This is a genomic window from Aquimarina sp. 433, assembly GCF_054054605.1.
In genome coordinates, this window is record NZ_JBSWZK010000008.1 from 230,686 (window position 1) to 288,356 (window position 57,671).

Genomic DNA, 57,671 nt, shown 5'->3' on the forward strand with positions numbered 1-57,671 from the left:
TAATATCATAAATTTAAATGTAAAACTATTTTTCATTGTTTAATTTTTAAAATTGAGATTAATTTTAGTATTCCTCTAGTGCTAGTTGAGTGATTTTATTATCGGTCGATAATCCTAATATCAATATGGTAGAAGAATTATCGAATTCCATTAAATAATGTTTAGTACCTTCATCATCCATTAAAAATGAAGAGGATCCCATTTTACCTTTTTTATTGTGATTATCTGTGATAAAAGTTTTTACTTTATCTAATGTGAATGAAGATTGAAGTTCGGGAGAAAACAATCCAAATATCTGATCTGCATCATTGGCATTATACGCATCTGCAATCTTAGTGACAGTCATTTTATAACTATCCTCAGTTTGAATAAAACTAGAACAAATACATATTAATAATAAAAGAGTAATTTTTTTCATAAGATTTAGGGTTAAAATATTATAAGATTTAACGTTATTAGTTACACTTTGGTTATTTCGAAATAGTTAACTTATTGACTTAAAATTATCCAGAAATCCTTTAAAACACATCGCTAATCGACGAAGTACAAATTACATACGTTAGGCAGCTCTATATAATCGACAACTATATTTTATATGATCAATAATAATTTTTTACTAATCCAGTTAACTAGATAATAGTACATTGACAAAGAACATTTAGATTGTTTCAAAACAACATAAACACCTATTTTTCAAATAAATAAACTTAATCATATCATAAGTTTATAAAAACGTCGAGTATCAAAAATTTCTTAAATCTATGTTAAAATTACGGTTAAACCATAACAAAACTATTGTTTTAATACATGTTTAACAATTGTAAATGTATTTCATCGATATTATTAACATTTAATCGAAAAACAAAGCAACTTTTATATAACAAAAAAGAGTGAAATCGTTACGCACTAAGTATTAAATATTGAATTTCAACAATATAAACACTTTAACACAATTTACATTAGTAAGAATAAAGCTACATTTTTTTATGAATAAAATATTATTAATCCTAGGGAAATTTCTATTAGCTCTTTTATTGACAGTACTTACTCAAATTGGAGGCATCATCTATTTGATTATAGAAGTACTGTTCTTTAAAAAAAATAAAGGTTACAGAATACAGAAGTACGGTATACTCCTAGTAACCTACATAATATGTACTTTTATTTTAGTCCCTTATTTAGCGCCACTATTTGGTAGAGAGAAAATTAAAAATACCGAATACATAGAAGCTTGTTCATTTTTTACTGTACTATCCAATAGAAATTACGTTACTCCCGATTTAAATCTTTCCATACAAGCAATTGCTAAAAAAATAAGTCTAAAGCATTCTAATATCAAATTGGTATATCTAGATGCTAATTTTCCATTTATAGATAAATTCCCTTTGCTTCCTCATCTTAGTCACAATGATGGAAAAAAAATAGATATCTCATTCATTTATAAAGATGTAGATAATCAACTAACTAATAAAAAGCCTTCCTTATTTGGATATGGTGCTTTTGTAAATCCTGTTGGCAATGAAATTGATCAAACTCATAGATGTAAGAAAAAAGGATATTGGCAATATGACTTTACCAAGTACGTAACATTTGGTTTTGTAAATAATCAATTGAAACTTTCTGAAACCGCCACAAAAGATTTAATTTTGGCAAGCGTAAATGAAAAGATAGTTGGTAAAATTTTTATCGAACCTCATCTAAAAAACAGACTACATCTAACAAATCCTAAAATAAGATTTCACGGGTGTCAAGCAGTAAGACATGATGACCATATTCATTTACAATTAAAATAGACTTCGATAAGCTCAGTCTGATATAAAAAAATAGCAATATGCAAACTAAGACACTATCATTACATCACATCATTAAAACTCCAACTATTAAAAGTGATAAAACTCCTGTTTTATTTATGTTTCACGGATATGGTAGTGATGAAAATGATTTATTTTCTTTTGCACCAGAACTACAACAAGAATTATGTATCATCTCTGTAAGAGCTCCTTATCCTATGCAACCATATGGAAATGCTTGGTATGCTATTTATTTTGACGCCGCTCAAGGAAAATTTAGTGATGATGCACAGGCTATAGAATCTCGTGATAAGATTGCAAACTTTATCGATGAAGCTATTGAAGCTTACCAATTAGATGCAAGTAATGTAACATTATTAGGTTTTAGTCAGGGAACCATACTCAGTTATTCAGTTGCATTATCATATCCTAAAAAAGTAAAAAATGTAATTGCGCTAAGTGGATATTTAAATGAAGATATTCTTAAAGAAAATTACGAAAATCAGGATTTTTCAAATCTAAATATTTATTGTTCTCATGGTAGTGTAGACCAAGTAATTCCTATCGATTGGGCAAGAAAAGCTCCTGTTAAATTAAATGAACTAGGAATCCAAACAACACTAAATGAATTTCCTGTGGGTCATGGTGTAGCACCACAAAATTTTTATCAATTTAAAGATTGGTTAGCTAAACATTTGTAAAAGTATACTCATGCTATACTAAACGGTTATTGTTTTCGTTGAATTAAAACCACAAGTCTTAAAACTCTTCAAATGAAAACACTAACTACTCCAATTGTTTTCCTATTTTTTTTATTGTCTTTTACCTTAATAGGAACAGCGCAGATCACTTATGAAAATGCTTTTCCAAATATCGATTTTGAATTTCCGGTAGAAATTCAGTCTCCAAGAGATGGAACCGACAGAATGTTTATTCTAGAACAGAGAGGACGAGTTAAGGTGTTTCCAAGAAGAAGTAATGTACTAGAGAGTGAAGTTGATACTTTTTTAAATATTACTGATCGTGTGCGATTTAGAGATGGACAAGAAGTGGGTCTTTTAGGATTAGCATTTCATCCAGATTATGACACCAATGGATATTTTTATACATACTATACCACTGATAGTCCAGTTTCAGGAATTACTGTTAGAATGGTACTCTCAAGATTTACAGTCAGCCCTACAAATCCTAATTTTGTAGATCCCAATAGTGAATTAGTTATTTTTCAGTTCGATAAAAACCAAAATAATAGCAATCACAACGGTGGTAAAATCGAATTTGGTCCTGATGGATATCTATACATTTCTATTGGAGATGGTGGCGGTGGAAATGATCCTGAAGGAAATGGACAAAATAAAAATACTGTTTTCGGTAGTATCTTACGAATTGATGTGGACTTAGACGGAAATAATGCTGTTGAAACCAATCCTGATTTACCTAACGGAAATTATGAAATACCTAGCGATAATCCTTTTGTAGGAGTAAATGGATTAGACGAAATATATGCATACGGAATAAGGAACACCTGGAAATTCTCTTTTGACGATGTTACAGGAAGATTATGGGGTGCTGATGTAGGACAAGGTGCTTTTGAAGAGGTGAATCTTATAGAAAATGGTAAAAACTATGGTTGGAGTCGTTTCGAAGCTAATTCTGTAGCCAATAGTAGTGTTACTATTTCAGGACCTACGGAATTCCCTGTACACTTTTATAATAGAAATCAGGGAGATAGATCAATAACAGGTGGATATGTGTATAGAGGTTCCGAAATAACAAGTCTTAGCCCAGATATTAGCTCAAAATATATTTTCGGAGATTATGTAAGCGGAAGAGTTTGGGTCTTAGACTATAATCCATCTACCGGAGATGCAAGCAGCACATTACTATTTAATACTTCTGGAGAATTTGTCTCATCCTTTGGAGTAGATAAAAATGGAGAACTCTACTTTAGTGATTACGGAAGTAATGCTCAATTATACAAGCTTGTGGATGGTACTTCTGCCCCATCAGGAACTGCTGTAAATGGTATCGGAGAATGGAATCCTCTTAACCAAGGAATTCCCGATGGAATAGTCCAGGCAATAGCAACAGATACCAATGGAGATGTATATCATGGTGGTACTTTTACCGAAGCTGGAAACATAAACGCTAATAATATTGCTGTCTGGAATGAATCTTCTGGATGGAGAACATTTAGTACTGGTGCTAACGGTACAATTAATACTCTCAAAATTGCTGGAAATGGCAATCTCTACGCAGGAGGTAGTTTTACCGAAATTGGCGGTGTTGCTGCAAATAATATTGCTATGTGGAATGGAACTTCTTGGTCAGCTTTAGGTCCTGGAATAGATGGTACCGTTGCAGCCATAGAAATAGATAACAACCTTGTTTATGTCGGTGGTGTTTTTGAAACTGTGGATGGTACTACAGTGAGAAATATTGCTTCTTGGAACGGTGCCTCATGGTCAGCTCTAACAGATAATACCTCTTCAGTTTCCGGAACTAACAATGAAGTACGATCTCTAGCTGTAGACACGGATGGGATATTGTATGTTGGTGGAAATTTTGATGAAGCCGGTGATATGACCGCTAATCGAATTGCCACTTGGAATGGAAATAATTGGGATACTCTTGGAACAGGAACGAGCGGCTTTGTTGAAGCGATCGCAATTTCAGGAAATGAAATTTTTATTGGAGGGAACTTCTCTATTGCAGGTGGACAAACCGTAAATCGTATTGCCAGATGGAACAAAACCTCATCTAGTTGGTCTAGTTTGGATAATGGCGTAAATAATATTGTAAATACGCTAATCCACGATGGAACTCATGTATATGTAGGAGGTGCTTTCGATACCGCCAATATTGATAATTCTAATAGTATTATCGTAAATAATATTGCTCGATGGAGTGAAACTGATGGATGGCAAGCACTGGGAACAAATACTAATGTTGGTGTTAATGTAAAAATAAACACGCTAAGTTTTGCATCCAATACTAATGATACCGATACATTATTCGCAGGAGGTAATTTCTCTATAGCAGGTGCAAATAATGCTAATAATACTGCTCAATGGATATCAGATAGCGTGTTAAGCACTCCGGATATACAAGAAGAGCAAGTATACCTTTATCCTAATCCTACCACTGGTATTGTAGAACTTCCAGAACAAACTGATTGGATTCTTACAGATATTACTGGAAAAATTATAGAAGAAGGATTTAGTAGTTCCTTGGATATTTCTACAAGAAAAACCGGAATGTACTTTCTTACCATAAAGGACAAGAAAACTCTAAAAATCATTAAGAGATAAGTTAAAAAAAAGATTATCTATACTTATCATTCAGGCCAATGCCTTTTAAAATCATTGGTATTATTTTTTGTAATCTAGCGTCTTTGGTAGCATCTCTTTTTGCGGTAGAAATATACTCCATATATTCCTTTTGTTTAAAAGGCATTAGTTTACTAAAACTTGTTTTTAGTTCTTTATTCTGTTCTAACTCCGTTTTCAAATGATATGGCATTTCTATTTCCGTAGAAGATCTTTCGATGGTTATTTCCTTACCTTCTTTTTGATTCTGTATTGCCTCTAACACATATGCTAATACCTGATCTTTATTTATGTCATCAAAAGAACTAAACCTCCATTGTCTTAAACCTTTGGTTTTTCCTTCTTGTGCATTTATTAGCTTACTATAAGGATCTTTTAAAAAAACTCCCTGATGAAACCATATTCCAACATAAGACTTAAAAGCACTTAAGCCAACAACATTTTTGCCATTGATTGTATACGTAGGAACTCCCCATTTAATAGTTTCTTCCATTTCGGTAGTAAGCATAATGGATCTGAGCAATTGCAAGCTCTTCACCCACTCTGGCTTTTTTGAGATAAATTCTTCTACTGATGTATTGTACTGCATACCGCTTTTTGATTCAAACTTTCACATAATTCATTGATTAACTTCAATATACTTATATCTTTTTACATATAAGAAAACTATGGTATAAAACTTGATAATCAAAAAAAATAAAATTAAAACAATGAGAACTCTAATTTTTGGACTTTTATTAATGCTATTGTGTAACTCTTGTTTTCCAACGAAAATTGCTCCAAGAATTGAGGATTATAAGGTCACTACAGGTAAAAAATTTAAAAAACAACTTCCTAAAAGAGGTGCTTTTATTTTTGAAGACCCTAAAGACGCCAATGAGTTCTATAAGTTCGTGAACGCAAAATTCAAATTAAATGATCTAAATGTCCAATGGAATGTTCCTTTTAAAATAGATGAAAAAGAATTTTATTTTTCTTTTTACGAAGTTGAAAGAACTTCCAATATGGTAAATTTAGCTCCAATGGTAATTGACGGAGTACTATCAAGATATGATCATGGCACGATAATGGAAGATATTTACACCACCAGAAGTGGTACATGGTACATCGCATTAACAGTAAATGATGAAGAGTTTATGGATCCTTTAAAGGAAAACTACCCTCAAAAAGAAGAGGTAATTACATTCTTAAGAAATCTCAAAAAGGAATATCTATCTACTCGTAATTATAGAAAATATTCAATGATGAACTAAATCCTTTAGTAGTACTAAAAATAACATCGAATAAACAATCTTGTTTAATAATTAGACTACAATATCGGAATATAAAAATCTACCAAAAACTTTCCTTCTGGATGTTCTCTAAAATCATTATGATATATTTCGAAAGGAGTTTTCTCTGATTTTGTATACCCTTGATCATTCATCCAAACAAATAAACTACTCCAAGATTTCTCGAAATCACTTGGTTTAATTTCCATACTGGCAACGATACTTCTACCTCCAACAATCGTAAGTGGTTGTATTTCTCCTTCAGACTTAATTTTCTGATCCAATAATAGAGAGATACTCATTCGCACTTTATCTGGTGAAGTAACCTTAAAGCTATCGTGAAATACCCTTGCAACTTTAGTTTCTCTGTCATTCATTACACCATTAGATCTTCCCCATTTAAAGAGTCTTTCAAAAGTATTTTCGATACCTTCTACTCCAATATGTGTAATGCTAGCAAAATGTAAATCTGGTAATTCTTTAATCTCAATTTTTGTATTCATCTCAATCCATTTTAAGTGATTAGTTATATTGCAAATGTATTGCTCAAACAACAGCTCTTCTTTTCCATTCTTGCTTTTCACTTTGCCAATCTTGCTAAACTTATTGGGAAGACGTTTTCTAAACTGACTTGGACTTACTCCATAAAACTTTTTGAACGCTTTAGTTAGTGAAGAATTACTACTAAAACCAAACTGAAAAGCTACTTCGGTTATACTTACTGTTTCCTTATGCATTAAAATAGAAGCTATTTTTTCTAAACGTCTTCTACCGATATAGGAGTTTAAGGTTTCACCTATGATCGCTTTAAAAATACGATGAAAATGAAATGACGAATATGAAGCTACATTTGAAATAATATCTAATGACAACTCTTTATCAAGATTATGATCAATATACTCAAGCGCCAAATTAATTCTCTGAATATATTCTTTCTTTAGAAACTGTTCTGAATCAAACTCCATAGTATTTATTGTCCACTTTTTAGTCTAAATCTTCTCTACTAAAATCCTTGTGAAAATCTTTTGTATTCTTAAAACCTAGTTCTTCAAGTTTTTCAAGTTTTTCAAAATATGGATTAATAAGATTACTAAACTAGAATAAAAATTCCCTATAAATATTAAAGTAATATAGTAAGTTAAACTAAAAAGTTATAAATTCCTTCCTCAACCAAACACCTGTTTTATGAAATTAAATGAAATAATTAAAAACTCAACATCATATCTATTTATTATTTATATAATCGGTTTTTTAATTGTAAATATAAGTTTAAGTAGATATGGTGTTTTTGTAAAAGACTTATTTTCATTAGATTACATAAAATCAGGTGTTCTATTCTTAATACTTTTTGTAGCTCCTGCTATATCACAAATTGAATCAGCTAAGAGAGTACGTTCATATGTTTGGAATAGTGATAATATATTTTCAAAATGGCTGATAACAAATTATCTGGTAAAGATATTACTTTCTATAATTTTTTTGTTAGCAGTTCCTATGGCTTTTTTAGGTATTGTAGAACTAATATTTATTAATCACTTTGAAAACAAATATGTTATATATCTTATTTACGCATTTATGATTACAATTATTAGTTTTCTAGTAAATAGATCCTTTGATCTTAAAAAACCTGAAATTTTTATGGAACTATTACCTTTAACATTTTTCATAATTTTATCATTACATCTTTTTGCAGTAAGTATATACCCAAACATTAAGTTCCAACTTGGTGGAGGAGCAATTTACACAAAAACCATACTAGTAAATGATAAAAATGATAATGTGATAACAGAAGTGTCAAAAGTTCTTTACGAATCAGAAAAAAATATTTATACCCTACACGACTCTATAGTTATAACTATACCAAAAAATAGAATCCTAAAAGAGATTTTCAAACTCCAGGAATAATTAAGTAAATTGATTTAAAATTAATCGTACAATAATATTTTTAAATTTTGATCAAGATTTGAATTCCATTCAAATTCTATAGTTATTAGAGCCTTTTCTTCATTCCAATCAAATTCTGTGGCTTGATCGCCAATAAGAATAGATTCTGGAGCTTTTGAGATGTTATGAATCACTAAAGAGATGCTTCTTTTAGTTTTTTCAAAATTAGCTCCTGTTTCTGCAGTAAAGTTCATTGAAAGTGTAGTATCGGTAGTAGAACTTTTAAACCTTAAAAGCTCATATTTACCTTTTTCATAGGCATTCGGTGTACTTCCGTCATCATCATATAAAATATCACTGCTCTTTTTAACAGTCGCATCATAATAATAATGTAAAGTCAACTCTTTTGTATTGTACGATTCTGTGTTTTGTACGGTAGCAACCATGGGTATAAATGCTCCTCCTCTTACAAAAACTGGTATGTGGTTTTCTTCAGTCTCTACTGTAATATATCTTCCTCCTTCATATTTTTTTCCTGAATAAAAATCAAACCAGTTTGCTGTTTTAGGAAAATATACATCTTTAGAAGCTACTCCAGGTTTTACAACTGGAGATACTAAAAAATCATCTCCCCATAAATATGTATTAGAAACTGTTTGTAATTCTTTAGTATCCATATCCTCAAAAAATAGAGGTCTCATTAATGGCATTCCTTTTTGGTTGTTTTCAAATGCTAATGTATAATTATAAGGAAGCATTTGATATCTGAGTTCGATACTTTGCTTAGCTAAATCTTTCGTTTTTGTATCATGAAAAACAGGTTCTGGTGCTATATGTTCTTGTGCATGTGGTCTGTAAATTGGTTGAAAAACTCCGTACTGCAACCAACGTGTATATAGTTCGGGATCAAACTTTTCGCCTCCCGCAAATCCTCCTAAATCAGAATGCATATATCCTAATCCCTGAATAGCCATGGATAATGCAATCTCTGTTTGCGGTTGTAAACCACCCCAACTTCTACTGACATCTCCAGACCAAGGGATCATTCCAAATCTCTGAGAGCCAGAATACCCAGCACGCATTAGGATAAAAGGACGTTGATTAGGAAAATCCTTTTGATATCCTTCCTGAACCAATCTTGCCCAATCATGACCATATATATTATGCACTTCATCTGCAGATCCTGTAGCATGTAATAAAGCAGATGGATGTACTTCGGGCTCACCTAAATCTCCCCACCAACCAGCAATATTATAGTCTTTGGTATAGGTTTTATAAATATTCCAAAACCAATCTTTTCCCTTCTGATCATAAATATCTACAATTCCAGTATTTCCAAAGTAAAAATCATAGACGAAAGGATTTCCAATAGAATCTTTACCCAACACTTTTTCAGCTACTGCTTCTTCCCACTTTTTAGAAGTTGATAATATAAATGGCTCTGTAATTAATATCGTTTTGACTCCTTGATCTTTGAAATCGTTAATCATTTGTTTTGGATTAGGAAATGAATCTTTTAAAAACTCAAGATTTCCCATATGACCTTTAATATCTTTACCAAACCAATAGATATCTAAAATAACTGCATCCACAGGAATTGAATCCTTTTTAAACTTAGCAATTGTTTCTTTTGTTTCTCTTTCAGAATGGTATCCAAAACGACTGGCAAAATTTCCAAAAGCCCATCTAGGTGGTAGCGGTTGTTTTCCTGTTAAGTCTGTATATTGATCCATTAAGTCTTTCCAATCATCTCCTGCAACTACCTGATATGTTTTTCTCCCATTTATCGTTTCATAACTTAACGTATTATCTTTCTTGCTATCGATATCAAGAAATCCAATCGGTGCATTATCAAAATGAACGGCATATTTTTTTGATGATAAAACTAGAGGCATGGTATAATTCATCAATTCAGAACGTGTCTCATATCCGTAGTGCGCTCGATTATACAGTTGTAATCGATTTCCTCTTCTATTCATTCCTACTACTCGTGAACCTGCTCCATAAATCACTTCTTCTTTATCTAAATTAAAATTTAAGATCTCTGTAGTATCTGTTTTTACGTACCCATCTTTTTCAGAAATAAGCTCTTTGTCATTGTACAAATAAGATATATGAAAAGGTTCTTTTGAGATATTTACACTAATTCCATTTGCAAGTCCATAAGTAATTAATCCATCGGTTTCAGTAAGATTGGCTTCTATTCCATTTTTCAAAATTACTGCATGAGATGACTCATTATAGGTTTCACCAGCAGGTATAAAAGAAGTCTCTACAATTTTATTCGAATATAATTTGATAATATATTTTCCATTATCTCTAGGAATTTCTATAAAGCCATCTTTTTTATAAGTACTATAATTAGCGATGGCATCACTAGAATTATATTTACAAGAAAGCAATAAAAAGGTAAACACTCCTAAGAGCAAAATAGAAAAAAATCTTGAATTCATTTGGTATAGAGTTTTCGACAATAGATAAGAGTCAAATATAGCAGAATCCCTTTACAATAGGGATATAACAACAATCGCTCTGATCGAATTATTAAATTTTCATCGAAATTCAAAAAACGCAACAAAAATCACAACAGATTACTACAACGTTTTCGTTATACCAATAGACAAGCTGTTCCTTAAAAGTAAGCGTATTCATACACTTGTACAGTAATATAAAACACCTAACCTTAAGCTAAACATTTCTTGAGATACACTAAACATTTTGGTAATACCGAAACTATACTTTTAGGGTATTAATAACCAATTTAATCTTAATCGTATCACACATGAAAAATCATTCTTACTCTGTGGTAAGTAGATTCAAGAAAACACTATGTGTTTCAGCTTGTTTAGGCTTACTTTTCTCTTTTTCAACTTTTGCTCAAAAACAAAAAGACGAAACCAAACCATCCTTTGATCTTCCAAAAGATAATCATTATGGTAAAGAGGTTTATGCCAAAGGTCAAGGTAGATCCTTCAGAAATTTTGGAGATTTATTATTCTCGCGAGCAGTATTAGACGCGTCTAGCTTTTCTGAAGGACCAACTTCTGGTTTATTTATTGGAAATGGTCCAATCAACCAACAAGAACTTCCATTTACAGGTAAACAACCGATTCAGGGTTTCTCTGCTGTACTAAATAACTTCGACGGAACATTCACTGCGATGTCTGATAATGGTTTTGGTAGCATTGAAAACTCTGCAGACTATAACTTACGATTATACAAAATTAGACCTAGATTTGAAACGTTCTTTGGAAGAGGTGAAGGAGATATCCAAGTGCTTGATTTTATCGAACTAAGAGATCCTAATGGATTGATTCCTTTTGCTATTACCAACCACTTTAGTGATGAAAGAATACTTACAGGTGCTGATTTTGATATCGAATCTATTCAGAGAACAGCTAATGGCGACTACTGGATTGGTGATGAGTTTGGTCCATTCTTACTGCATTTTGATAAGAATGGTGTCTTATTAGATGCACCTTATGCGCTACCTGATTTAGACAATCCTGGCAAAGAATTAAGAGCTCCACAAAATCCTTTTAGCGAAGAAGCTAGTGCTATTAGAATTATGAATGCAATGCGTTCACATGCACAAGCTAATGGTAGTAAAGTACCGGTAATGTCTCCTTGGTTTGTAATGTTAGATGATAATGATACGAATACATTGGTAGGAAGTAGAACTACTCCTCCAAATGGATTATCAGAGGCTTCTAGCGAATTATTTAATGTTTCTTCTTTAAACAGAGCTGGACACCCTGTTGTTGTATATACTGTTAATGATTCTGAGAACATGAATCGACTATTAGATCTAGATCTGCAAGGTATTATTTCTGATCGTCCTGACTTATTATTAGAAGCAGTTCAAAATTTTGATAAAAACCAAGACGGACGTTCTGACTATTTAGATGAAGAAGGACTGATCGATGTAAATCTTTTTGATGCTCAAGGACATCGTGGAGCTAGAAACTTACGCCCTGAAAACACCTTACCTTCTATGGAAGCTGCATTAGATTACTTAATGCCTACTTTAGAAACGGATTGCGGAATTACCTTAGATAGAGTTCCTGTTTTGGATCATGATCCACATATCGAAGCTGCAAAAACAAGAAAAGCAGATGGAACACCTTATGAATTTGAGGATGAAGTATTAGTAAAAGATCTTACGCTAGCTGAAATTCAAAATACTTTTATTGCAGACAAAATATTAGCTGGTAGACCTGTACAAACAAATGATCTAGCCTTATCTCCTGTATCTGTAGCTTTTGCTAATGAAAGAGGGTTTATCGATCCTTATATCATGCCTTCTTTGCAACAACTATTTGATTTTGTTGAGTTTTATGTGGAGTATTATAAAAATGGAGCTGGAGCATCAACACCAGATGCTACTAGACGATGGAAAAACGCGTCTAAAGTTCGTTTCAACATAGAAACAAAAATAAACCCGAGAACTGATGTAGATGATCGTGGAGATGTATTCGCAGAAAGAACTGTAAATCCAGAAACCTTTACACAAGCGATCGCAGATATTATCGTAGCCAACAATTTAGAGGATCGTGCAGATATTCAAAGTTTTGACTTTAGAACTTTACTGATCTCTCAAAAGCAATATCCTTCTATTAGAACAGTTTGTTTATTTGGTGATTTTCCAAAAGTAGGAGATGCTGGTGATGGAACAAATCTTCAGGATCAAAATGGTGAAAACACTCCTTGGTTAGCAGGAATGTACTGGCCATATAGAGTAACAAAATTAGATACGCCTTTTAATGTAAAACAAAGTGGTGGTTTCGAAGGAATGGCTTTAACCACTGACAATACAAAATTACTACCATTATTAGAAAAACCATTAGAAGGTAGCGAATCTAATAACTTATTGATTCACGAATTTGATCTTGCAAGTAAATCATACACAAATAACAAATATGAATATCCGCTGAACGAAAGAGCAACTGCTATTGGTGATTTCATTATGTTTAGTGGAACAAGAGGGTTAATCATTGAAAGAGATGGTTCTCAAGGAGATTTAGAAGGTTTTAAAGCCATTTATGAAATCGAATTAGATCAAGATTCTACTTTAGTACAAAAGAGATTAAACGTTGATCTATTAAAAATAAGAGATCCAAGAAGAATTTCTGAACCTGGATTGCCTGGTGATGTGGGTATCGGTAGAGATTTTGCTTTCCCATTTGTTACTATAGAGAGTGTAGTAGTATTTAACCCCTTCCTTATTGGAGTATTAAATGACAACAACTATCCATTTAGTGTAGGAAGACATGTGGGCGAAGGATTACCAGATGATAATGAGTTTATCTTACTATGGTTAGATCAACGATTAGGAATGCCTTGGTATACCAAAGAAAACACCACCTCAAGACTTCAAAATGATGATTTTAAAGCATACCCAAATACATTTACAAATAAGGTAACTTTTGAGTATGCAAAAAATGACATCAAATCTGTAGCGATTGATATTTATGATGTAGCAGGAAATCTTGTAAAAAAAGTGGACAATACTTCTAATATTAATGAGAATGGTTTCGAATATACCTGGGATGCATTATCCGACGGAGGTGCTACAATAGCTACAGGAATTTACTTTGCCATTATAGAAGTGGATGGTGAGTTCATTAAGAAAAAACTTGTAAAAAAATAAATCTAATATATTAACCAACTTGCCAAAACCAAAAAAGACCTGTTTATTATGAACAGGTCTTTTTCTATTTGTAATTTTCTTTTTGTTTCTTATTGGCTTCTAGGATATAAAAAGGATTGTGCTACTTCAAAATCCACTACTCCATCCTTACGTACATCGTAAATAATAAATAATTGACCCCAATACACTCCATCGGTAAAATCTGCGATAATCCATTTATGATTTAGCAATCGCACCTTATTAATTGCCATGTTTCCTTCCATTCCTGCATAAGGAACTATTGGATTATCCGCTCCAGCTTTGTTTTGAGCTATAATTTGGTCACTAATCGTTAATTCCAGTTTTTCTGCATCATAACCTTGTTCTTCGAAATAATTGATTGCTTCTTCATCACTTTCCAAAGAAAAATAAGTAAGTTCTAAAACACGATCTATCAACGAATCTCTTTCTAGATTTTTAGTTTCAATTTCTTTATCCTTTTCTGCTATTGTGGCCATTAGATTCTCAATCTTACCATCGTAAGATTCTTTGGCTTTTTTAGCATTCATGAACTGAAATAAAACGAACAAGACAGAAAAAATAAATAGGTATAGAAATATTCTACTTCGCATATTAAATGGTAATTTTTAAATTATCGTAAGCCAAAAATACATTTTTGGGGAGTTGTTTTTGTACTTCTTCATGAAAGCCTAACATATGGCTAATATGTGTGAGATATGCTCTCTCGGGCTTTACTTCTTCTATAAATGCCAAAGCTTCGTCTAAATTAAAATGAGAATGATGTGGTTCTATTCGAAGTGCATTGACCACTAACACCTTTACTCCTTTTAATTTTTCGGTTTCTTTTTTCTCGATCGTTTTCATATCTGTTAGATAAGCAAAATCTTTAAATCTAAATCCAAAAACTTGCAATCTATTATGCATGAGATCAATGGGCATCACATCCAGGTTACCCAGTGAAAATGGTTGGTTAGTTAGTTCATTTTCTATAACACTGGGTGCTCCTGGATATTTATTTTCTGAAGAAAATATATAACTAAATCTTTCTCTTAAAGCTTCTAATACTCGTTTATGCGCATATACTGGTATATCACCTTGCCTAAAAAAGAATGGGCGTATATCATCCATTCCCATAGTATGGTCTGCATGTTCGTGTGTAAAAAGAATTCCATCAATTCGTGTTACCTTATTGGCTAGCATCTGTTGTCTAAAATCAGGACCACAATCAATTACATACTGATATTTATCCCAAGAGACAAGTACAGATACTCGTAATCTTTTATCTTTTTGATCTTCACTTAAACATACAGGATGTGTGCTTCCTATGATTGGAATTCCTTGTGATGTTCCGGTTCCAAGAAATGTAATTTCCATATTAAACTATGCGTACAAGCAAATGTACTTATAATTTTTTTGCGTCAAAAGTAATTCATTTCTACAGTCATTATTTATATCAATTATAAAATGCGAAAAATTACGTTCACTTTTTTTTAATAATCCTTAATCTATTAGTAACTTTACGTTAAACAAAAAAAGCCCATTTTGCTATGCCTATTACGATTATGGGAGACAAAGAATTTGAGTCTGTCCCTTCAATTAAAAGTAAAGCCTTACGAATTAATTTAAATGCCAATATATATGGTACCTTCGCTGAGATTGGTGCCGGACAAGAAACTGTACGTAATTTCTTTAGAGCTGGTGGTGCTTCAGGTACTATCGCGAAAGCCATGAGTGCTTATGACAAAGACTTTAGTGATGCTATCTACGGAATCGAAGATGATAAACGATATGTGACAGAAGCACGGTTAAAGAAAATGCTGAAGCATGAAGTAAAATTAGTCGAACAACGTATCAGCAGAGAAAAACATCCAAACAAATTATTTTTTAGTTACGCCAATACTGTTGCTACTATTGACTTTGCAAAAAAATATAAAGGTCATGGATGGGTAGGTATCAGATATCAAACGAAACCAGATGAAGATTATAATGAGATTATTCTTCATATTCGTTTTCATGAAAATGATGCCAAGTTACAACAGATGACACTTGGTATATTAGGAGTAAATTTAATTTACGGAGCCTACTATAAGTATGATAATCCAAAAAAATTACTTCGATATTTATACGATCATTTAGATAAAGATCAAATCGAAATTGATACCATTAATTTCTCTGGTCCGAGATTTAAGAAAGTAGATAACCGATTGATGAGTTTACAATTGGTTAAAAATGGAATGACCGAAGCTGTAATGTTTGGTCCTGATGGTAATAACGTTTTACCAGCAGCTGTATTATACAAAAAGAACATTCTAGCACTTCGCGGTAGTTTTAGACCAGTGACCAAAGTAAACATGGATATTTACAAGAAATCATTAAACATGTTTCTTAATGAGAATAAGGTAAATAAAAATAAAACCATAGAAATTTTTGAAATTACACTTTCTAACCTAAGAGCAGAAGGAGAAATCGATGAAGAAGATTTTATGTCTAGAGCCAGATTGTTATGTTCATTAGGACAAACTGTGATGATCTCCAACTTCCAGGAATATTATAAAGTTGTAGAATATTTCTCCAATTATACAAAAGAGCGAATGGCTTTATCTATGGGTGTAAACAATCTAGTGGATATTTTTGACGAAAAATATTATCGTCACTTAAGTGGTGGTATTTTGGAAGCTTTTGGAAAATTGTTCTTCAAGGATCTGAAAGTATACCTCTACCCTCTTAAAAATCCAAAGACAGGAGAGCTTACAACCAGTGAAAATCTGAAAGTACATCCAAGAATGAAGGAATTATACAAGTTCTTTAAATATAATGGTAAACTACAAGATATTGTGGACTATGATCCTACGATTATGGATATTTTTTCCAGAGAGGTTTTACAAAAGATACAAGACGGAGAATCTGGTTGGGAAGAACAACTACCAGAACTTATTCCAGAAATGATTAAGGAGAATAATTTCTTTGGATATAAAGAAACAGAGACCGTTTAATCGATTAGCGCGCTAATTGATGATTTCAGTTCATTATAAGATTTAATATAGCTATCCTTTAGGGTAGCTATATTTCATTATAAACCAACTATACATACAATATAATGAGAGTAACTTCTAAATTTAGAACTGGGTTTTGGATCCAATCATTTATTGTATTTTTTGCTTGGTTATGTATTACTTTAGTAAACATTTTATATCCCTTTAATAACATTCAAATAGATTTTCGAGATATCACCTTATGGATTGGTATTTTTTCAGCGGCATGGCTAATTTTCACAACCAGAAGATTTCTTATCCGCAACTTGAAACAGATTAGCGTGACTGAAAATGAAATATTAATTAAGTCTTTATTAAATAATAAAATTAAATCAATTTCTTTTGATCAAATAAAAGGGTTTAAAACCCGAAGAGAGAAATCATCCGCTGAAGAAGGAACTCAAGTTTATGGTAGCGAAGAGTTTGAAATACAACTAATGGATGACTCTGCGATAAGATTTAACTCTGATCAGTTCAAAAATTACGCTGAATTAAAAATCCTGATATATACAAACTATAAATCAATACAAGATTGAATACATTTTTATATATTAAGAATAAAATGAGAAAAATGTATTACTAATTCAAAAAAGGATTGTAATGCCTATTTCATAAAAGAAAATAAAACCTAGTTACATCAATTTACAGAAATAAAGCACAAATGAAGATTCAAAATATTTTTATAACATTCATATGCTGCCTCCTTAGCAATATAGTTTTAGCTCAAAATAAGCATACTACTACTCCACTTTCAATTGGAGAAAAAATCGAATTTGAATCAAAAATTCTAAAAGAAAAAAGAGTACTGAATATTTATGTACCTCATAAATACTCTAAAGATTCTATAAAAACATATCCTGTAATTTATCTATTAGATGGTTCTATAGATGAAGATTTTATTCATATATCAGGTCTCGTACAATTTGGTTCATTCTCCTGGATTCGCATGATCCCAGAATCTATTGTAGTTGGTATAGCCAATGTAGATAGAAAAAGAGATTTTACCTATCCTACTAATAATAAAAAAGACAAAGAGGATTTTCCTACTACAGGTGGATCAGAAAATTTTATCAATTTTATTGAAAAAGAATTACAACCTTTCATAGAGAAAAAATACAAGACAACTGCTACTAAAACTATCATAGGACAATCCTTAGGCGGACTTTTGGCAACAGAAATTTTATTTAAAAAACCTAATCTTTTCGACAACTATATCATTACAAGTCCTAGTTTATGGTGGGATGATGAATCGTTACTTACATATGTTCCTACACCTTATAACTCTGAAAAATCAATTTATATTGCTGTTGGTGAAGAAGGGAAAATTATGAAAAGAGTTGCTAAAGAATTATATGACAAACTGAAGTTACTACAGAACGATAATACCGAATTATATTACGAATTTTTCGAAAAGCAAAATCATGGAGATGCATTACATTTAGCAGTTTATAACGCTTTCGAAAAAATATTCAAACCTAAAAAATAAAAAATGGCTTCTGATCAAAACTTTGTAGATTTTGTAGTAGGACAAATCAAAAATACTGGAGAAATAATTGCAAAAAAGATGTTTGGAGAATATGGAGTATATGCTGACGGTAAAATGTTTGGTCTTATTTGTGATAATAAACTATTTATAAAACCTACTACATCAGGAAGAGATTTTATTGGAAATATCGTGGAGGCTCCTCCCTATCCTGGAGCCAAACCAAGTTTCTTGATCGAAGAAAAAATAGAGGATTCTGATTGGTTAAGCGAACTAGTGAGTATTACCATTAAAGAACTACCTGAGCCAAAACCGAAGAGAAAAAGATGAAAAATTCTTAAATACTATTGAACCTCTAAAGCATCAAGTATAAGGATAAAATTGAACAATAAGTATAACAATTAAGTGCACAATGATAGTTATAATAACGTTAGAGTAAATTACTAAATGAAAACATTTAAAATATTATTAATATTGACACTTATAATCTCCTGTAAAAATCAAAGTAAAAAGAAAGATCTCGCTAAACCAGACTTAAGTGAACAAAATGAAGGTTTGGATTTAGAAAATCTAAACAAGGCCAAAGTTTCTATTAAGTATTTTATCACTAAAGATTGGTTGAAAGATTCTGGCGCATATCAACCTATTAGTTGGAGTAAATTAGAGATTATAAATGGACTTGATTTCAAATATAAAGTTGCTCATCAATTTAAAGGGATGTCTAAATTTTATACTAAAACAAAAGTTATTGATTCTCTAGTAATTTATGATATGACTTTTAACATCTCAGATCAATACAAAGTCATTTCCGCTACTAAAACAGACGAGTATTCTGAGCATTACGATAAACAAGGTTTACCTTACCAAATGTTCGGTAATAAAGAATTACAAAAGATTGGACTGAAATATGGCTTTGATATGATACTTTACAAGAATAATAAAAATAAACTATCATTTGTTGGAGGTGGTATTGAATTTCCAGAGACAATTGGAATATCAAAAGAAAAATGGTCTTCTGAAAATTCAATTAAAATAAGTCCTGAATTGATCAAAATGACGGATACAATTGAATACTGTACTGACTTAATTGGAGGTGACTGTATTCAATTTGTTTTTAAAGAAGGAAAATTAAACGAAATAAAAAACATACCATAACACATTATATATTGCATATGCGGCCTTAGCAAGGCAGACGCAACATACTAGCAACGATATACTCTACATGAAAAACTACATTTTTATTCTTATTTCTATTGTAACCTTAAGTTGTTCCCAAAACAAAGAGAATATTGTAGAATTTGAAAAAGTCCTGGGAGCTAAAGAAACCAAAGCTCTGGATTTATTAGTTTCTGATTTCGAAAAGAATCTAAAAAAGATTTATCCAAAGTTATCCACTGAAAAAGGTTACACACAGTATTTAAAGGACTTAATTTCTAAACCACCTACTCATCCAGAAAAGTTTAATTTTAAATCTGATAAAACAAATTTAGAATTTCATAAAAGTGGATTGTGGGATGATATTTATAGCAAAGCCTCCGATTCAGGCTTTCAGTTAACACTACCGGAAAATACATTCAGGCTCTATTTAGTATTAAAAAACCAGACCCTTTGATAAAAGTATATAGAGAAAAACGAAAGGCAGTTGGTATGATGCAAAATGAATTATTTGTTAATGGAATTTTGAACTCTAATCCAAATTTCAACAATTATTTTCATAAGCGAATTGTTGTTCTAGAATTTAGTTTTTAATTTGAAAGAACTATTAAAATCAAAGCATCGAAAAAAATTAAAAAAAGATGAAAACCATTATTACATTGTCTTTATTGTTGTTGAGCATTATATCACTAGCACAAACAAATCAAGTGGTTGGAGATTACATAATTACTCTGGGTAAACAAGAAAAGCATCATATAGAATATAAGCTGTCTCTGAAAGAAGATGGAACCTTTTTCTTTCATTCTTATTCCAATAATTCTCAAGGAATTCCTAACGAGGTAAATATCTACGGAAAAGGCACATGGAAAATAGAAAAAAATGTAGTTCATTTTTTTGCAGATAAAAAAAAGGACATAAACGAAAAATATTCTTTAGATTTTAATAACTCTAAGGCAAGATTTATATCAAAATCACCAAGAGACAAAACAGACCGAGTTATCAAAACATGCCTTCAATTTTTCAACTCTAAAATATTTTGGATCAAAAGATTAAGAATATTTAAAAAAAATAGCATTCAATTATGAAGCTAAAGGACAAAATAATAATTGATTTCGAGATTTTTTTTAAAACAGGAAAATTTGATTTTCTAAAATTAGGAAAGACTAAAGAATGGATCATACATAATTTTCCAGATCCAGATGGGTTTGATGAAAACCCTGATATTTATAGAGATCCAATTTGGAGGTATGGAAACATAGAACTACACTTTAACAAAGATGAGTTGTTCTTAATTTTCTCAGATTATATAGATGATCTAGATGGAGGAAATTCTTTAGAATTAAAGAAATGGTTTATGGGAAATCTTGATAAATTAAACCTTTCAAATGTAATTTCTGAATTGAATAAAGCTCATATAGACTTCCATAAAAAGAAATGTCATATTGTAGAATCTGCAGTAAATATCGAATTACAAAGTGGCGTTGTGCTTGGGTTTCATCTTGAAGAAAATGAAGATGAAGATTATGACAATTTTTTAAAACGTTGTAAAATTACAAATCAAGATAAATTTAGACTTAGTTCGTTTAGCCTAATGAAAAAACGAAAAGTGACAACTCATTAAGAATCATCACTTTCATCTTTTCGTTTTTTGGGTAGTCTTTTAGCCTCTTTTAAGCTTTTATTGATCATCCATTCGATCTGTCCGTTCACACTACGAAACTCATCATCTGCCCATTTTTCGATCTGCTTAAACATCTCTGGGTCTATTCTTAGTACGAATGATTTTCTTTTACTCACAATTAAGAATTTAGAGTTCCAGCATTTACTACCGGAACAGCTTCTTTATCACCGCATAAAACTACCATTAAATTACTTACCATAGAAGCTTTTTTATCATCATCAAAGTCTATGATGTTATCCGTAGACAATTTTTGCAACGCATCTTCTACCATACCTACCGCTCCTTCTACTATTTTCTTTCTAGCTGCTACAATAGCAACAGCTTGTTGTCTTTTTAACATAGAACTTGCAATCTCTGGTGCATATGCCAAATATCCAATTCTAGCTTCCATCACTTTAATACCAGCAATTGCCAAACGCTCGGTAACTTCGTTTTCTAAAGCTTCATTTACTTCATCCATACCCGATCTAAGTGTAAATTCAGCTTGCTCATCATCGAAATTATCATATGGATACGATCCTGCCAATTTACGAACAGCAGCATCGGTTTGAACCTTTACAAACTCTTCATAATTATCCACATCAAAAGCTGATTTATAAGTATCTGCTACCTGCCAGACCAAAATTACATTGATCATGATGGGGTTTCCGATTTTATCATTCACCTTTACACGTTCACTATCAAAATTTCTAGCTCTTAACGAAATTTTCTGACGACTAAAAAAAGGATTTGCCCAAAAGAAACCATTATCTCTAACCGTTCCTTTATAAGCTCCAAACAATACCAACACCTTAGAACTATTTGGATTCACTATAAAAAAACCTTTCGCTATTAATATAATTGGTAGTATAAAGATTAAAAATAATGGATTATCCATTGTTACCAAACCTACTATCGTACCTACAATAAATACTAGCAGTACCATAAGCATTACATATCCATTCGTTGCTTTAATTTTTGTTTCTTTATTCATAATGATATTATTTTGATATCACAATAATACTAAATTTATTTGAATTTTGAAAATCACAGATGATAAAACAGGTAAAACTAGCGCGATTATCACATTCAAATTCTTAGAAAGTATTATAAGAATGAAATAATTATTTACATAACTTAGAGCCTCTAAAACATAAAACAGGTTTATAAACAAATGGCCGCATTTAATATTCAAGTAAATCCAAAAGTACAATCGGTGTATGATTCATATCCCAATCATATTCACCCAAAAATTATGGATCTTAGAAACTTGATAATTAAGACAGCAAAAGAAATAGAAGGAATATCTAATATAGAAGAAACCCTAAAATGGGGAGAACCAAGCTTCTTAACCAAGAAAGGAAGTACCATCAGAATAGATTGGAAAAAAGGCGCACCTGATCAATATGCCATGTATTTTCAATGCACTAGCAAACTAGTTACCACCTTTAGAGTAGTTTATAAAGACACTTTTCAGTTTGAAGGAAATAGAGCTATTGTTTTTCCTTTAGATTTTAAAATTCCTGAACCAGAACTCAAAAGCTGTATAAAGGCTGCCTTACAATATCATTCTGTAAAACACTTACCAACTTTAGGCATGTAGATCCGCCAGAGTAAGTTGATGATAATTTGATAGGAAAATGTTTTTAGACTTTAAATATTCATCAATTTTATAATGGAATCTATAGAAATCTAATCAGTAAAAATCTCCATAAAGTTCACAGAACATTCAAAGAATATTCAAATAACTTCTCTCGTTTTCAAACTGTTTATGTTTTACTGGCGAGGAGATCCTTGGAACATTGACGCTTCTAGAACAAAGAAAGCCATATGTCTAGTACATATGGCTTTAAGTTGTAAAGGTTAATTTTTAATTAATTTTTTAACCACCCTATCACCTGAATTATTCTTTATTTTTAATAAATAGACACCTTTCGTCAAAGAAGACACGTCTATTTCCCTTGATTCTAATTTTTTACTGATTATTTTCTTTCCTTGCATATCATAAATATCTACGGATGAAATATCTAAGGAACTGAAATTTTTAATATAAATAGAAGTATTTGCTGGATTTGGATAAAAGGAAACTATTTCCTCATTAAACTCAATATCCTCATTAGATAGAGTATTATCATGAACCAATTCTACCACACCCCAACAAGAATCAAAAGTACCGATATCTAAAGTGATATTTCCAGAATTATCTGTTTGTACAGAAAGATCCACAGATTGCTTACCAGGAATGTGAAGTTTTGCTCCTACAATAGCATTTGGGAAAACAGCAGATGGAATTTGCACAGAAATATCATTATGGGCTTGAGCAGCATCATTAGAAGCATCATATTTTCTGTTGACTAAATGCAACACATAAGGCGCATCAGGATCATTAGAAGACTTTCTTGGCAAGGCAGAAATTAAATAATTGACCCACTGATTATTACTTAAAACATTAATTTTCCATGAAGTAAGTCCAAGTATATCTCCTGAATTATTCATTGAAACTATATTAGTACCACTAGAATTAATAGTTGCATTTTGCTCTGTCGTTAAATATTGAATATCACTATCATGCACTACCACATCATATTGCGATAATTCCGAGGCAGATGGACTTATGGGTTGATCAGGATCCCCAAATATTTTTAGATCAAATGAAATATTTCTTGTTACTAAATAATCAAGTGTTTGACGAGCATTCGAACTACCAGACATTCCGCCTTCTAATAAAGAAGCGTATACAGAATACGCAAGAGCTACGTTCGACACTGCCTGATAATCATCAAATAAATCGCTATGATCATGAACAAATGCATATAAATCTGCAAAATTTTCCCAACCAGTATCCCAAGTATTGCTTCCTCCTATCCATACTCTACCTGGAATTGTAAAAATAGAGCCTGTAGCATATGCTTGTGCAATCCATGCTCGGGCTTGTCTAGGAGAATTTCTATTATACAACGCCTGAAATGCATCTGGATATGGAAAATATATCAAAGTTTTATCAAGAGCTTCAGCGGCTTTATAATGTAATAGCGGTTCTGTAGAGGGGCTCGTCGCCGGATCATGAGGATGACCATATTCTCCTGCTAGATATGTTAATCGATCGGAGAAAACAAACCCTCTAGGTTCCACTACGTTTGTAGTTGCTCCAATGTCGATACCAGGTCTAATTGTATCTATATAATCAAATAGCTCTTCCATTGTATCATTCAGGGATTGACGTTGGAAATAAACGAAGTCTTTGTATAACGGAATATTACCGTTGATACTATTTGCTCGATTTCTATAAGTTTGAAGCGTGAATCCTCTGTTAATTAAAAACTGACGATAATTGAAATTATCAATATTATTAATCCCTTGATCCATAAGCTGCTGAGTGGTGTACTTATCTTTCATATATGCTCTAAAACCATTCATCGAATGCACAGAAAAATCTCCTCCTAACCAATGTAAGGTTCTGGTAGCAGATGTTTGTGAATCAAACATCATATGTGTTACAGGTGCTAAAGTCATTCTATCCACCTGATACTTTAACCATTCTAAAAAATCAGGTCCCTGATGACTCATCCAACTATGAATCTGTCCATTGTATGTACCTCCATTATCGGCAGCATTTCCCCAATGAATATTATTACCATTAAGATCTTTTGCCCAATACGATTCTGGATCATCCATAAAATCAATCATCCATTTCCATCCCCAATCAAATTCTCCTCTACCAAAATAATACTTACCGTTTGAAGTACGATTTTCGACTTTTGAAACCCATTGATTCATAGCAGCATCAGACTCAATACTTGCATTTGGCATAAATCCCCAAAAAATACCATCAGCTCTATATTGATCATAATTAAAAGGAGTAGCTGCTGATTCTTGTGTAAATAATACAGTGGATTTATTTATTAAGGAACTAGATGTTTGTGCATAAATATTAATACAATAAAAAATAATAATTAGAGTGAGTGAAGTTCTTTTCATAGGTTTTAATTTTTTTCTCAATAATTAACTTTGGGTGATAAAATCATGATCCAAAAATATTTCTACTCCAATAAAATGTTAGAAAAGAAATAGAATTCGTTATGAGTTAACTAGTAAGCGTTTTTTTAATGATTTGGTAGCTTTTTTCGATCTAAAAATAGAAAAAAGCCATATGTCTGAAACATATGGCTTTTAAAAATTATGTATTGTCTAGTTTAAATCTAGTTTATAAAATCTGTGCAGCGTGTTCTTTGGTTTTTACTTTTGTAATTACTTCAGATAATATTCCATTTTCATCAATAACAAAGGTAGTACGATGGATACCATCATATTCTTTACCCATAAATTTTTTAGGTCCCCAAACACCAAAAGCTTCAATAACCTTTTTATCTTCATCCGCTAATAGAGGATAAGGCAGTTCATATTTGTTTTTGAAATTTTGTTGTCTCTTTGCGCTATCAGCACTTACTCCAAGAATCTCATACCCTTGTGATTGAAATGTTTGGTAATTGTCTTTCAGATTGCAAGCTTCAGCAGTACAACCTGGTGTGCTCGCTTTGGGGTAGAAAAAAACCACAAGTTTTTTTCCTTTATAATCTTCTAAACTAATGGTATTACCATCCTGATCTAATGCCGAGAAATTTGGAGCTTTATCTCCTGCTTTTAATGATGTCATATTATTATGGTTAATGATAAAAATTATATTTTGTTTAAACTTTTTTGATAAAGTTAGAACAAAATTATTTTCCTGAAACAATTTTATTAAAAATTTATGCTTTTATTAGATTCCTAAAAACATACAAATATTCATATTTTAGCACAAAAATAAGTTATGACTAAAAAGGAAAAAGTAGATTTCACCATAAATACACTTAAAGAATTATATCCAACCATCCCTATTCCTTTAGATCATAAAGACCCATATACCCTACTGATTGCAGTTCTAATGAGTGCTCAGAGTACTGATGTGCGAGTCAATCAAATTACTCCACTCCTATTCGAACGTGCTAATAACCCCTACACTATGGTAAAGTTATCTGTGGAAGAAATTAGAGAAATTATCAAACCTGTTGGATTAAGCCCAATGAAGTCCAAAGGTATCCATGGATTATCACAAATACTAATTGACCAACACAATGGAGAGGTTCCACAAAGTTTTGAAGCATTGGAAGCATTGCCAGCAGTTGGACACAAAACAGCCAGTGTTGTAATGTCTCAGGCCTTTGGAGTACCAGCATTTCCAGTAGACACACACATACATCGTTTAATGTATCGTTGGGGTTTTAGTAATGGTAAGAATGTTACTCAAACCGAAAAAGATGCAAAACGTTTGTTCCCAAGAGAATTGTGGAATGATCTACATCTTCAGATCATATGGTATGGACGAGAGTACTCTCCTGCACGAGGATGGAATCTAGATAACGATATTATAACAAAGACAATTGGAAGGAAATCTGTAATTAACGAGTACTATAAAAAATAAAAGACCTGTTTTGGAAACAGGTCTTTTACAAAGTTTAGTTTTAATTTAGAAGCGCTTCAAACTTCATTTTCTTATAATCTATAACACTTAAAGCCTTTGAGTAATTTAAAAGAAAATCTACTGTAATTTTCTTTGGTACTAATTGTTGTTGCTCCTCTTTCTGAGAAGACTTAAAGTAAAATTTTGCCATATTAATTTATCTTAAATTAAGGGTTATTTTTTTATAAATAACGAGGCAAATTCTACTTTATTGCATAAAGAAATGTTAATTTGTTAGGACAATATTATTTTTCTCTATAACCTTTCTTAAGTTAATTAATGCATAACGCATTCTTCCTAAGGCAGTATTGATACTTACACCTGTTTTATCCGAGATCTCTTTAAAACTCATATCACGGTACATACGCATTACCAAAACTTCCTTTTGATCTTCTGGAAGTTCTTGTATAAGGTTTCTTAAATCTTCCTCTACCTGATCTTTAATAATTCTTTTTTCAGCATTTAAATCACCATCACTGATAACAGAAAATATACTAAACTCTCCATTATCCTCGAATTTTGGCATTCTGTTTCCTTTTCTAAAGTGATCGATAACTAGGTTATGCGCAATTCTCATTACCCAAGGTAAAAATTTACCTTCTTCATTATACTTTCCAAGTTTTAGCGTACGAATCACTTTAATAAAAGTATCCTGAAATATATCTTCTGATACATCTCTATCAAAAACTTTAGAATAAATAAAACTGTAAATACGTTGTTTATGACGTTCGATTAGTGTAGAAAGTGCGCTTTCGTCACCTTTGATGTAATTATTAACCAGCACAGCGTCTGAAATAGTGTAATCCTTCATACCTATTACTTTATTTAGTACCAACAAGCTTGGGGCTCGGGCTTTGTTAAACTTTAAAGTAAAGGTGTGCTATAGGCGCTTCTTTTTTAGATTTGGTTACTTTTACAGGGGCTAATATAATAACAATCCTTGAAAATCAAACTATTTTGTGTTAATTTTTTTAACTTAACTTTCCGTATAAGTACACTATTATACTTCTTAAGTTATCATTATCTTTGCGCTCACACCGCATATAGACTATGATTCAAGACATTACTACCTTAGATCCTAAACAAAATATATTAATTAAAGGAGCCAAACTGCATAATCTCAAAAACTTAGATGCAGCCATTCCCCGAAATAAATTAGTGGTAATTACCGGATTATCAGGATCAGGAAAATCAAGTCTTGCATTCGATACCTTATATGCAGAAGGACAGAGAAGATACGTAGAGAGTTTATCTTCATATGCCAGACAATTTTTAGGTCGACTTAATAAACCAAAAGTTGATTACATAAAAGGTATTGCTCCAGCCATTGCTATTGAACAAAAAGTAAATTCTACAAATCCAAGATCCACGGTTGGAACAACTACCGAGATATATGATTATCTAAAGTTACTTTTTGCTAGAATAGGTAGAACCTACTCTCCTATTTCTGGTAATCAGGTAAAAAAAGATACCGTTACAGATGTTATCGAATATGTAAAAACCTTTGAAGAAGGTGAAAAACTATTGTTGTTAGCTCCAATACATGTAGAAAGTGGCAGAACCGTTGAAGAAAAGCTAAAAGTACTACAACAACAAGGATATGCACGTGTAAAAGTTAATGAAACGGTATCTAGAATTGAAGATGCTACCATTACTAAAAAAGATACTGTTCATTTGGTAATTGATCGTATTATTAAGCGAGATGAAGAAGACTTTTATAATAGACTGGCAGATGCCGTAGGCTCAGCTTTTTTTGAAGGAAAAGGAACTTGTTTTATAGAAACATTAAAAGATCAAAAATCACGTCAGTTTAGTAATAAATTTGAGTTGGATGGAATAACCTTTCTAGAGCCTAATGTGCATTTGTTTAGCTTTAATAATCCATATGGAGCTTGTCCTGAATGTGAAGGTTACGGAGATGTTATTGGTATTGATGAGGATTTAGTGATTCCAAATACATCCTTGAGCGTGTATGAAGGAGCTGTTTTTCCTTGGAAAGGCGATACTATGAGTTGGTATAAAGATCAACTTGTAAATAGTGCTTATAAATTCGATTTTCCTATACACAAGCCTTATTTTGAGTTATCAGAAGAACAAAAAGAATTATTATGGATTGGTAACGAGTATTTTGAAGGTATCGATGGATTTTTCAAAGAGCTAGAAGCAAAGGCTTATAAAATTCAGAATAGAGTAATGCTTTCTCGTTATCGTGGAAAAACGAAATGTACCAGCTGTAAAGGAAAACGTTTAAGACCTGAAGCTAGTTATGTAAAAGTTGGTGGATTAGCTATTACGGATCTTGTAGAAATGCCACTTGATGAACTGGCAACTTTTTTTAAAAATCTTGAACTAAATAAATATGAACTCCAAATTGGAAAAAGACTTTTAAAAGAAATTAATAGTAGGTTAGAGTTTTTACATAATGTAGGTCTTCAATACCTAACTCTTAATCGTAAATCAAATACCTTATCTGGTGGAGAATCCCAACGTATTAATCTTGCTACGTCTCTTGGTAGTAGCTTGGTTGGATCTATGTATATCTTAGACGAACCGAGTATTGGTCTACACCCTAAAGATACTGAGAAACTTATTAAAGTATTACAATCCCTTCGTGATTTAGGGAACACCGTTATTGTAGTTGAGCATGATGAAGATATTATGAAGGCTGCAGATGTTATTCTTGATATTGGTCCAGAAGCAGGTACCTATGGAGGTAATTTGGTCGCCGAAGGAACTTTTGAAGAAATTCTAAAATCTGATTCCTTAACCGCTAAATACCTAAATGGAGATTTACAAATCGAAGTCCCGAAGAACAGAAGAACCTCTAAATACTATTTAGAAATCCTAGGTGCAAGAGAAAACAATTTAAAAAATATTGATGTTACTATTCCGCTAGGAGTGTTTACAGCAGTTACAGGAGTTTCAGGTAGTGGAAAAAGTACTTTGATCAAAAAAATAGTGTATCCTTCGATATTAAAAAAACTAGGAGGATATGGAGAAAAAGCAGGTCAGTTTACAGAGCTTAAAGGAAATTACAGTAATATCAAACATGTAGAGTTTGTAGATCAAAACCCAATTGGTCGTTCTTCTAGATCTAATCCTGTAACTTATATCAAGGCATATGATGATATTAGAAGTCTTTTTGCTAGTCAGAAATTATCAAAAATAAGAAACTACCAATCCAAGCATTTTTCTTTTAATGTGGATGGTGGAAGATGTGAAACCTGTAAAGGTGAAGGTGAAGTTACGATCGAAATGCAATTCATGGCTGATGTTCATTTAGAATGTGAAACCTGCGCCGGAAAAAGATTTAAAAAAGATGTACTGGAGGTAACTTATGAAGATAAAAATATCGACGACATTTTAACAATGACCATTGATAATGCACTGGATTTCTTTGCAAAACATAATCAAACAAAAATAATTAGAAAGCTTCAACCTTTACAGGATGTTGGTCTTGGATATGTACAATTGGGGCAAAGCTCCTCTACCCTTTCTGGTGGTGAAGCACAGCGTATCAAATTAGCGTCTTTCTTAGTAAAAGGAAATACGAAAGATAAAGCTCTTTTTATTTTCGATGAGCCTACTACAGGATTACATTTTCATGATATCAAAAAATTACTAAAATCCTTTAACGAACTTATTGACAAAGGTCATTCTATACTGGTTATAGAACACAATCTGGATTTAGTAAAATGCGCTGATCATGTTATTGATTTAGGATTAGAAGGTGGAAATAATGGCGGAATGATTATAGCAGAAGGGACTCCTGAGGAAGTAAGTGCGAACCAAAAATCTTATACAGGGCATTATCTTGCTGAAAAAATTTAAAAAATTAACAAAATTGTAATATTTGATTCTGTAAAGACATGCGCTCTATTTCGGCTAAGTTCCCGAATAATAAAATGTAAAAAATGTCACTCACAGAACAATTAAAAGAAAAAGCAGCGCTATCCGCCAATAAAATCCCGGAAACTATTCAAAAAATCATGAATAATGGAATTGATAACCTTCGTGATAGTCAGCTTATAACAAGAGCTTTAAAAACGGGAGATAAAATTCCAGAAATTTCATTACCTAATGCAGCAAATAAAACTATTTCTGTACAGGAGTTATTACTTAACAAAAAAGTAGTATTGTCTTTTTATCGCGGAGGTTGGTGTCCTTATTGTAATCTAGAACTAAGAGCTCTACAGCAATATCAAGATAAATTCGAAGAGCTTGGTGCTACTCTCGTAGCAATAAGCCCAGAAACTCCAGATAACTCTTTAAGCACATCAGAAAAAAACAATCTTAGCTTCGAAGTACTTTCCGATATCGATAATAAAGTTGCTAATGAATTTAACTTGGTATTTACACTACCTAAAGATCTTACAGAAGTGTATAAAGGTTTTGGTATTGATTTGGTAAAAAGCAATGGTAATGAAGATCAACAATTACCAATAGCTGCAACTTATGTAATTGATCAAGATGGAACGATCATTTATGATTTTATCAAAGAAGATTATAAAGAAAGAGCAGATCCCGAAGATATTTATAATAGTCTTAAGTAGATTATTCTAAATTTTGATTGAGATCCTATTTATCAAACATCCAAAACATTTTGGATGTTTGATTATAATCCAGAATCTTCAGAAGCAACAGTTAACGTCTTAGAAAACAGTTTATATTCATTAATTGGATTAACAAAATTGGAATCCTTTTTTAAAGACGCCATTTTATAAGCTTCAAGAAAGTCACTAATCCTATAATCCAATAATTTTGCAGCAACAATATCCTTTTTCCACTCCCTTATTTGAGCTTTGGTCATATTTCCTTTATTAGCTCTTATCGCATGCTCTTTTAATTTATCCGTATACAAAGCACATTCACTTAATAAATACTTAAATTCTTTTGTTGGATAAGAAATATTGGTGGTTTTAGAAATTCTATACTTTCTATTATTCTCTATATATGCTTGTCTATCCAGCTTTTTCTTTTGCAAAGTATAATCTAATTTATCCAAAAAATCATCAGTAACAAAGTAAAACTTCATATCATCTAAATTGACAATGAGTGTATTATAATCATTGAAAATTATATGTCTTTCAGATACTCCTAATTCCTTAATACGCCATTCGGAAACCAATTCGTGTTTAGAATATTGACTATGTGTATCATTCATCATAAAATAACGACCCATTTTCATAAATACTCCTGATAAAGAGTTTGGTTGTAAAGTATCTTTAATAATAAATGCATTCTTTTTATGCTTTAAAATCTTTTCTTCAATACCAAAGACGGTTGAAACGTTCTTTGATTCTACTATAATCTTTTTAGTGTAGTCAGCATTTAGAATATATTCTTTTTCCTGTGCATATAGTCCAAAAGTTAAAAAACAATATGTAAGTAGTATTATATTTTTCATAGCCCCAATTATTATATTATTTCTCCAATTAGTATTAAAAGTCTTTTCTTTTAACTCCATAAAATTAGATCTAAGCCACCCAAAAAAAATATTCTCATTGTTTTTTTAAATCGTTTTTTCGCTGTAAAACCAATTTAATCGACAAAATTATATTTCACTGATTTTAAACAGTTAACACTCCTTATTTGAAATTTTTTCCCTGTTAAAAACTCTTTTTTTATCCTATTTCTTCTATGCTAACAGAAGATCTTTTACTTCCATAAAATAATTTTTGGCACGCCGTTTGGATATACTTTACACAAATAGCGGAAACCGAAAAGCTAATGAGTAGGTATAAACCCAAAAACATTTTAGTTATGAAAAAAGTAATACTTTTTATTGCAGTAATGTTACTAGTTGGAACAGCTGCACAAGCGGCCGATCAAAATAAGTCGGATCAAGTAGATAGGGTTACAAAACGCTATCGTAATGCAAAACCTATTGTATTTGTCGAAAATGGTGTTAGATTTTTTGTGTATCCTAATGGAGAAGTTGACTTTAGAACTCCAAGAAGAAGAAATTATAACAACTGGGATTGGAATTCGTCTAACTATAATACTCCAGGTAACAACAGAAACTATCGTAGACACAACAATCGTTTTACTGTGAAATATGATTATTACGGAAGATTGAAACGAGTTGGCCTAACTACAATAAGTTATAATCGATTTGATCAGGTAAGAAGAATAGGTTCTGTTCTTATCCGTTATAATAGAAGAGGAAAAGTTGCCAAAATAGGTGGATTACATATCTATTACGGAAAAAGAGGTAGAATTAGACATATAGAAGGAAATGTTCATTATACGGGATGTGGATATTGCGGAATAGACGGATGTAGCGCACCACATGATCCTTATTATAACATACAGGGAAGATCCAATCATCACAATTGGAATCAGGAAGATGATTTCTATTTTAAAAACAGAAAAAGAAATAAAAAGCATCATAAAGGAGAGGATGACGATGATGATTAGAATAAATTAGTTAGTTGGTTAGTTTTTGAAAGCCTGTTATCAATTTGGTAGCAGGCTTTCTTTGTGTACTCATAGTTTTAATCAAGTCCACTATCACTTTTAAATTTTTAATATATATAGAGAGTTTAAAATATAGAAATATATCGTATCCAAAAAGACCTGGAGTAAAATCAAAATACTGTTTATCAAATACTTACCATACAAAAATAGTCTGTTTCATGGAATAAACGTATGTATAATATATAGAGAAAAGTAATTTTTGGCACGCTGCTTGATACTATATAAGTGAGTGCAAAAAACAAATTTTTACACTCTTTATAAAATCACAGATTATGAAAAATATTGTTTTACTTTTTACAGGCTTACTATTAGCAACTTTTAGTGCTAATGCATTGGAAACAAATACAGAAACCGTATCTCGTTATTACAATTACGGAAAATCATTCATCTTTCATGAGAATGGAGTTGAGTTTTCGGTATACGCAGACGGACAGTTTGATTTCTATGTAAACAGACCAAGAGGCGGAGTTAGTGTAAATATTAACCGTCCTGGAGTAAACATTAGTTTTAATTCTGGATATGATTATGATGCCTATGTACAGTATGATGATTATGGAGCTGTGGTACAGGTAGAAAATGTTCCTATCTTTTATGATTATTATGGTAGAATTAGTCAAGCTGGAGATGTATTTATCAATTACAACCGTTTTGGTAGAGTATCTAGAGTTGGTGGATTATATGTAAACTATAACAGCTATGGTAATTTTGTAAACTGTACTGGATTCATTAATGATTTCAACAGATATTATGTATACAGTCCTTTTCACGCTTATTTTACGGTACCAGTAGTTAGTAGATGTATCGTTTTCAATAGACCTTATAGAAGATTTTATACTCCTTATAGATGTTCGTATAATGTATTTAGAAGAAACTACTTTGATGGATATTATGCAAGACCATATAGAAGTCGTACATATTATAGACCTAATCAAAGAGTTGCATCATATAACAGAGGATATAGAGTAAATAGAGCTAGAAGTCTTGACTACAGAACACGTGATAGAAGAACGGCAATGTATAAAAGAAACGACCGTAACTATAATACAGTAAATCGTTCTAGATCAAGAACAGTGAATAGAAACAGAACTACTGTAAATAGAAATTCTTCTAGAAGCACAACAAGAAGTAGCGCTATTACAAGAAACTCAAATAGCAGAGATAATGTAAGAACGAATAGAAGTGGAAATACCGTGACTAATAGAAGTACTAGAAGTACTGATACAAGAAGTCAGGTAAGAAGATCAGATAGAACTAGAACAAATGTAACACCTAGAAATACCGAAAGTAGAAATAGAGTACAATCTAATAACAGATCTCAGAGAACTAGAAGTGCTGTAACCAATAATAGCTCTAGAAAAGGTTCTTCAAAAGCCAGAACTTCAAGGTCTAACGGAAATAATAGATCTGGGAATGTAACAAAACGCTCTAATAACAGTCAATATACTAGTAAAGGAGGTTCTACAAGATCTCAAGTAAAAACTAGAAGAAGTAATTCTACGAACAGAGCTACAAGATCTAATAATTCAAGATCTCGTACGGCAAGAAGTAGAAGTTAATATAAAGAATTTATTTTTTTGGTTGGTTAGTTAGAAAATCCCTCAGAGTAGTATGCTTAGGCACCTCGAGGGATTTTCTTTATTATATCATTAATATCATCCGATACTCGTAAGAAATATAAAACACCTACATAAACACCTCCTATAAGTGTACTTTTTAAACCTATATTCACAACTGGATGGAAAGTAAAATCCCAAAAATAAAAGCCGTATACAAAAGCTAAAATCATGATCACAATGAGAAAAGTCTTTTTAGAAAATGGTTGCATTTTAAACTTTATATTCACTAAAAAAACTTTTGCAGTATTGTAGCAAAATACCGCCATACTGGTAGCTATAGCAGCCCCTACCACTCCATATACCGGAATGAGTAACCAATTAAGAACAAAAGCAATAACCGCCATGGCAATTCCTATGTATAGAATCAAACGATAATAATCTGAATTAAATATGATCGAATTATTATTGCCTAGCACATTATCAAATAACTTAGCTATTCCGATAAGAATTACCACCCAGATAAACAATTCGTATTCATCCGGAATTAATTCAAAAAGTTGATTTACATTACAAATAATCAATACGAATAATAAACCACTGATTGCGAAAAGATTTAAAGAACTTTTTTTATATAGTATTCTAAGTTGTTCAAAATTCTTTTCATTAATGAGTTTTGCCGTTAACGGATATGTAATTTGATGCATCGCTCTGGAAGGAATAATTATCACACTTGCGATATAAGCACAAATACCATATTTAGCCACATATTCGATAGGTAGATAACGCTCTATCATTGTCTTATCCAAATCAATTAAAAGAGTAGCGACAGATCCTGCCAACAAAATCAATAAAGAATACTTAAATACGTTTATGAAATTAGAAGGCAATGAAAAGCTAAATGAGAAATTTAGCAATCTATATACATAAATAGCCATAATGCATAATCTAGCTATATATACGAATACAATCGCATAAATAAATTGTACTACGGTAATTACTTCTAAATAAACTAAAAATAGTAATACCATAAGACAAGTTCTTACGAACAATTCTTTTAAAATATTACCAAAAACACTTTTAAGTTTCACTTTAGCCCAAGCAAAAAATATTTCGAAATAAGATAAAGCAATAGCGAGCACATAAATGGTCCAAACATAAGGCTGTACAATAGTGTTATCTTCTTTAAAATAACTTAGGACATTTTCATAAAAAACAGTACCTACGGCACCAATGATAATAGCGACGCACATAGGTAAAATAAGCATTATCGTCATAAACTTATTTTGTTCCTTTTTATCGGAATAGGATGAATAAAACTTTACAACAGTATTATGCACTCCAAAAGCCATTAGAGGCCACATAATATTTGATGCAGAAAACAAATAAGAAACCAGTCCGTAGTACTCCTCTTCCAAAAATTTTGTAAAAAGAAACAAGGTATTAATAGCACCAATCCCAAAACCTAAACAAGTAATGATGACATTTTTGATCGATTGATTAGCAACTATTCCCATTCTTTAATTTTATAGCTTACCGTTGGCTAGACTTTTTAGCAACATAGACATCTCTTTGGTCAAAGATCGTCTACTATATTTTTCAATTCCAATCGCCTGAGAATTAAGTTTTCCTTCTTTAAACTTACTAAAATATTCAAGAAGTAAACGTTTCATTTCATCATAAGCATCGTAATCAAAATATTTCCCGGAATCTGTTTCTTCTATTAATTTAGAAATATCTGCATCTCTGGGGCCAACAGCGATAATAGGTCTTTCCGAGATCATATATTCAAATAGTTTCCCAGGTATAATACATTTTGTTTCTTCTGAGTCAATCTCTATTAATAATAATACCTGAGAACTACGCTGAATCTCTATAGCTTCTTTATGAGATACATATCCTTTAATTTCCAGAAAATCTGATAAACCTGCTTCTTTAATAGAGGATAAAACATCTTCGCTCACTGCACCTACTAATTGTAGTTTTAATTGTTTTGCAAAATCCTCATTCTCTTGTGCAGTGTCATATATCGCTTGCCACAATCTCTTTGGATTTCGTCCTGATAACAAAGACCCAATATGTGAAATTGTAAAAGTAGTATCTAATCGAATATCAGCAACCTCTTCAGTATCATATCCATTCGTAATTACCGAGATAGGTCGTTTAGTAATATTAGAAAACTCTTCTTTAGTTGTATAACTCGTAACAGTTATGTGATCTGCAGATGACAACACCTCTTTCTCTAGTTGTATATGCTTATCTCTTGCACTTCTTATAAGCTTCAGTTTTTTATGATAACCAATAGTTGTCCAAGGATCTCTAAAATCAGCTACCCATTTAATATCCAGTTTTTTCTTAAGCTCCTTCCCTATCAGATGAATACTATGCGGTGGTCCAGTAGTAACTACAATATTTATATTCTCTTTAGAAATAAGATCATTTAAAAATTTCACAGAAGGTTTTACCCAATATTTGCGCGCATCTGGTATAAAAAAATTACCTCTAATGAACAACATAAGTTTCTGCATGAAAGATTGTTTATCTTTTCCGGCAATGATTCCTTTACTGATGGTTTTAGAATCTTTTTTAGAAAAAATTTCTGCAAAACGATACGGTTCAAAAATTGGTTGTTTAATAATAGTAACATCCGCAGGAATTTCTGAAATCAAGGATTCATCTATTAAAGGATACGTAGGATTTTCGGGAATATATACAGTTGGCTCAATTCCGAATTCCTTGAAGTATTTAACAAACTTGAGCCACCTTTGTACTCCAGGACCTCCCGCAGGAGGCCAGTAATATGTTATTAATAATACTTTCAAAACCTTGTAAGAGTGCTATTCAGAAACATCTGTTTTCCTCTTTTTATACTCAAAAAACAAAGCTCCTAAAAACAATAACCCAAAGATAATAGAACTTGCCAAAGTAATAGAACTTCCTGTTTTTACTACTTGTGGTTCAAATTTAAACTCAATAGTATGCTTACCTGCAGGAACTTTTATACCCCTAAGCATATAATTTACAGGATAAACAGTCTCAGGAGCTCCATCGATATAAGCATTCCATCCGTCTTTATAATAGGTTTCCGAAAAAACAACAAATCCAGGTTTATTCGTATACATATTATACGCTAAATGATTTGGATCTGTTTTCGAAATTGATATGGTAGAAACGCTATCTTTTACTGGTTTGTAACTTTCTAACTCATCTTTAAACTCATTTCTAATAACAGCCGTGTTTTTGGTATCTATATCGTTTAAAGCATCAAATTCAGACTTATAACCATCTACAAATTTTAATTCAGAAACAAACCATGCAGGTCCATTTATGGATGGGTTTTCTTGTACGGTTAATTTTCTATCTTCATTTTGCTGTATTACATACTTAACATTCAACATATTCACAACCTCTAGATTTCCTTGTAAAATGTGTTGATTATAAATATCATCAATCTTCCTAGGTCTTACGGCAGAATATCCATTTATAGAATTGAAGAAGTTATTGGTATGAGAATTTCTAAACCCTCTTGCCTGATCTAATACACGATAATAAGAGTTGTCTTTAAGAATCTGTTTATCAGTAGCTGTTGGCTGAAAATATTGTTTATATTCTCTTTTAGAAATAAAGGAATCACTATCTACACTGCGTCGATCTACACCTCCTAAATCCAGAATCACTAAAATACCAACTCCAACCAGCATTAGATTTTCAGAAATCTTTTTCTTTAAGGTAAACCAAAGTAATCCAGCTATTAGAAGAATAAATAATAAAGATCGAAGACTATCACTTTTCATAATCGTAATACGATCTTCTTTGATGGCATCGAATATAGCAGGTTGTTTAATAGCCACCTGTACATCATTTGGAGATTTAAAACTGAATAAGCTTCCACCAAACAACCAGAATATCAAACATAATCCTCCAAACACTCCTAAAGAAATTAAAAATTTCTTTTGTCTTTCTTTAAACTCTGTTTTTTCATTAAAAAGCTGGTAGAGTCCAAATACTGCTGCAATTGGCACTACAAATTCTAGTAGTACCTGAATACTGGAAACCGCTCTAAATTTATTGTATAAGGGAACATAATCAACAAAAAAGCGTGTAAGAAAATCTAGATTCTTACCCCAACTTAAAGTTAATGACACAATCATTCCGCCAAGTAACCACCAGCGCAATCTACCTTTTACTAAAAGTAATCCCAATAATGCAAGAAAAACAACTGTAATCCCAAGATAAGGAGGTGCTTCTACAAAAGGTTGAGCTCCCCAATATAAGCCAGTAATATTAGCATAATAATCTGCGGTTTCAGGAGACTCGCCTAACTGCAATAGCTTTTGATAGAAAGCTGATTCTTTCCCCAAATCAGAAGCTCTACCTAGTCCCATTAATTTAGGAACGAAAAGGTTTAAAGACTCTAACTTTCCATAACTATACGCCGTTATGTATTCATAATCCAGTCCATTCTTTTCAGAACTCTTCGTTGTGGCATCAGCTAACAAATTTTTACCTCGTATACTTGTTTTTGCGTATTCCGCTGTAGATAATAACGTAGTAGCGTTAGTCGCCAAACCTAAAAAAGCAGCAACGATCAATATTGCTGAAGACTTAAAGAAATGTGGTAATTCTTTCTTTTTGAAAGCATCTATTAAATAACTTATTCCCAAGACAACTACTAATAAACCTAAATAATAAGTCATTTGATAGTGATTAGCCTGTATTTCCAATCCCATCGCCACTGCGGTAAGCAGAAATCCCCAGACATACCGTTTTTGAAATACTAAAAGTATACCAGCAATAACTAATGGAAAATAAGCTATAGCATGTGCTTTTGCATTATGCCCCACTCCTATTATAATAATCAAATAAGAGGATAGCCCAAAGGCCAAAGCTCCAACAATTGCCATTTTCCAAGGAATTCGCATCACCAGTAACAAAACATAGAAACAGGCTAAATACAGAAAGAGATAATCTGCAGGTCTTGGTAAAAACCGAATCAATCGATCCAACTTATCCATATAATCATGAGGAAACTTTGCTCCTAAAGCATATGTGGGCATCCCTCCAAAGGCTGCATTATTCCAAAAAGTTTCCTCTCCGGTATTTTTCCGAAATTCATTTTGTTGCCTAGCCGTACCTTCATATAATTTTATATCATTTTGATATATCATTTTTCCGCTAAGAACAGGATTGAAAAAAACTAATGAAACGATAATAAAACCTAAAATCACGAAGATATGAGGTAAAATTCTTTTTAGATAAGGCATCATGCGAATGACAATTTATGTATGAGCCGCCAAATTAATCAATTTCCTCAAAATCGATGTACTCTCCCACATCTTTATTAGTAGATTTTTGTTTTGGCTTTTTATCAATGGTTACATCATTATCTCCAGAAGACTGAGACTGATTATATTGCTGAAACTGTTGTTGAAATCTTTCTCCAGCTTTCTTTGTTACATATCTAAGCAATAGAGGACCAAATAATCGCGTTAGTATCTTTAATCCGTAATATATCAATAACAGAATGAGAATTACCTTTAATACCCCTAAGAAAGAAGCCTCTTGCATATTATTTTTTTTCAAAAATAGGGAACTCTCTATACAATTACAGGCAGTCAATCCTAAAAAAATGATAAAATCTGCTATATTTGAACCAAATCTATGGAATATGAGCCCTAAATCGATGCTGCTGGTAGTTAGCCTATTGCTACTTGGTCTAACTTCAACTGCTCAATACACTGAAAAGATTAATACAAACAGACCTGGAGTTTCTCAAGGTGCCTTTTCTGTTGGTAATAATGTATTACAACTTGAAGGTGGATTAGGTTTCGGAAGAGAAAGACATAAAATATTTGATACAAAATCAAGTACATTCAACTTTGATTATAACATAAGATACGGGTTACTTATCGAGCAATTAGAAATTAGCTTAGATGGTAGTTTTAGAAGTGAAGGGATCAGGCAAACTATTGGTGCCAACGAACAAAAAATCAGAAAAACTGACTTTGAATCCAATACTATAGGAGTTAAATACCTTATTTATGATCCTTATAAAAAACCTAAAGAAAATGACTCTATCAATTATGATGAGTTAAAAAGTTGGAAAGAACGTTATCGATTTAAGTGGAAAAGTTTAATCCCAGCGGTTTCTGCATACGTAGGTATGAATTATGTAAATACAGATAACGCTTTTACTTTTCCAACGGATGCAACCATAAGTCCAAAAATTGTTATAATGACTCAAAACAACTGGTGGACGAGCAATGCTGGTAGTTGGGTATTAGTTACAAATCTTATTGTAGATAAAATCACTACGGATAATCCCGCTTATGGTTGGATTATCACAAGTACTCATACTCTAAATGATAAATGGGCCATATTTGGTGAATACCAAGGACAAAAGAGTGATTTCTATAGCGATAATATTATAAGACTTGGTGGAGCCTATTTATGGAATCAGGATCTGCAAATAGATGCCAACATTGCCACTAATTTTAAAGATACTCCATCGATATTTAGAGTAAGTCTTGGTGCTTCCTATAGGTTTGATTGGCATCGTAAAGATGAGATTATTGAAAAGCCAGGATTCGAAAGCGGGATCAAAAAGGATGAAAACGAGGAAGAGGAAGATGATAAAGATAAAGATGGCCTGGAGTTAGATGAAGAAATCGAAGAAATTGAAAACGATAGTTTAAAACAAGAGCAAACTCCATTCATTAATGATTTTGAAGATGGTAGTCATCGAGATGCAATGGAGAAAGACCTAGATGAAAGAAGAACAGCACAACGTTTAGAACGCGAACGAATTGAAAAAGAGAAGCAGGATAAAAAAGACGAAAAGAAATTTAAGAAAGAAGAAAGAAGACGTCTAAAACGTGAAGCTAAAGCTGCAAAACAAGCTGAAAAAGCAAAATTAAAGGCAGAAAAAGAAAAGCAAAAAATGATCGAAGACATCGATGCCGAATTGGATAAAATGGAGCAAGACGAAGGTGTGGATGATGAACTGAAGCAGATAGATGAAGAACTCAAGAAGTTGGAAGAGATGGAAAAAGAGCTCGGTTCTGACACGAAACCTGATGCCAAAGAAGATAAAACTGATGACAAGAAAGACGCAGAGGACGAAGAAGATATAGATGCTGCTTACGAGAAGTTACAGAAAGAGCAGGAAAAAGCTAAAAAGGAAGAAGAGAAGCGTAAAAAAGCTGAAGAAAAAAGAAGAAAGAAAGAAGAAAAGAAAAGAAAAAAGGAAGAAGAAAAGCGTAAAAAAGCTGAAGAAAAGAAGAGAAAAAAAGAAGAAAAAGAAAAAGAGGAAAATGATAATAATGATAATTAATCATTAATATATTCCGGAAATAACATCCGAGTTTGTATACCATATGAAAAAGGCTGAGTGCTATTGTACTCAGCCTTTTTTAATTCCATAATTTCCGTAAGTAACGATAAAAACATTTACGCAATAAAATGATAATTCCTAATAAAAGCATGCGCTAAATTAGTATTTCCATCATTTTTTAACATAAAAAATACGCAGGTTAAAATAATTACCTTATATTTGGTTAACCAATTTGGTTGACCAATTATAAACTATGAAAACTAACTTGAAACCAGAATCATTATCTCCTAGAGATGAAATTGAAACGGTTATTTCTAAAATAAGAGAATTAATTATAAACCGTCAACTCGAACCAGGAGACAAATTACCTTCCGAAAGAACCTTATCGGAAAAATTTGGAGTGAGTAGAAGTCAATTAAGACTAGCAATTCAAAAATTAGAGTTTTACGGACTTGTAAAAAAATATCCTAAGAGTGGAACTTTTGTTTCCAAAATAGGTGTAGGTGCATTGAATTCTATGATGGCCAATATTCTACACTTGCAAACACCGGATTTTAAATCATTAGTAGAAACCAGATTGATCTTAGAAACAAAGGCTGTTAAACTAGCCGCTGTTCGCAGAACAGAGCAACAACTTTATCAAATAGAGGTTGCTCATGAAGCTTACATAAATAAATCTATTAATGGAGAGAATGCTATCGATGAAGATCTACTATTTCATCTAAAATTAGCAGAAGCTAGTTGTAATAGTGTTATTAATTCATTAATGCTCGTTATAACTCCTGAAATAATAACAAATTTCGTAACAAATAAAATTTGCGATAAAACCAACTTTTCTACCCTAATTAAAGAACACCAAGATATCGTAAATGCAATAAAAAATAATGATCCAGATCAAGCTACAGAAAGCTTGAAAATACATTTTAATGATTTATACCAATACTGTAGAACCTAATACTCCTTGCCTATGTAAATTAAAACATTAAATGAAAAAAGGACAGGTGAAACCTATCCTCTTAAATTATTCTATTTATCACTTCAAGTTTCGAGAGAGAAGTCTGTTAAAATGAATAATACGCTTTATTACTTAAACAAATACGCATTGACAAAGGTAACAAATAATATAGAGTTAAACCTTTACTCTTGTTAATGTTTAGTTAAGTAATAGCAATACACACAAATTAAAAATAGCCAGTAATGGCTATGTGCTTATTTCTAAAATAAACTAAACAATGAAACGATTACTTGTAAAATTTAAAAGCTTTTTAATGTTTACGCTATTGTTATTGTATCATTTTAACTCCTATGCTCAACAAGGTTATGAGTTAACTGGTATCGTAACATCTGTAGAAACAAACACGCCTATACCAGGCGTCAGTGTTCTGGTTAAAGGAACCTCTAACGGTACAGTTACAGATTTTGATGGAAAATATGCAATACAGGTGTCCTCAGGAGATGTACTTCAGTTTACCTACATAGGACTTACCACCCAAACTATTACAATATCTAACCAAACTACTTTAAATGTGAAAATGGAAGAAGATTCTGAAGCATTAGAAGAAATAGTTGTTGTAGGATATGGAACTAGAAAGAAATCACACAATACAGGTGCTATTGCTCAAGTTAAAGGGAGCGATGTTGCAGCAATACAGGCAACTCGTGTGGATGAAGCCTTAGCAGGTAAATTATCCGGTGTACTTATACAAAATCAAAATCCTGAGCCAGGTGCCAATCCAAAAATTCAGGTACGTGCGGCTTCTTCTCTCTCCGGTGATTCTGGACCATTAATCATCGTAGATGGTTATCAAATTTCTGGAAATTTAGCTACTGTAAATCCTAGCGACATTGAAAGCTTAGAAGTATTAAAAGATGCGGCTTCAGCAGCTATATATGGAGCAAATGGTGCTAACGGAGTTATTTTGGTAACAACAAAAAAGGGTAAATCAGGAAGACCACAATTTAGTTATAATTCATTCATTAGTATTTCCAACAAATACCGAAAAAACATCTTAAAATCGGGACCTGAATGGGCTGCATTTTCAAGACAGGAAATTGCTGCTGGTAATTGGGATTTATCACAAGTTGATCCAGCTTTTGTAGAATACCGATTAAGAGCATATGAAAATTCTCCTGGTGCCATTAGTCCAGAAGACTGGTTATTTAGAACTGGTGTTACCACAAATCATGATTTTAGTATGTCAGGTGGCTCCGAAAACTCGAAGTTTTTCGGATCTGTAGGATACCAAAATGCAGAAGGGGTAGCAATAACACAAGGGTTTGAAAGATTTAATGCACGATTAAATATTGACACTCAATCTGGTGATAAATTTAAAGCTGGATTAAGCTTTAACGGTTTTGCATCTAGAAGAGACATCTTAGCACACGATATGAGAGATCTATTGAGAGCTTATGGTGTTCACCCTGTTTATCATACAGCAGAATCTATTGCATTCGTGCAAGCATTAGATGCGGAAGCACAAGGGTTAGGGTTATCACCTTTTGATAATGGTTATAGAGGTGGTATTGGCCCAACAAGTATCTATGAATTACAACCAGGAGATAGAGTTGATGATTGGCATTACGGTAGAGATAATAACGGAATTGGGGGTTCAGGAGATGCTGGGCCTGCCCAAAAATTAGATAATGCGGATGCTTGGCAAAAAGTTTATTTCGCAAATCTTTCATCCTATATACAGTATGAAATCATGGATGGTTTATTTTTAAAGACCGCCTTAGGTGGAGATTTTAATAATACTCAAAACTACTATTATCAAGGTTTAGGAGCAGATTCAAGAGCACGTACCGATCAAACGGATTTAGACGAGAGTACTAGAAATGCTTCATCTATTTTAAGCACCACCACATTAAACTATAATAAACTTATAGGCAAACATGATATTGATGCAGTGATCGGTTATGAATTTTTAAATAACTACATTAACGGTACTTCTCTTGTAGGTACTAATGTTCCCAATAGCGATATTATCAACTACAATCTGTTAAATCCAGAAGATATTACTACAACGGAAACTGAAATCACTAGATCAAGAAAAAGTGTTTTTGGTAGAATACAATATGCATATGATAATCGTTATTTAGTATCAGCTTCACTTAGAAGAGATGGAGATTCTCGTTTTGGAGCGAACAAACAGTATGGAGTTTTTCCTGCTATGTCCTTAGGTTGGAATGTTCATAACGAGAACTTTTGGAAATCAAATGCTTTAAGTCTTCTAAAACTAAGATTTAGTACAGGTTCTTTAGGAACCAGTTCATTCTTAAATGATTTTGATGCACAAAGCCTTTTAAATCCTATTCCTACAGTTTTCGGTACTGGATTTGGAATTTCTGGTAATGTAAATAACCCTGATTTAACCTGGCAAACGAATACAGAAACAAATTATGGTATTGATTTAGGGTTTGTTAATAATCGTTTTAGACTAAGCGTAGACTATTATAATTCTGACATCGAAGATATGTTAATAGGAAGCACCGTATCCTATACTACTGTTGGTCAACCTTCTATAATAGTAAACAATGGTGATATGACGAGTTCTGGACTTGAGTTTGAACTTTCCGCTAGTCTTATTCAAAATGAAAATTTTACATGGGATATTAATGCAAACCTAGCTACAGTGAATACAGAAATTACTGATCTAGACAATGTAGATGAACTTCCTCAAATTCAATATGGTCAAAGTGGTAGAGGTCCTATATTTAGAAATTATGTAGGTGGAGAAATTGGTGAAATGTGGGGCTTAGAAACTATTGGTGAAGTAGAAATGAGGTTTTTAGAAGATCCTACAAGACATCCTAATAATACTTCGGGAGAATCCTATGTAGTTGATCAAAATGGAGATGGTGTTATCGATAGCGATGATTATGTAAAAATAGGTCAAGCCACACCCGATTTTTATTGGGGATTAAATTCCTCTATGAGCTACAAGGCTTTTGATTTCTCTATGCAATGGCAGGGATCCCACGGAGCAGAAGTATATAATATTGACCCTCTTTACTATGAATCACAATGGTCTGGTCGATTGGTAGATACTTTTGATGCAAATGACGATGGTATTGCAGATCATAATGGAGAGCACTATATAGGTAACAGAAGACAAACCGATCACGGTATTCAGGATGCTTCGTATATAGCATTAAGAAATTTAACTATAGGTTATACTTTAAATAGAGAATTAATAAACAAAATAGGTTTGAATTCTCTTAGAATTTATGCAGCCTCTACTAACCTATTATACATCTGGGGAGATGATTACACTTCATATAATCCAGAAGGTATTGAAACTGGAAATAGCGGTTACGCAGGTCCGACGACATATGGTGTTCAAGTTGGTGCAAGCCCTATTGTACGAAGTTTTACGTTTGGTTTAAATGTTAATTTTTAAAAAAGAAAAAATGAAAAAAATCATTTTATTATTGGCAATGGCGTTATTCATCGCTGCCTGTGAAGATTTAGACCAGGTGCCATCAAATATCGCAAATTCAGATTCATTAACTGATTTTGAAGGTGTTCTTAATGCAGCATACTTCTATCAATTAGGTTCGGTAACTCCTATGGCAGTAATGGGAGATTTTAGAGCTGATAATGCATTAATGATAGAAGAGCCTTACCCGTCTTTTGATAGATTCAATAGTGATCTCATAGTTATGGAAGATCAGTTCTTTGAACCGTTTTATATTGCTTTATATAGATCAATTTTAAGTGCAAACAATGTTATTGAAAATTCAGCAAATACGACAGATGTTGGTGAAGCAAAGTTTTTAAGAGCTTTATCATATTTTAAGCTAGTGCGTGTTTTTGGAGATGTTACTGTAAATCTAAGTTCTGGAGATCTTAGCTTAGATTTAACAAGACAACCGGCTGCGGACATTTACAATAATATTATTATCCCAGACTTACAAGATGCCATATCAGTTCTGAATAATTCTGGCTTATCAAACGGTAGAGCTACACAAATAGCTGCTCAAGGTTTATTAGGTAAAGTTTACATGCAAATAGGCGACTTTACTAGTGCAGAATCATATCTCGCAGCTGTGGTAAATGGTGCAGCAGATGCAGGCGTAAGTTTACAGGCTAACTTTGCTGATATTTTTGGAGATGCCAATGATTTAAACTCTGAGATTCTTTTTGCGACTCAAGTATCAAGCTCAATTCCAGATGAATATGGTTTTACAGAGTTTACAGGTTGGTATATTGGTAATGATTCAAAATCTTTTGAACCATTGGACTTAGATTTAGTAGCTGCATTTGATGCGGCAGGAGATGTTAATAGAAAAGCTCTCACGGTGGATGAAGATGCCGTTAGAGGAATAAAGTATTTATCTGAAAATCCAGATCAAGATTGGATCGAATTGAGATTAGCAGATGTCATTTTATTGTATGCAGAAGCACTTAATGAAAATAATAATGGAGATGGATCTCAATCAGCAACTATTTTAAGTCTACTAGATGATATTAGAACTAGAGCTGGTTTAGCCAGTTTAAGCGGTACCGCAAATACACAAATAGAAGTTAGACAAGCTATTGCAGATGAAAGAAGATTAGAATTAGCCTTTGAAGGACAACGATGGTTTGATCTTGTTAGAACAGGTACCGTGGATGTGGAAATGGGAGAAACTGTTAATCCTAACTATTATGTGTTCCCAATTCCCGATTCCGAAATACTTGCTAGTAATGGTATCATTACTCAAAATCCTGGATACTAAAGTTGTGTGTGTTAAAAAACAATAGGTGAAATTATTGTTTGTTCAGTATCCTATACTCCATTAATCATTAATTTGATTAATGGAGTTTTTTTTGAAAACATCTAAGTTTCTAAATACAATAAACTTATTCTGTAATTTATTAAAATGATACAAATACGTTAAGATGTTTGACAAAAGCGTTATATATTTGCTATGAACTAGCGAAGTTGTATGATTACCATAAAAGAAATTACCTCCAAAGCAGATTTGACCACATTTGTTAAGTTTCCCTTTGAATTATATAAAGACTCTCCTTATTACGTTCCTTCGATTATTAAGGAAGAATTGGATGTAATGAACCCAAAAAAGAATCCTGTTTTTAAAAATGCAATAGCAAAATACTTTTTAGCATATCGCGACAATAAAATTGTAGGTAGAATAGCAGCTATTATCAATTGGATTGAGGTAAAGGAACAAAAAAAAGCAAAAGTACGTTTTGGTTGGTTTGATGTAATTGACGATATCGAAGTTACAAAAGCGCTTTTAGAAAAAGTTACTGAATTTGGAAAACAACATTCTTTAGAATATATGGAAGGCCCAGTAGGTTTTTCTAATATGGATAAAGCAGGTATCCTTATTAAGGGGTACGAAGAGCTTAATACCATGATCACTTGGTATAATTATCCATATTATAAAGAACATATGGAACAACTTGGTTTTGAAGATGCTGCAACTTGGGTTGAATATAAAATTAAAGTTCCAAAAGAGACTAAAGAAAAGGTTATTAAGTTTGCGAAAATAATTAAGGAGCGTTATCAACTTCAACTACTAAAGTTCAGGAAGAGTAAAGAGCTATTAAAATATGCAGATGATATGTTTGATCTACTTAATAAAACATATAGCAGTTTGCAGACCTTTGTGCCTATACAACAATATCAGGTAGAAATGTACAAGAAAAAGTATCTACCCTACTTAAATCCAGAATATATTACCTGTATCGCGGATAACACTGGAAAACTCATCGCTTTCTCTATTGTAATGCCTTCTTTTTCCAAAGCTTTAAAGAAAATGAATGGTAAAATTTATCCCTTAAAGTTTTTACATATTCTTAAAGCACAACGCAGAAACGATACTGCAGCATTTTACTTAATAGGGGTTGATCCAGAATATCAAAACAAAGGTGTTACCGCTTTGATATTTAAAGAAATGAACGAAACCTTTATTCGCAACGGAATTGAAATGGTAGAAACCAATCCTGAATTAGAAGAAAACAAGGCTATTCAGGCTCTTTGGAATGACTACGAACATGAGCAGCATAAAATGAGAAGGACTTACAGAAAATATTTTTCTTAACAAATCTTCAGTTATTTTAATAGATTTTTAATACAAAAAGTTTAAAATTTCCCCATTTATAAGCTATTTTGGAAAGAAATATTATCTCTTTAAACCAAATAGTTATGATCAAAAACATTTTAAACTTAAATGGAGTTAAAGAACTCCAAAAGAAACAACAATTATCTATTAACGGTGGTAGCAGTCCATATTGTAATTTTGGACCTTTAACCTTAGACTGTTCTATTAATACAGATGGTCGTTGTACTTGTGTTAATGGAAGATGTGTACAAGGTCCAGAATATCACTGCCGATAAGAATAACAGTCTTCTAATTACTAATAAATAATAGGTAGATCACTATTATTTCATTACAAATCATTTTTAAACTTAAAATTCTCAATTATGTTACTCAACATTCTAAAAATTCAAGGTGTACAAAAATTAAATAGAACGGTACAAGAAAATATCAAAGGAGGTGATCATCTAAACACTGGGCGTTCTTTATGTTATAATGACTCTGATTGTATTACAAATCATATTTGTTGTACTGGAGTTTGTTTTAATCCCTTGATCGCATTTGAATTACCTAACTGTTAAGGTAATTCACATAGCTATCAAAAAACACAATTTTTATAGGCTTGTCCTTCTCATTAATCATTATTAAAAAACAATATTACTTATTTTAAAACCTATAAATCATGATCAAAAACATTTTAAAAATCGACAACGTACGAGAACTTAAAAAACAAGAATTACAAAAAATTAAAGGTGGAGATGGAGAAGTCATCTGTAATGGTATATTATGTCCTAGAACATATATTTGTTGTGGACAAACCGGTTGTACCAATCCAACTTACGCCGTATTAAGTTGTGATTAAAGCAAGAAGGAATTCAAGTTATGAACTTAGGCAACTAAAATATAGTATAAAAGACACTTTATTAGAAGATTTTCTTTCGAGGTTGTACTAGTACAAGATTGAATTTAAATTATTAAATCACCGAAATATAAAGTCCATCCGAAGATGGACTTTTGTAATTTTTTAAAACCTTTCAATCAATAATTCAAATTATTATTAACATAAAAATAACAATATCTAAAAGTAACAAACCCTCTTTAAAACAAAGGTTTAGGTTACATAAGTCATTGTATTATTATCCGGATAGCTAAACGTAATATGACTTTTGAATTATTAACTTTTTAAACAAAATTATTATGTTAAAACAGATTTTAAAAATCAAAGGAGTAAATCAGTTAAAAAACTTTGAAAAAAAGGGTATTAAAGGAGGGTTTATTGATTGGGGAGCTGGTTGTGAATACAATGGTAACGGATGTCAAGATCCTAGAGATGTTTGTTGTAACGGAATATGCCTAAGATATGAATATGCTTTAGCAATTCCTAACTGCGAATAAATAGAAAGCACCTCTGAGAACATCTCAGAGGTGCTTGTTTTGTATATATCATCTATATAAACTACTCTCCCATTGCTTCTGCAAGAGCAGCAGACATCTTTTTGTAAGTTCCATTTTCTAAAGATTCTCGAATAGCTGAAAAAGCATTCAATGTATCTTCTACATCCTCCAAGGTATGCGAAGCAGTAGGTATCAATCTCAATAAAATCATTCCTTTAGGGATCACTGGATATACCACTATAGAGCAAAAGATTCCATGGTTCTCTCTTAGATCTTTAACTAATGCCATTGCCTCAGGTATACTACCTTTCAAATATACTGGTGTTACGCAACTTTGCGTAGTTCCTAAATCAAAACCTCTGTCTCGCAATCCATTTTGTAAAGCATTTACATTTCTCCATAACTTTGCTTTTAGTTCTGGCATTGTTCTAAGCATATCTAAACGCTTAAGTGCACCAACAACTAATTGCATCTGTAATGATTTTGCGAACATCTGAGATCGTAGATTGTACTTTAAATAATCAATAATTTCCTGATCTGCAGCGATGAATGCTCCTGTACTAGCCATAGATTTCGCAAAAGTTGCAAAATACACATCGATATCGTCTTGCACTCCTTGTTCTTCACCAGTTCCTGCTCCTGTGGCACCTAAAGTTCCAAAACCATGAGCATCATCTACGAATAATCTAAAGTTATATTTCTCTTTTAGAGCAACGATTTCTTTTAATCGTCCTTGCTCTCCACGCATTCCAAAAACACCTTCAGAGATTAATAATATTCCACCTCCTGTTTTCTGAGCCATTCTAGTAGCTCTCATAAGATTCTTTTCGATACTTTCTATATCGTTATGCCTGTAAGTATATCGTTGTCCTTGATGCAATCTAACACCATCAATAATACAAGCGTGAGCGTCTACATCATATACAATAATATCGTCTTTACTAACCAATGCATCTATGGTAGACACCATTCCCTGATATCCAAAATTCAACAAATAAGCAGCCTCTTTATGCACAAATTCTGCAAGTTCATTCTGTAATTGTTCATGAAGATCTGTGTGACCACTCATCATCCTTGCACCCATTGGATATGCTGATCCATAAGCCGCTGCTGCCTCAGCATCAACTTTACGGACTTCCTCCATATTTGCCAGTCCTAAATAGTCATTGATACTCCAGGTAACTACTTCTCTACCCTGAAACTTCATTCTATTTGATATTGGACCTTCTAATTTAGGAAATACAAAATATCCCTCTGCTTGATCCGCCCATTTCCCTAGAGGCCCTTTGTCTTTGTATATTTTATCAAATAAATCTCTCATCTACCGTAAATTTGATTTCTTTAAGTGTGCGAAAATACAGAAAATTGACGTGATACCATAATAATATACCAATTCACTACAATATCTATTTTTCACAAAAAAAGCATCTGTAAACTATCAGATGCTCTAGTTTATTTTTTATTAAATTTTATTTCACAAACTGGACTTTGGTAGCATCTTCTTCATGAACGCTATCAAAAAATCCTTGTTCCATCATCCAATCATCGCTAAAAACTTTGCTCATATAACGAGATCCATGATCCGGTAATATGACAACAACATTGCTGTTTTCGTCAAACTCACCTTGTTTAGCTAATTGCTTTATACCTTGAATTGCAGCACCGCTAGTATATCCTAAAAACATACCTTCTTTTCTTACTAATTCTCTAGCAGAATGGGCGCTATCCTCATCACTTACCTTTTCGAATTTATCGATAATCTCAAAATCTGTAGCAGTAGGTATTAAGTTTTTCCCTAAACCTTCTATTCGATAAGGATAAATTTCCTCCTCGTCAAACTCTTTAGTTTCGTGGTATTTTTTTAATACGGATCCATAGGCATCAATACCCAAAACTCTGATATCGCTATTCTGTTCTTTTAAATATCTTGCGGTTCCAGAAATGGTACCTCCTGTTCCACAGCAAGCTACAAAATGAGTTATATTTCCTCCAGTTTGCTTCCATACTTCAGGACCGGTTGAATTATAATGAGCATCAATATTTAGCTCATTAAAATACTGATTGATATAAACCGAACCTTTTATTTCTTCATGCAGTCTTTTGGCAACTTGGTAATACGATCGAGGATCATCAGCGCTAACATGTGCAGGGCAAACATACACCTTTGCTCCCATGTTTTTAAGCATTGCGATTTTATCTTTTGAAGATTTGGAACTAACTGCAAGAATACAATCATATCCTTTAATTACGCTAACCATTGCCAGACTAAAACCAGTATTACCACTAGTAGTTTCTATAATGGTGTCACCTGGTTTAAGTATACCTTTTCTTTCTGCCTGTTCTATAATGTATAATGCTATCCTGTCTTTAGTAGAATGTCCGGGATTAAATGATTCTATTTTCGCATAGAAATTCCCAGGATAGCCTTTCATAACTCTGTTTAATTTTACAAGTGGTGTGTCACCTATAAGCTCTAAAACATTATTATAAGCTTGTATATTTTCTTTCATAAGGGTTGTGTTTTAACAAGTTTATAGAACTTAGTGAGGGGAGTCTATAAACTGTTAGAAAAACATTACGAAGTTACGTTAATTTTTTTAATTAATGATTTATACCTTCTAAATCTAATAAAAAAGCATATTCCTCGGCTACCTCCTTTAAAGCTTCAAATCTTCCTGAGGCTCCGCCATGACCAGCTTCCATATTAGTATGTAATAATAATAAATTTTCATCTGTTTTCAATTCACGTAGTTTAGCAACCCATTTTGCAGGTTCCCAATACTGAACTTGAGAATCGTGTAGACCTGTTGTTACCAACATATTCGGATAACTTTGAGCTACAACATTGTCATATGGAGAATACGATTTCATATATTCATAATACTCCTTTTCGTTAGGGTTTCCCCATTCATCATACTCACCAGTAGTCAAAGGAATTGTATCATCTAGCATGGTAGTAACTACATCAACAAAAGGTACTGCTGCCACAACTCCATTATATAACTCAGGAGCCATATTCACGATCGCTCCCATTAACAGCCCTCCTGCAGAACCTCCCATAGCATAGAGATGTTTTGTAGAAGTATACCCTTCATCTATTAAAAACCTAGAACAATCTATAAAATCAGTGAATGTATTCTTCTTTTTAAACAGTTTACCATCTTCATACCAAGAACGACCAAGGTACTCTCCTCCTCTAATATGAGCGATTGCATAGATAAATCCTCTATCTAATAAACTTAATCTCACTGTAGAAAAATATGGATCTATAGTAGAGCCATAAGATCCATAAGCATATTGTAACAAAGGATTACTTCCATCTTTTTTAATTCCTTTTTTATATACTAATGAAATCGGAACCTGAGTTCCATCTTTTGCATTTGCCCAAACACGTTCGGAAACATAATTCGCTTTATCAAATTTCCCACCTAAAACTTCTTGTTCTTTTTGGACATGTTTTTCTTTTGATTCCATATCAAAATCAATTACTGAATTAGGAGTAGTCAAAGAATTGTAAGCGTATCTTAGGATTTTAGTGTCAAAATCAACATTTGTGCTAACATAAGCGGTGTAGGTTTCATTATCAAAAGGAAGATAATAATCTTCTTTACCATCCCATCGTTTAATATTTATCTTATTTAAACCATTATGTCGCTCACTGATCACCAAATAATCCTTGAAAATATCCACATCCTCTAGTAATACATCTTTGCGATGAGGAATAAGATCTTTCCAATACTTTTTTGAAGTATTTTCTTCGGAAACTTGCATCAATTTAAAATTCTTGGCTTCATCTGCATTAGTAAGCACATAAAAGTTACCATCATAATGTGCTATCCCATATTCTAAACCTCTAATACGCTCCTGAAACACCTTAAAATCACCTGTAGGGTCATTTGCCTTGAGAATATGATATTCTGATGTTAAAGTGCTACTGGAACCAATTACCAAATATTGTTTAGATTTGGTTTTGTAAACAAAGGTATTAAAGGTGTCGTCAGACTCATGATACACTTCTATATCCTTAGATGAATCTGTATTAAGAATATGTCTATATATTTTATGTGATCTTAAGGTCTCCTCGTCTTTCTTTGTATAGAATAAGGTTTTGCTATCTGCAGCCCAAGTACTTCCACCTGTAGTAGTCTTAATTATTTCAGGATATATTTCTCCTGTTATTAGATTTTTTATTCTAATGGTATATTTCCTTCTACTTAAAGTATCAACACCAAAAGCAATCAAAGTATTGTCTGGACTAACATTTAGACCTACCATTTTAAAATAGGAATGTCCTTCAGCTTCTTCATTACAATCAAATAAAATTTCTTCTTTTGCATCGAGACTTCCTTTTTTTCTTGCATAAATAGGATAATCCTTTCCAGTTTCATAGCGCGTTATATACCAATAACCATTTAGCTTATATGGTACCGAAGAATCATCTTCTTTGATACGACTTTTCATTTCTTCAAAAAGGCTTTTTTGAAAGTCATTAGTATGCCCCATCATCTTTTCATTATACTCATTCTCTTGCTCTAAATACTTAATTACCTCTGGGTTTTCCTTATCATTTAACCAAAAATAATTATCAATACGAACATCACCATGTTTTTCTAAATGAGTAGCTTTCTTTTCTGCAACGGGATTCTTAACTTCTATCTGCAATTTCTTGATATTTATTTGAACTATACGAAGATGCAAAAGTAAGAGTTACCATTTATATAACCCTTAGACTTTTAGCATAAATCTCTTAGTTTATTAACAGGTAAAATACTAATTTTGTTCTTAATAAATTCTAAAAAAACAAAATCGATGTTTGGAGATATGATGGGTAAGCTAAAGGAAACCCAGAAAAAAGTTGAAGAAACTAAAAAAAGATTAGATACTGTTATGGTAGATGAATCTAGTTCTGATAATCTTCTAAAAGTTACTATTACAGCAAATAGAGAAGTTAAAAGCATTTCTATTGCAGATGAGTTGTTAAATGACAAAGAACAATTAGAGGATTATCTAATTCTAACAATGAATAAGGCAATAGCCAAAGCTACATCTGTTAATGAGACAGAATTAGCTGCAGTTGCTAAAGAAGGAATGCCTAATATACCAGGGTTAGATCTTTTTAAATAAATGAATCTATAGAAATAAAAAAAGGAAGCAAATTGCTTCCTTTTTTTATACTCTTTAACGTAGATTAGTTGTTAATCAATCTAAATTCAGTTCTACGGTTAGCCGCATGCTGACGCTCAGTACAAGAAACACCATCAGAACATCTGTTCTTTAATCTTGTTTCACCATATCCGTTAGCTACTAATCTACTTCCGTTTATACCTTTAGACAATAAATAAGTTACAACTGCTTGCGCTCTTCTTTCAGAAAGACTTTTGTTACTAGACTTTGATCCTCTAGCATCCGTATGCGATGCAATCTCCATTTTAGCTCCTGGATTGTTTGCTAATACTGGCATTAATCTAGTATCGATTATACTTTTTGCCTGAGAAGTAAGGGTAGCACTACCTAAATTCCAGTTGATTGGTAACGCAGAATATTCTACTAATGAACACTCAACTTCTTTCCAAGTAGTTAAACCTCCTTTTTGAGTAAGCACTTCTTTGCTTACTGATTTAAATGTAGCCGGAACTACTACTTCCTCACTATATGCGTCTTTTACCATTACTGTTTTAGTAATCGTTGCATACTCTGCAGGAATTACTTCTTCGATCACTTTTGCAGGCTCAGCAATTACTCTTTTAGTATAAGTACTTGTTAATTCATCTATTGGAGTACTTCTTGTGGTTGCATCAGAGCTTAATGTTTGTACAGCTACCGTAGTAAATTCAGCTGGATATCCTTTATAACACCAGTAACGACAATCATCTGGGTTACTAGATGCACAATCTGGAGCAGGAGAACCAAGTTCCCATTGAGCATATGCTGGCTTAATTTCTAAAGTTTCTGAACCTTTTCCAAATTTTGCAGGAATTACAGATAACTTAGATGCTTTTTGCTTCTTAATAAAAGTTACTGTTTCATTCTTATACTTAGCTGGTACATAAGTAAACTTCTTAGTTTCCTCTTTTACCAAAACTCTCTCAGTTACTGTTTCGAAAGTAGCAGGAAATGTTTTTAATTTTCTGTATTCAGGTGTTATTTGCACTTGTACTGTTTGATTTTCGTAAATATCAGGAGTGGTACAACGTACATAACATTTTCCAGGTTCTGGATTTGCAGGAAGGTCTTGAGCCTGTGCAGCTACACCTACGAATGCAAGGAAAATAAGTAAAATACGATTTTTCATGTTTGATGATTTTTGTGGTTATTATATATGTTACACTTAAAGGTACAAATTTATCCACATCAAAAAGAAATGTTAAAATTAAGATTCCAAAAAAAGAAGGCATTTTCGACGTATTGTTTTTTTACTCGATAAAATACTCAAAAGGGTACTTTTTGAAGTTTTAATCATTTTTGTTTTTCCTTTTATTTATATACTTTTATAGAAATCAGTTAACATTTTAAAAAACAACTATAATATGTTTGAACTCAAAAATAAAGAGGGATCTAATTTTCATTTTACGCTTAAAGCCAAAAACGGACAGGTAATTCTGAGTAGCGAAGTGTATAATAGTAAAGCCGCTGCTGTTAATGGAATTGCTTCTGTACAGAAAAACTCATCTGAAGATGGCAGATATGAAAGAAAAACTTCAAAAGACGGTAAGTTTTATTTTAATCTAAAAGCAGGAAATGGTCAAATAATTGGAAGTAGTCAAATGTATACTTCTGAATCAGGAATGGAAAACGGAATAAATTCTGTAAAAGAAAATGCTCCTGGAGCGGACACAAAAGAGATATAAAATTCTTAATTAGAATTAAAAGGCTGTTTGAGATCATCAAACAGCCTTTTTTATTTTAAACTTTCGTCAACACATCGTTCATAAAATATTCATGCATTTGGGTAGTGTAATCTAAATGAGTAACGAACCTAAGCTTTCCTTGTCCCATTCCATAAAAATGAATGTTTTTTTCTGCCATCTGTGCTATAAATTCTTCTTCATTTCTATCTATAGTGAATATAATTATATTCGTATCTATTGGCTCCACACTTTTCACAA

Annotated in this window: 54 protein-coding genes (2 of these 54 only partly in view); 31 read left to right on the forward strand and 23 right to left on the reverse strand. The window is 32.2% G+C overall.

From position 1 onward, the window contains the following. On the reverse strand, positions 1-36 hold the start of the coding sequence (locus ACWNT5_RS17085; protein ID WP_456518027.1) for a type IV pili methyl-accepting chemotaxis transducer N-terminal domain-containing protein. The gene continues 834 nt to the left of window position 1, outside the view; only the first 36 of its 870 coding nucleotides appear in the window; it begins with the start codon at positions 34-36; its stop codon lies beyond the left edge, outside the window. 28 nt (positions 37-64) lie between these two features. Further along, a complete protein-coding gene (locus tag ACWNT5_RS17090) occupies positions 65-418 on the reverse strand; it encodes a hypothetical protein (RefSeq protein ID WP_299602131.1) in 354 nt (117 codons plus the stop codon). Between the two features lie 568 nt (positions 419-986). On the opposite strand from ACWNT5_RS17090, the gene ACWNT5_RS17095 reads away from it, so the two are divergent. The 3 genes from ACWNT5_RS17095 (at position 987) to ACWNT5_RS17105 (ending at position 5,101) form a co-directional block, all read left to right on the forward strand. Beyond that, a complete protein-coding gene (locus ACWNT5_RS17095; protein ID WP_456518028.1) occupies positions 987-1,793 on the forward strand; it encodes a hypothetical protein in 807 nt (268 codons plus the stop codon). A gap of 38 nt (positions 1,794-1,831) precedes the next feature. Further along, positions 1,832-2,491 carry an alpha/beta hydrolase gene (locus ACWNT5_RS17100; RefSeq protein ID WP_456518029.1) on the forward strand — a complete coding sequence of 220 codons (660 nt, stop codon included), beginning with the start codon at positions 1,832-1,834 and terminating at the stop codon, positions 2,489-2,491. A gap of 72 nt (positions 2,492-2,563) precedes the next feature. Beyond that, complete coding sequence (locus tag ACWNT5_RS17105) at positions 2,564-5,101, forward strand: PQQ-dependent sugar dehydrogenase (protein WP_456518030.1); 2,538 nt, start codon at positions 2,564-2,566, stop codon at positions 5,099-5,101. A 13-nt stretch (positions 5,102-5,114) separates the two neighbouring features. On the opposite strand, the gene ACWNT5_RS17110 is transcribed toward ACWNT5_RS17105, so the two are convergent. Then, entirely contained in the window at positions 5,115-5,708 is a 594-nt protein-coding gene (locus ACWNT5_RS17110) for a YdeI/OmpD-associated family protein (RefSeq protein ID WP_456518031.1), read from the reverse strand. 121 nt (positions 5,709-5,829) lie between these two features. Between ACWNT5_RS17110 and ACWNT5_RS17115 the strand changes: the two genes are divergently transcribed. Next, positions 5,830-6,372, forward strand: coding sequence for a hypothetical protein (locus ACWNT5_RS17115; protein ID WP_456518032.1), 543 nt, complete (start codon positions 5,830-5,832; stop codon positions 6,370-6,372). A gap of 56 nt (positions 6,373-6,428) precedes the next feature. On the opposite strand, the gene ACWNT5_RS17120 is transcribed toward ACWNT5_RS17115, so the two are convergent. After that, positions 6,429-7,355, reverse strand: a complete 927-nt coding sequence (locus tag ACWNT5_RS17120) for an AraC family transcriptional regulator (protein WP_456518033.1) — start codon at positions 7,353-7,355, stop codon at positions 6,429-6,431. A 220-nt stretch (positions 7,356-7,575) separates the two neighbouring features. On the opposite strand from ACWNT5_RS17120, the gene ACWNT5_RS17125 reads away from it, so the two are divergent. Continuing rightward, positions 7,576-8,295 carry a hypothetical protein gene (locus ACWNT5_RS17125; RefSeq protein ID WP_456518034.1) on the forward strand — a complete coding sequence of 240 codons (720 nt, stop codon included), beginning with the start codon at positions 7,576-7,578 and terminating at the stop codon, positions 8,293-8,295. A gap of 20 nt (positions 8,296-8,315) precedes the next feature. Here the strand turns inward: ACWNT5_RS17125 and ACWNT5_RS17130 are convergent, their stop codons facing one another. After that, positions 8,316-10,727, reverse strand: coding sequence for a TIM-barrel domain-containing protein (locus ACWNT5_RS17130; RefSeq protein WP_456518035.1), 2,412 nt, complete (start codon positions 10,725-10,727; stop codon positions 8,316-8,318). A gap of 329 nt (positions 10,728-11,056) precedes the next feature. Between ACWNT5_RS17130 and ACWNT5_RS17135 the strand changes: the two genes are divergently transcribed. Further along, positions 11,057-13,924 carry an esterase-like activity of phytase family protein gene (locus tag ACWNT5_RS17135; RefSeq protein WP_456518036.1) on the forward strand — a complete coding sequence of 956 codons (2,868 nt, stop codon included), beginning with the start codon at positions 11,057-11,059 and terminating at the stop codon, positions 13,922-13,924. An 89-nt stretch (positions 13,925-14,013) separates the two neighbouring features. Here the strand turns inward: ACWNT5_RS17135 and ACWNT5_RS17140 are convergent, their stop codons facing one another. Both ACWNT5_RS17140 and ACWNT5_RS17145 read right to left on the reverse strand, forming a co-directional pair. Further along, positions 14,014-14,472: a hypothetical protein gene (locus ACWNT5_RS17140; RefSeq protein ID WP_343912147.1), complete on the reverse strand. Its 459-nt coding sequence runs from the start codon at positions 14,470-14,472 to the stop codon at positions 14,014-14,016. Positions 14,473-14,536: 64 nt separating this feature from the next. Beyond that, the gene (locus tag ACWNT5_RS17145; protein ID WP_456518037.1) at positions 14,537-15,298 is read right to left on the reverse strand and encodes an MBL fold metallo-hydrolase; all 762 of its coding nucleotides are present in this window, start codon (positions 15,296-15,298) and stop codon (positions 14,537-14,539) included. Positions 15,299-15,471: 173 nt separating this feature from the next. On the opposite strand from ACWNT5_RS17145, the gene ACWNT5_RS17150 reads away from it, so the two are divergent. From ACWNT5_RS17150 to ACWNT5_RS17185, 8 genes are all read left to right on the forward strand, one after another. Beyond that, positions 15,472-16,917, forward strand: a complete 1,446-nt coding sequence (locus tag ACWNT5_RS17150) for a TonB-dependent receptor (protein ID WP_299602159.1) — start codon at positions 15,472-15,474, stop codon at positions 16,915-16,917. Between the two features lie 104 nt (positions 16,918-17,021). Further along, positions 17,022-17,492, forward strand: coding sequence for a hypothetical protein (locus ACWNT5_RS17155; RefSeq protein ID WP_299602162.1), 471 nt, complete (start codon positions 17,022-17,024; stop codon positions 17,490-17,492). Between the two features lie 125 nt (positions 17,493-17,617). After that, positions 17,618-18,442 (forward strand): alpha/beta hydrolase, encoded by an 825-nt coding sequence (locus ACWNT5_RS17160; RefSeq protein ID WP_299895969.1) that lies wholly within the window; start codon positions 17,618-17,620, stop codon positions 18,440-18,442. Between the two features lie 3 nt (positions 18,443-18,445). Then, positions 18,446-18,769: a TfoX/Sxy family protein gene (locus tag ACWNT5_RS17165; protein WP_299895967.1), complete on the forward strand. Its 324-nt coding sequence runs from the start codon at positions 18,446-18,448 to the stop codon at positions 18,767-18,769. 117 nt (positions 18,770-18,886) lie between these two features. Then, positions 18,887-19,594, forward strand: a complete 708-nt coding sequence (locus ACWNT5_RS17170; RefSeq protein WP_456518038.1) for a hypothetical protein — start codon at positions 18,887-18,889, stop codon at positions 19,592-19,594. 67 nt (positions 19,595-19,661) lie between these two features. Next, complete coding sequence (locus tag ACWNT5_RS17175) at positions 19,662-20,051, forward strand: hypothetical protein (RefSeq protein ID WP_456518039.1); 390 nt, start codon at positions 19,662-19,664, stop codon at positions 20,049-20,051. 184 nt (positions 20,052-20,235) lie between these two features. Continuing rightward, positions 20,236-20,679: a hypothetical protein gene (locus ACWNT5_RS17180; protein ID WP_299895959.1), complete on the forward strand. Its 444-nt coding sequence runs from the start codon at positions 20,236-20,238 to the stop codon at positions 20,677-20,679. Then, a complete protein-coding gene (locus ACWNT5_RS17185; RefSeq protein ID WP_299895957.1) occupies positions 20,676-21,215 on the forward strand; it encodes a hypothetical protein in 540 nt (179 codons plus the stop codon). The genes ACWNT5_RS17180 and ACWNT5_RS17185 overlap by 4 nt, the downstream gene beginning before the upstream one ends. On the opposite strand, the gene ACWNT5_RS17190 is transcribed toward ACWNT5_RS17185, so the two are convergent. Both ACWNT5_RS17190 and ACWNT5_RS17195 read right to left on the reverse strand, forming a co-directional pair. Then, positions 21,212-21,391 (reverse strand): Arc family DNA-binding protein, encoded by a 180-nt coding sequence (locus tag ACWNT5_RS17190; RefSeq protein ID WP_219007515.1) that lies wholly within the window; start codon positions 21,389-21,391, stop codon positions 21,212-21,214. The two genes, ACWNT5_RS17185 and ACWNT5_RS17190, sit on opposite strands and share 4 nt — an antisense overlap. 2 nt (positions 21,392-21,393) lie before the next feature. Further along, complete coding sequence (locus ACWNT5_RS17195) at positions 21,394-22,248, reverse strand: SPFH domain-containing protein (RefSeq protein ID WP_299602178.1); 855 nt, start codon at positions 22,246-22,248, stop codon at positions 21,394-21,396. Positions 22,249-22,428: 180 nt separating this feature from the next. On the opposite strand from ACWNT5_RS17195, the gene ACWNT5_RS17200 reads away from it, so the two are divergent. Continuing rightward, positions 22,429-22,857, forward strand: coding sequence for a DUF1801 domain-containing protein (locus ACWNT5_RS17200; RefSeq protein WP_456518040.1), 429 nt, complete (start codon positions 22,429-22,431; stop codon positions 22,855-22,857). A 260-nt stretch (positions 22,858-23,117) separates the two neighbouring features. Here ACWNT5_RS17200 and ACWNT5_RS17205 read toward each other — a convergent pair whose 3' ends face one another. Both ACWNT5_RS17205 and bcp read right to left on the reverse strand, forming a co-directional pair. Then, on the reverse strand, positions 23,118-25,232 hold the full coding sequence (locus ACWNT5_RS17205; protein WP_456518041.1) for a T9SS type A sorting domain-containing protein: 2,115 nt from the start codon (positions 25,230-25,232) through the stop codon (positions 23,118-23,120). Between the two features lie 226 nt (positions 25,233-25,458). Further along, positions 25,459-25,908 carry a thioredoxin-dependent thiol peroxidase gene (gene bcp / locus ACWNT5_RS17210; RefSeq protein WP_299602184.1) on the reverse strand — a complete coding sequence of 150 codons (450 nt, stop codon included), beginning with the start codon at positions 25,906-25,908 and terminating at the stop codon, positions 25,459-25,461. A 156-nt stretch (positions 25,909-26,064) separates the two neighbouring features. On the opposite strand from bcp, the gene ACWNT5_RS17215 reads away from it, so the two are divergent. Then, positions 26,065-26,715, forward strand: a complete 651-nt coding sequence (locus ACWNT5_RS17215; protein WP_456518042.1) for an endonuclease III domain-containing protein — start codon at positions 26,065-26,067, stop codon at positions 26,713-26,715. A 40-nt stretch (positions 26,716-26,755) separates the two neighbouring features. On the opposite strand, the gene ACWNT5_RS17220 is transcribed toward ACWNT5_RS17215, so the two are convergent. Next, positions 26,756-26,905, reverse strand: coding sequence for a hypothetical protein (locus tag ACWNT5_RS17220; RefSeq protein ID WP_299602190.1), 150 nt, complete (start codon positions 26,903-26,905; stop codon positions 26,756-26,758). 75 nt (positions 26,906-26,980) lie between these two features. Further along, on the reverse strand, positions 26,981-27,565 hold the full coding sequence (locus tag ACWNT5_RS17225; protein ID WP_299602193.1) for an RNA polymerase sigma factor: 585 nt from the start codon (positions 27,563-27,565) through the stop codon (positions 26,981-26,983). 239 nt (positions 27,566-27,804) lie between these two features. Here ACWNT5_RS17225 and uvrA point away from each other — a divergent pair, with 239 nt between their 5' ends. Continuing rightward, positions 27,805-30,585 carry an excinuclease ABC subunit UvrA gene (gene uvrA / locus ACWNT5_RS17230; RefSeq protein WP_456518043.1) on the forward strand — a complete coding sequence of 927 codons (2,781 nt, stop codon included), beginning with the start codon at positions 27,805-27,807 and terminating at the stop codon, positions 30,583-30,585. Positions 30,586-30,668: 83 nt separating this feature from the next. Further along, entirely contained in the window at positions 30,669-31,307 is a 639-nt protein-coding gene (locus ACWNT5_RS17235) for a peroxiredoxin-like family protein (RefSeq protein ID WP_299895943.1), read from the forward strand. A 62-nt stretch (positions 31,308-31,369) separates the two neighbouring features. On the opposite strand, the gene ACWNT5_RS17240 is transcribed toward ACWNT5_RS17235, so the two are convergent. Further along, entirely contained in the window at positions 31,370-32,161 is a 792-nt protein-coding gene (locus ACWNT5_RS17240; RefSeq protein WP_456518044.1) for a hypothetical protein, read from the reverse strand. A 356-nt stretch (positions 32,162-32,517) separates the two neighbouring features. Between ACWNT5_RS17240 and ACWNT5_RS17245 the strand changes: the two genes are divergently transcribed. Together ACWNT5_RS17245 and ACWNT5_RS17250 are read left to right on the forward strand one after the other, a co-directional pair. Then, on the forward strand, positions 32,518-33,174 hold the full coding sequence (locus tag ACWNT5_RS17245; RefSeq protein WP_456518045.1) for a hypothetical protein: 657 nt from the start codon (positions 32,518-32,520) through the stop codon (positions 33,172-33,174). A gap of 332 nt (positions 33,175-33,506) precedes the next feature. Then, entirely contained in the window at positions 33,507-34,790 is a 1,284-nt protein-coding gene (locus ACWNT5_RS17250) for a hypothetical protein (protein ID WP_456518046.1), read from the forward strand. A 56-nt stretch (positions 34,791-34,846) separates the two neighbouring features. Here ACWNT5_RS17250 and ACWNT5_RS17255 read toward each other — a convergent pair whose 3' ends face one another. The 4 genes from ACWNT5_RS17255 to ACWNT5_RS17270 are packed head-to-tail and all read right to left on the reverse strand — an operon-like array spanning position 34,847 to position 40,355. Continuing rightward, the gene (locus ACWNT5_RS17255) at positions 34,847-36,304 is read right to left on the reverse strand and encodes an oligosaccharide flippase family protein (RefSeq protein WP_456518047.1); all 1,458 of its coding nucleotides are present in this window, start codon (positions 36,302-36,304) and stop codon (positions 34,847-34,849) included. 9 nt (positions 36,305-36,313) lie between these two features. Then, entirely contained in the window at positions 36,314-37,609 is a 1,296-nt protein-coding gene (locus ACWNT5_RS17260) for a glycosyltransferase family 4 protein (RefSeq protein WP_456518048.1), read from the reverse strand. Between the two features lie 15 nt (positions 37,610-37,624). Further along, positions 37,625-40,054, reverse strand: a complete 2,430-nt coding sequence (locus tag ACWNT5_RS17265; protein WP_456518049.1) for a YfhO family protein — start codon at positions 40,052-40,054, stop codon at positions 37,625-37,627. Positions 40,055-40,085: 31 nt separating this feature from the next. Beyond that, positions 40,086-40,355, reverse strand: a complete 270-nt coding sequence (locus ACWNT5_RS17270; protein ID WP_299602210.1) for a DUF4834 family protein — start codon at positions 40,353-40,355, stop codon at positions 40,086-40,088. Positions 40,356-40,416: 61 nt separating this feature from the next. Between ACWNT5_RS17270 and ACWNT5_RS17275 the strand changes: the two genes are divergently transcribed. The 9 genes from ACWNT5_RS17275 (at position 40,417) to ACWNT5_RS17315 (ending at position 50,565) form a co-directional block, all read left to right on the forward strand. Then, positions 40,417-42,120, forward strand: coding sequence for a transporter (locus ACWNT5_RS17275; protein WP_456518050.1), 1,704 nt, complete (start codon positions 40,417-40,419; stop codon positions 42,118-42,120). A 253-nt stretch (positions 42,121-42,373) separates the two neighbouring features. Continuing rightward, complete coding sequence (locus tag ACWNT5_RS17280; protein ID WP_299602215.1) at positions 42,374-43,075, forward strand: FadR/GntR family transcriptional regulator; 702 nt, start codon at positions 42,374-42,376, stop codon at positions 43,073-43,075. Between the two features lie 277 nt (positions 43,076-43,352). Further along, the gene (locus ACWNT5_RS17285; protein ID WP_456518051.1) at positions 43,353-46,520 is read left to right on the forward strand and encodes a SusC/RagA family TonB-linked outer membrane protein; all 3,168 of its coding nucleotides are present in this window, start codon (positions 43,353-43,355) and stop codon (positions 46,518-46,520) included. Positions 46,521-46,530: 10 nt separating this feature from the next. After that, complete coding sequence (locus ACWNT5_RS17290; protein WP_299602218.1) at positions 46,531-47,841, forward strand: RagB/SusD family nutrient uptake outer membrane protein; 1,311 nt, start codon at positions 46,531-46,533, stop codon at positions 47,839-47,841. A 210-nt stretch (positions 47,842-48,051) separates the two neighbouring features. Then, complete coding sequence (locus tag ACWNT5_RS17295) at positions 48,052-49,173, forward strand: GTP cyclohydrolase (protein WP_299602221.1); 1,122 nt, start codon at positions 48,052-48,054, stop codon at positions 49,171-49,173. A gap of 104 nt (positions 49,174-49,277) precedes the next feature. Next, positions 49,278-49,469, forward strand: coding sequence for a hypothetical protein (locus tag ACWNT5_RS17300; protein ID WP_299602224.1), 192 nt, complete (start codon positions 49,278-49,280; stop codon positions 49,467-49,469). An 87-nt stretch (positions 49,470-49,556) separates the two neighbouring features. Next, positions 49,557-49,751 (forward strand): hypothetical protein, encoded by a 195-nt coding sequence (locus ACWNT5_RS17305; RefSeq protein WP_299602226.1) that lies wholly within the window; start codon positions 49,557-49,559, stop codon positions 49,749-49,751. 101 nt (positions 49,752-49,852) lie between these two features. Then, positions 49,853-50,032, forward strand: a complete 180-nt coding sequence (locus ACWNT5_RS17310; RefSeq protein ID WP_456518052.1) for a hypothetical protein — start codon at positions 49,853-49,855, stop codon at positions 50,030-50,032. A 335-nt stretch (positions 50,033-50,367) separates the two neighbouring features. Then, positions 50,368-50,565 carry a hypothetical protein gene (locus ACWNT5_RS17315; RefSeq protein ID WP_456518053.1) on the forward strand — a complete coding sequence of 66 codons (198 nt, stop codon included), beginning with the start codon at positions 50,368-50,370 and terminating at the stop codon, positions 50,563-50,565. 61 nt (positions 50,566-50,626) lie between these two features. On the opposite strand, the gene ACWNT5_RS17320 is transcribed toward ACWNT5_RS17315, so the two are convergent. The 3 genes from ACWNT5_RS17320 to ACWNT5_RS17330 all read right to left on the reverse strand — a co-directional run bounded on the left by ACWNT5_RS17320 (position 50,627) and on the right by ACWNT5_RS17330 (position 55,227). Then, the gene (locus ACWNT5_RS17320) at positions 50,627-51,886 is read right to left on the reverse strand and encodes an aminotransferase class I/II-fold pyridoxal phosphate-dependent enzyme (RefSeq protein WP_299602230.1); all 1,260 of its coding nucleotides are present in this window, start codon (positions 51,884-51,886) and stop codon (positions 50,627-50,629) included. Between the two features lie 148 nt (positions 51,887-52,034). Then, positions 52,035-53,075: a PLP-dependent cysteine synthase family protein gene (locus tag ACWNT5_RS17325; protein ID WP_299602232.1), complete on the reverse strand. Its 1,041-nt coding sequence runs from the start codon at positions 53,073-53,075 to the stop codon at positions 52,035-52,037. Positions 53,076-53,166: 91 nt separating this feature from the next. Further along, entirely contained in the window at positions 53,167-55,227 is a 2,061-nt protein-coding gene (locus tag ACWNT5_RS17330) for a S9 family peptidase (protein WP_456518054.1), read from the reverse strand. Positions 55,228-55,374: 147 nt separating this feature from the next. Here ACWNT5_RS17330 and ACWNT5_RS17335 point away from each other — a divergent pair, with 147 nt between their 5' ends. After that, positions 55,375-55,689, forward strand: coding sequence for a YbaB/EbfC family nucleoid-associated protein (locus tag ACWNT5_RS17335; RefSeq protein WP_456518055.1), 315 nt, complete (start codon positions 55,375-55,377; stop codon positions 55,687-55,689). 64 nt (positions 55,690-55,753) lie between these two features. Here the strand turns inward: ACWNT5_RS17335 and ACWNT5_RS17340 are convergent, their stop codons facing one another. After that, entirely contained in the window at positions 55,754-56,857 is a 1,104-nt protein-coding gene (locus tag ACWNT5_RS17340; RefSeq protein ID WP_456518056.1) for an OmpA family protein, read from the reverse strand. Positions 56,858-57,092: 235 nt separating this feature from the next. Between ACWNT5_RS17340 and ACWNT5_RS17345 the strand changes: the two genes are divergently transcribed. Then, positions 57,093-57,413: a YegP family protein gene (locus tag ACWNT5_RS17345; RefSeq protein ID WP_299602241.1), complete on the forward strand. Its 321-nt coding sequence runs from the start codon at positions 57,093-57,095 to the stop codon at positions 57,411-57,413. A gap of 55 nt (positions 57,414-57,468) precedes the next feature. Here ACWNT5_RS17345 and ACWNT5_RS17350 read toward each other — a convergent pair whose 3' ends face one another. Next, positions 57,469-57,671, reverse strand: the 3' end of a protein-coding gene (locus ACWNT5_RS17350; RefSeq protein WP_456518057.1) for a threonine aldolase family protein. Its footprint extends 814 nt past the window's final position; only the last 203 of its 1,017 coding nucleotides appear in the window; its start codon lies off the right edge, out of view; its stop codon occupies positions 57,469-57,471.

Coding starts and splice junctions, on each gene's coding strand:
- ACWNT5_RS17090 (WP_299602131.1), bottom strand. CDS start 418: ATGAAAAAAATTACTCTTTTATTATTAATATGTATTTGTTCTAGTTTT.
- ACWNT5_RS17095 (WP_456518028.1), top strand. CDS start 987: ATGAATAAAATATTATTAATCCTAGGGAAATTTCTATTAGCTCTTTTA.
- ACWNT5_RS17100 (WP_456518029.1), top strand. CDS start 1,832: ATGCAAACTAAGACACTATCATTACATCACATCATTAAAACTCCAACT.
- ACWNT5_RS17105 (WP_456518030.1), top strand. CDS start 2,564: ATGAAAACACTAACTACTCCAATTGTTTTCCTATTTTTTTTATTGTCT.
- ACWNT5_RS17110 (WP_456518031.1), bottom strand. CDS start 5,708: ATGCAGTACAATACATCAGTAGAAGAATTTATCTCAAAAAAGCCAGAG.
- ACWNT5_RS17115 (WP_456518032.1), top strand. CDS start 5,830: ATGAGAACTCTAATTTTTGGACTTTTATTAATGCTATTGTGTAACTCT.
- ACWNT5_RS17120 (WP_456518033.1), bottom strand. CDS start 7,355: ATGGAGTTTGATTCAGAACAGTTTCTAAAGAAAGAATATATTCAGAGA.
- ACWNT5_RS17125 (WP_456518034.1), top strand. CDS start 7,576: ATGAAATTAAATGAAATAATTAAAAACTCAACATCATATCTATTTATT.
- ACWNT5_RS17130 (WP_456518035.1), bottom strand. CDS start 10,727: ATGAATTCAAGATTTTTTTCTATTTTGCTCTTAGGAGTGTTTACCTTT.
- ACWNT5_RS17135 (WP_456518036.1), top strand. CDS start 11,057: ATGAAAAATCATTCTTACTCTGTGGTAAGTAGATTCAAGAAAACACTA.
- ACWNT5_RS17140 (WP_343912147.1), bottom strand. CDS start 14,472: ATGAATGCTAAAAAAGCCAAAGAATCTTACGATGGTAAGATTGAGAAT.
- ACWNT5_RS17145 (WP_456518037.1), bottom strand. CDS start 15,298: ATGGAAATTACATTTCTTGGAACCGGAACATCACAAGGAATTCCAATC.
- ACWNT5_RS17150 (WP_299602159.1), top strand. CDS start 15,472: ATGCCTATTACGATTATGGGAGACAAAGAATTTGAGTCTGTCCCTTCA.
- ACWNT5_RS17155 (WP_299602162.1), top strand. CDS start 17,022: ATGAGAGTAACTTCTAAATTTAGAACTGGGTTTTGGATCCAATCATTT.
- ACWNT5_RS17160 (WP_299895969.1), top strand. CDS start 17,618: ATGAAGATTCAAAATATTTTTATAACATTCATATGCTGCCTCCTTAGC.
- ACWNT5_RS17165 (WP_299895967.1), top strand. CDS start 18,446: ATGGCTTCTGATCAAAACTTTGTAGATTTTGTAGTAGGACAAATCAAA.
- ACWNT5_RS17170 (WP_456518038.1), top strand. CDS start 18,887: ATGAAAACATTTAAAATATTATTAATATTGACACTTATAATCTCCTGT.
- ACWNT5_RS17175 (WP_456518039.1), top strand. CDS start 19,662: ATGAAAAACTACATTTTTATTCTTATTTCTATTGTAACCTTAAGTTGT.
- ACWNT5_RS17180 (WP_299895959.1), top strand. CDS start 20,236: ATGAAAACCATTATTACATTGTCTTTATTGTTGTTGAGCATTATATCA.
- ACWNT5_RS17185 (WP_299895957.1), top strand. CDS start 20,676: ATGAAGCTAAAGGACAAAATAATAATTGATTTCGAGATTTTTTTTAAA.
- ACWNT5_RS17195 (WP_299602178.1), bottom strand. CDS start 22,248: ATGAATAAAGAAACAAAAATTAAAGCAACGAATGGATATGTAATGCTT.
- ACWNT5_RS17200 (WP_456518040.1), top strand. CDS start 22,429: ATGGCCGCATTTAATATTCAAGTAAATCCAAAAGTACAATCGGTGTAT.
- ACWNT5_RS17205 (WP_456518041.1), bottom strand. CDS start 25,232: ATGAAAAGAACTTCACTCACTCTAATTATTATTTTTTATTGTATTAAT.
- bcp (WP_299602184.1), bottom strand. CDS start 25,908: ATGACATCATTAAAAGCAGGAGATAAAGCTCCAAATTTCTCGGCATTA.
- ACWNT5_RS17215 (WP_456518042.1), top strand. CDS start 26,065: ATGACTAAAAAGGAAAAAGTAGATTTCACCATAAATACACTTAAAGAA.
- ACWNT5_RS17220 (WP_299602190.1), bottom strand. CDS start 26,905: ATGGCAAAATTTTACTTTAAGTCTTCTCAGAAAGAGGAGCAACAACAA.
- ACWNT5_RS17225 (WP_299602193.1), bottom strand. CDS start 27,565: ATGAAGGATTACACTATTTCAGACGCTGTGCTGGTTAATAATTACATC.
- uvrA (WP_456518043.1), top strand. CDS start 27,805: ATGATTCAAGACATTACTACCTTAGATCCTAAACAAAATATATTAATT.
- ACWNT5_RS17235 (WP_299895943.1), top strand. CDS start 30,669: ATGTCACTCACAGAACAATTAAAAGAAAAAGCAGCGCTATCCGCCAAT.
- ACWNT5_RS17240 (WP_456518044.1), bottom strand. CDS start 32,161: ATGAAAAATATAATACTACTTACATATTGTTTTTTAACTTTTGGACTA.
- ACWNT5_RS17245 (WP_456518045.1), top strand. CDS start 32,518: ATGAAAAAAGTAATACTTTTTATTGCAGTAATGTTACTAGTTGGAACA.
- ACWNT5_RS17250 (WP_456518046.1), top strand. CDS start 33,507: ATGAAAAATATTGTTTTACTTTTTACAGGCTTACTATTAGCAACTTTT.
- ACWNT5_RS17255 (WP_456518047.1), bottom strand. CDS start 36,304: ATGGGAATAGTTGCTAATCAATCGATCAAAAATGTCATCATTACTTGT.
- ACWNT5_RS17265 (WP_456518049.1), bottom strand. CDS start 40,054: ATGATGCCTTATCTAAAAAGAATTTTACCTCATATCTTCGTGATTTTA.
- ACWNT5_RS17270 (WP_299602210.1), bottom strand. CDS start 40,355: ATGCAAGAGGCTTCTTTCTTAGGGGTATTAAAGGTAATTCTCATTCTG.
- ACWNT5_RS17275 (WP_456518050.1), top strand. CDS start 40,417: ATGATAAAATCTGCTATATTTGAACCAAATCTATGGAATATGAGCCCT.
- ACWNT5_RS17280 (WP_299602215.1), top strand. CDS start 42,374: ATGAAAACTAACTTGAAACCAGAATCATTATCTCCTAGAGATGAAATT.
- ACWNT5_RS17285 (WP_456518051.1), top strand. CDS start 43,353: ATGAAACGATTACTTGTAAAATTTAAAAGCTTTTTAATGTTTACGCTA.
- ACWNT5_RS17290 (WP_299602218.1), top strand. CDS start 46,531: ATGAAAAAAATCATTTTATTATTGGCAATGGCGTTATTCATCGCTGCC.
- ACWNT5_RS17295 (WP_299602221.1), top strand. CDS start 48,052: ATGATTACCATAAAAGAAATTACCTCCAAAGCAGATTTGACCACATTT.
- ACWNT5_RS17300 (WP_299602224.1), top strand. CDS start 49,278: ATGATCAAAAACATTTTAAACTTAAATGGAGTTAAAGAACTCCAAAAG.
- ACWNT5_RS17305 (WP_299602226.1), top strand. CDS start 49,557: ATGTTACTCAACATTCTAAAAATTCAAGGTGTACAAAAATTAAATAGA.
- ACWNT5_RS17310 (WP_456518052.1), top strand. CDS start 49,853: ATGATCAAAAACATTTTAAAAATCGACAACGTACGAGAACTTAAAAAA.
- ACWNT5_RS17315 (WP_456518053.1), top strand. CDS start 50,368: ATGTTAAAACAGATTTTAAAAATCAAAGGAGTAAATCAGTTAAAAAAC.
- ACWNT5_RS17320 (WP_299602230.1), bottom strand. CDS start 51,886: ATGAGAGATTTATTTGATAAAATATACAAAGACAAAGGGCCTCTAGGG.
- ACWNT5_RS17325 (WP_299602232.1), bottom strand. CDS start 53,075: ATGAAAGAAAATATACAAGCTTATAATAATGTTTTAGAGCTTATAGGT.
- ACWNT5_RS17335 (WP_456518055.1), top strand. CDS start 55,375: ATGTTTGGAGATATGATGGGTAAGCTAAAGGAAACCCAGAAAAAAGTT.
- ACWNT5_RS17340 (WP_456518056.1), bottom strand. CDS start 56,857: ATGAAAAATCGTATTTTACTTATTTTCCTTGCATTCGTAGGTGTAGCT.
- ACWNT5_RS17345 (WP_299602241.1), top strand. CDS start 57,093: ATGTTTGAACTCAAAAATAAAGAGGGATCTAATTTTCATTTTACGCTT.